The 55043-nt window shown below is 72.6% G+C and carries 57 protein-coding genes (2 of these 57 cut by a window edge); 23 read left to right on the forward strand and 34 right to left on the reverse strand.

Annotation, left to right across the window (positions count from 1 at the left end; genetic code table 11):
- Both ACQXVK_RS02870 and ACQXVK_RS02875 read right to left on the reverse strand, forming a co-directional pair.
- On the reverse strand, positions 1–127 hold the start of the coding sequence (locus tag ACQXVK_RS02870) for a DHA2 family efflux MFS transporter permease subunit (protein ID WP_430852610.1). 1523 nt of this gene lie to the left of the window's left edge; the window shows 127 of its 1650 coding nt (coding positions 1–127); its start codon is at positions 125–127; its stop codon lies off the left edge, out of view.
- On the reverse strand, positions 124–738 hold the full coding sequence (locus tag ACQXVK_RS02875; protein ID WP_402265127.1) for a PadR family transcriptional regulator: 615 nt from the start codon (positions 736–738) through the stop codon (positions 124–126). Before ACQXVK_RS02875 ends, ACQXVK_RS02870 begins: the two co-directional genes overlap by 4 nt.
- Before the next feature lie 143 nt (positions 739–881).
- Between ACQXVK_RS02875 and purS the strand changes: the two genes are divergently transcribed.
- Genes purS through ACQXVK_RS02895 form a run of 4 tightly spaced genes read left to right on the forward strand, consistent with a single transcriptional unit; the run spans position 882 to position 5224 of the window.
- The gene (gene purS, locus ACQXVK_RS02880; RefSeq protein WP_022907996.1) at positions 882–1133 is read left to right on the forward strand and encodes a phosphoribosylformylglycinamidine synthase subunit PurS; all 252 of its coding nucleotides are present in this window, start codon (positions 882–884) and stop codon (positions 1131–1133) included.
- Positions 1134–1138: 5 nt separating this feature from the next.
- Positions 1139–1834: a phosphoribosylformylglycinamidine synthase subunit PurQ gene (gene purQ, locus ACQXVK_RS02885; RefSeq protein ID WP_031263015.1), complete on the forward strand. Its 696-nt coding sequence runs from the start codon at positions 1139–1141 to the stop codon at positions 1832–1834.
- Between the two features lie 47 nt (positions 1835–1881).
- Positions 1882–4263: a phosphoribosylformylglycinamidine synthase subunit PurL gene (gene purL, locus ACQXVK_RS02890; protein WP_430852612.1), complete on the forward strand. Its 2382-nt coding sequence runs from the start codon at positions 1882–1884 to the stop codon at positions 4261–4263.
- A gap of 40 nt (positions 4264–4303) precedes the next feature.
- Positions 4304–5224, forward strand: coding sequence for a 2-hydroxyacid dehydrogenase (locus tag ACQXVK_RS02895; RefSeq protein ID WP_430852613.1), 921 nt, complete (start codon positions 4304–4306; stop codon positions 5222–5224).
- Positions 5225–5315: 91 nt separating this feature from the next.
- Here the strand turns inward: ACQXVK_RS02895 and ACQXVK_RS02900 are convergent, their stop codons facing one another.
- Together ACQXVK_RS02900 and ACQXVK_RS02905 are read right to left on the reverse strand one after the other, a co-directional pair.
- Entirely contained in the window at positions 5316–6434 is a 1119-nt protein-coding gene (locus tag ACQXVK_RS02900) for a lactonase family protein (RefSeq protein WP_430852614.1), read from the reverse strand.
- On the reverse strand, positions 6431–6754 hold the full coding sequence (locus ACQXVK_RS02905) for a chorismate mutase (RefSeq protein WP_022908001.1): 324 nt from the start codon (positions 6752–6754) through the stop codon (positions 6431–6433). Before ACQXVK_RS02905 ends, ACQXVK_RS02900 begins: the two co-directional genes overlap by 4 nt.
- Before the next feature lie 112 nt (positions 6755–6866).
- Here ACQXVK_RS02905 and ACQXVK_RS02910 point away from each other — a divergent pair, with 112 nt between their 5' ends.
- Positions 6867–7271, forward strand: coding sequence for a DUF1304 domain-containing protein (locus ACQXVK_RS02910; RefSeq protein WP_187290535.1), 405 nt, complete (start codon positions 6867–6869; stop codon positions 7269–7271).
- A 110-nt stretch (positions 7272–7381) separates the two neighbouring features.
- On the opposite strand, the gene ACQXVK_RS02915 is transcribed toward ACQXVK_RS02910, so the two are convergent.
- Positions 7382–8392 carry an iron-siderophore ABC transporter substrate-binding protein gene (locus ACQXVK_RS02915; protein WP_031263017.1) on the reverse strand — a complete coding sequence of 337 codons (1011 nt, stop codon included), beginning with the start codon at positions 8390–8392 and terminating at the stop codon, positions 7382–7384.
- Positions 8393–8446: 54 nt separating this feature from the next.
- On the opposite strand from ACQXVK_RS02915, the gene ACQXVK_RS02920 reads away from it, so the two are divergent.
- Positions 8447–9313: a shikimate dehydrogenase family protein gene (locus tag ACQXVK_RS02920; RefSeq protein WP_430852616.1), complete on the forward strand. Its 867-nt coding sequence runs from the start codon at positions 8447–8449 to the stop codon at positions 9311–9313.
- A 15-nt stretch (positions 9314–9328) separates the two neighbouring features.
- On the opposite strand, the gene ACQXVK_RS02925 is transcribed toward ACQXVK_RS02920, so the two are convergent.
- Genes ACQXVK_RS02925 through ACQXVK_RS02935 form a run of 3 tightly spaced genes read right to left on the reverse strand, consistent with a single transcriptional unit; the run spans position 9329 to position 11132 of the window.
- Positions 9329–10282: an SDR family NAD(P)-dependent oxidoreductase gene (locus ACQXVK_RS02925; RefSeq protein ID WP_430852617.1), complete on the reverse strand. Its 954-nt coding sequence runs from the start codon at positions 10280–10282 to the stop codon at positions 9329–9331.
- A 27-nt stretch (positions 10283–10309) separates the two neighbouring features.
- Entirely contained in the window at positions 10310–10696 is a 387-nt protein-coding gene (locus ACQXVK_RS02930) for a YchJ family protein (RefSeq protein ID WP_430852619.1), read from the reverse strand.
- Positions 10697–10706: 10 nt separating this feature from the next.
- The gene (locus tag ACQXVK_RS02935) at positions 10707–11132 is read right to left on the reverse strand and encodes an organic hydroperoxide resistance protein (protein ID WP_402265152.1); all 426 of its coding nucleotides are present in this window, start codon (positions 11130–11132) and stop codon (positions 10707–10709) included.
- A 136-nt stretch (positions 11133–11268) separates the two neighbouring features.
- Here ACQXVK_RS02935 and ACQXVK_RS02940 point away from each other — a divergent pair, with 136 nt between their 5' ends.
- Both ACQXVK_RS02940 and ACQXVK_RS02945 read left to right on the forward strand, forming a co-directional pair.
- Positions 11269–11958 (forward strand): hypothetical protein, encoded by a 690-nt coding sequence (locus ACQXVK_RS02940; RefSeq protein ID WP_430852621.1) that lies wholly within the window; start codon positions 11269–11271, stop codon positions 11956–11958.
- A gap of 33 nt (positions 11959–11991) precedes the next feature.
- Positions 11992–12732 carry an SOS response-associated peptidase gene (locus ACQXVK_RS02945; RefSeq protein WP_430852622.1) on the forward strand — a complete coding sequence of 247 codons (741 nt, stop codon included), beginning with the start codon at positions 11992–11994 and terminating at the stop codon, positions 12730–12732.
- Positions 12733–12741: 9 nt separating this feature from the next.
- Here ACQXVK_RS02945 and ACQXVK_RS02950 read toward each other — a convergent pair whose 3' ends face one another.
- The 7 genes from ACQXVK_RS02950 to ACQXVK_RS02980 all read right to left on the reverse strand — a co-directional run bounded on the left by ACQXVK_RS02950 (position 12742) and on the right by ACQXVK_RS02980 (position 20568).
- Complete coding sequence (locus ACQXVK_RS02950) at positions 12742–13323, reverse strand: hypothetical protein (protein WP_402265160.1); 582 nt, start codon at positions 13321–13323, stop codon at positions 12742–12744.
- 111 nt (positions 13324–13434) lie between these two features.
- Positions 13435–13779, reverse strand: coding sequence for a hypothetical protein (locus tag ACQXVK_RS02955; RefSeq protein ID WP_022905218.1), 345 nt, complete (start codon positions 13777–13779; stop codon positions 13435–13437).
- Positions 13780–13914: 135 nt separating this feature from the next.
- Positions 13915–14244: a hypothetical protein gene (locus tag ACQXVK_RS02960; RefSeq protein ID WP_022905219.1), complete on the reverse strand. Its 330-nt coding sequence runs from the start codon at positions 14242–14244 to the stop codon at positions 13915–13917.
- A 383-nt stretch (positions 14245–14627) separates the two neighbouring features.
- Positions 14628–15185 (reverse strand): low molecular weight phosphatase family protein, encoded by a 558-nt coding sequence (locus ACQXVK_RS02965; RefSeq protein WP_416394052.1) that lies wholly within the window; start codon positions 15183–15185, stop codon positions 14628–14630.
- A 2-nt stretch (positions 15186–15187) separates the two neighbouring features.
- On the reverse strand, positions 15188–16480 hold the full coding sequence (locus ACQXVK_RS02970; protein WP_402265168.1) for an adenylosuccinate synthase: 1293 nt from the start codon (positions 16478–16480) through the stop codon (positions 15188–15190).
- 195 nt (positions 16481–16675) lie between these two features.
- Complete coding sequence (locus tag ACQXVK_RS02975; protein ID WP_022906203.1) at positions 16676–16846, reverse strand: hypothetical protein; 171 nt, start codon at positions 16844–16846, stop codon at positions 16676–16678.
- Between the two features lie 107 nt (positions 16847–16953).
- Complete coding sequence (locus ACQXVK_RS02980) at positions 16954–20568, reverse strand: S8 family serine peptidase (RefSeq protein ID WP_430852625.1); 3615 nt, start codon at positions 20566–20568, stop codon at positions 16954–16956.
- A gap of 218 nt (positions 20569–20786) precedes the next feature.
- On the opposite strand from ACQXVK_RS02980, the gene ACQXVK_RS02985 reads away from it, so the two are divergent.
- The 3 genes from ACQXVK_RS02985 to ACQXVK_RS02995 are packed head-to-tail and all read left to right on the forward strand — an operon-like array spanning position 20787 to position 24231.
- Complete coding sequence (locus tag ACQXVK_RS02985) at positions 20787–21452, forward strand: TetR/AcrR family transcriptional regulator (protein ID WP_430852627.1); 666 nt, start codon at positions 20787–20789, stop codon at positions 21450–21452.
- Positions 21449–22165, forward strand: a complete 717-nt coding sequence (locus tag ACQXVK_RS02990) for a hypothetical protein (protein ID WP_430852628.1) — start codon at positions 21449–21451, stop codon at positions 22163–22165. Before ACQXVK_RS02985 ends, ACQXVK_RS02990 begins: the two co-directional genes overlap by 4 nt.
- Positions 22162–24231 (forward strand): YhgE/Pip family protein, encoded by a 2070-nt coding sequence (locus tag ACQXVK_RS02995; protein WP_430852629.1) that lies wholly within the window; start codon positions 22162–22164, stop codon positions 24229–24231. Before ACQXVK_RS02990 ends, ACQXVK_RS02995 begins: the two co-directional genes overlap by 4 nt.
- Before the next feature lie 170 nt (positions 24232–24401).
- Here the strand turns inward: ACQXVK_RS02995 and ACQXVK_RS03000 are convergent, their stop codons facing one another.
- Together ACQXVK_RS03000 and ACQXVK_RS03005 are read right to left on the reverse strand one after the other, a co-directional pair.
- Positions 24402–25205, reverse strand: a complete 804-nt coding sequence (locus ACQXVK_RS03000; protein WP_430852631.1) for an NAD-dependent epimerase/dehydratase family protein — start codon at positions 25203–25205, stop codon at positions 24402–24404.
- A gap of 10 nt (positions 25206–25215) precedes the next feature.
- The gene (locus ACQXVK_RS03005; RefSeq protein WP_430852632.1) at positions 25216–26112 is read right to left on the reverse strand and encodes a DUF559 domain-containing protein; all 897 of its coding nucleotides are present in this window, start codon (positions 26110–26112) and stop codon (positions 25216–25218) included.
- A 271-nt stretch (positions 26113–26383) separates the two neighbouring features.
- Here ACQXVK_RS03005 and ACQXVK_RS03010 point away from each other — a divergent pair, with 271 nt between their 5' ends.
- On the forward strand, positions 26384–27382 hold the full coding sequence (locus tag ACQXVK_RS03010) for a LacI family DNA-binding transcriptional regulator (protein ID WP_430852634.1): 999 nt from the start codon (positions 26384–26386) through the stop codon (positions 27380–27382).
- Positions 27383–27507: 125 nt separating this feature from the next.
- Here the strand turns inward: ACQXVK_RS03010 and ACQXVK_RS03015 are convergent, their stop codons facing one another.
- The gene (locus ACQXVK_RS03015) at positions 27508–28143 is read right to left on the reverse strand and encodes a TrmH family RNA methyltransferase (protein WP_430852635.1); all 636 of its coding nucleotides are present in this window, start codon (positions 28141–28143) and stop codon (positions 27508–27510) included.
- 28 nt (positions 28144–28171) lie between these two features.
- Complete coding sequence (locus ACQXVK_RS03020; RefSeq protein WP_022906214.1) at positions 28172–28849, reverse strand: TetR/AcrR family transcriptional regulator C-terminal domain-containing protein; 678 nt, start codon at positions 28847–28849, stop codon at positions 28172–28174.
- A 178-nt stretch (positions 28850–29027) separates the two neighbouring features.
- Between ACQXVK_RS03020 and ACQXVK_RS03025 the strand changes: the two genes are divergently transcribed.
- Both ACQXVK_RS03025 and ACQXVK_RS03030 read left to right on the forward strand, forming a co-directional pair.
- On the forward strand, positions 29028–29825 hold the full coding sequence (locus tag ACQXVK_RS03025; protein ID WP_416394060.1) for an HAD-IIA family hydrolase: 798 nt from the start codon (positions 29028–29030) through the stop codon (positions 29823–29825).
- Between the two features lie 2 nt (positions 29826–29827).
- Positions 29828–30640 carry a methyltransferase domain-containing protein gene (locus ACQXVK_RS03030; RefSeq protein ID WP_416394061.1) on the forward strand — a complete coding sequence of 271 codons (813 nt, stop codon included), beginning with the start codon at positions 29828–29830 and terminating at the stop codon, positions 30638–30640.
- Between the two features lie 172 nt (positions 30641–30812).
- Here the strand turns inward: ACQXVK_RS03030 and ACQXVK_RS03035 are convergent, their stop codons facing one another.
- The 3 genes from ACQXVK_RS03035 to ACQXVK_RS03045 form a co-directional block, all read right to left on the reverse strand.
- The gene (locus ACQXVK_RS03035; RefSeq protein WP_430852636.1) at positions 30813–31688 is read right to left on the reverse strand and encodes a L,D-transpeptidase; all 876 of its coding nucleotides are present in this window, start codon (positions 31686–31688) and stop codon (positions 30813–30815) included.
- 59 nt (positions 31689–31747) lie between these two features.
- Positions 31748–33535, reverse strand: a complete 1788-nt coding sequence (locus ACQXVK_RS03040; protein WP_430852637.1) for a phosphatase PAP2 family protein — start codon at positions 33533–33535, stop codon at positions 31748–31750.
- A gap of 114 nt (positions 33536–33649) precedes the next feature.
- Positions 33650–34534, reverse strand: a complete 885-nt coding sequence (locus ACQXVK_RS03045) for a lysostaphin resistance A-like protein (RefSeq protein ID WP_430852638.1) — start codon at positions 34532–34534, stop codon at positions 33650–33652.
- Between the two features lie 22 nt (positions 34535–34556).
- Between ACQXVK_RS03045 and ACQXVK_RS03050 the strand changes: the two genes are divergently transcribed.
- On the forward strand, positions 34557–35246 hold the full coding sequence (locus tag ACQXVK_RS03050; protein ID WP_402265207.1) for a metal-dependent transcriptional regulator: 690 nt from the start codon (positions 34557–34559) through the stop codon (positions 35244–35246).
- 432 nt (positions 35247–35678) lie between these two features.
- On the opposite strand, the gene ACQXVK_RS03055 is transcribed toward ACQXVK_RS03050, so the two are convergent.
- On the reverse strand, positions 35679–36965 hold the full coding sequence (locus tag ACQXVK_RS03055) for a sodium:proton exchanger (protein WP_402265210.1): 1287 nt from the start codon (positions 36963–36965) through the stop codon (positions 35679–35681).
- Between the two features lie 340 nt (positions 36966–37305).
- Positions 37306–37950: a HEAT repeat domain-containing protein gene (locus ACQXVK_RS03060; RefSeq protein ID WP_430852639.1), complete on the reverse strand. Its 645-nt coding sequence runs from the start codon at positions 37948–37950 to the stop codon at positions 37306–37308.
- Positions 37951–38045: 95 nt separating this feature from the next.
- Here ACQXVK_RS03060 and ACQXVK_RS03065 point away from each other — a divergent pair, with 95 nt between their 5' ends.
- Positions 38046–38999: an aldo/keto reductase gene (locus tag ACQXVK_RS03065; protein WP_402265215.1), complete on the forward strand. Its 954-nt coding sequence runs from the start codon at positions 38046–38048 to the stop codon at positions 38997–38999.
- A gap of 110 nt (positions 39000–39109) precedes the next feature.
- Here the strand turns inward: ACQXVK_RS03065 and ACQXVK_RS03070 are convergent, their stop codons facing one another.
- Together ACQXVK_RS03070 and pyrE are read right to left on the reverse strand one after the other, a co-directional pair.
- Positions 39110–41344, reverse strand: a complete 2235-nt coding sequence (locus tag ACQXVK_RS03070; RefSeq protein ID WP_430852641.1) for a septum formation family protein — start codon at positions 41342–41344, stop codon at positions 39110–39112.
- Positions 41341–41892, reverse strand: coding sequence for an orotate phosphoribosyltransferase (gene pyrE / locus ACQXVK_RS03075; RefSeq protein ID WP_402265221.1), 552 nt, complete (start codon positions 41890–41892; stop codon positions 41341–41343). Before pyrE ends, ACQXVK_RS03070 begins: the two co-directional genes overlap by 4 nt.
- Before the next feature lie 85 nt (positions 41893–41977).
- On the opposite strand from pyrE, the gene ACQXVK_RS03080 reads away from it, so the two are divergent.
- Both ACQXVK_RS03080 and ACQXVK_RS03085 read left to right on the forward strand, forming a co-directional pair.
- The gene (locus ACQXVK_RS03080; RefSeq protein WP_430852642.1) at positions 41978–43645 is read left to right on the forward strand and encodes a hypothetical protein; all 1668 of its coding nucleotides are present in this window, start codon (positions 41978–41980) and stop codon (positions 43643–43645) included.
- Between the two features lie 77 nt (positions 43646–43722).
- The gene (locus tag ACQXVK_RS03085; protein WP_049973427.1) at positions 43723–45060 is read left to right on the forward strand and encodes a M23 family metallopeptidase; all 1338 of its coding nucleotides are present in this window, start codon (positions 43723–43725) and stop codon (positions 45058–45060) included.
- On the opposite strand, the gene ACQXVK_RS03090 is transcribed toward ACQXVK_RS03085, so the two are convergent.
- Together ACQXVK_RS03090 and ACQXVK_RS03095 are read right to left on the reverse strand one after the other, a co-directional pair.
- A complete protein-coding gene (locus tag ACQXVK_RS03090) occupies positions 45057–45929 on the reverse strand; it encodes a phosphotransferase (protein WP_430852644.1) in 873 nt (290 codons plus the stop codon). The two genes, ACQXVK_RS03085 and ACQXVK_RS03090, sit on opposite strands and share 4 nt — an antisense overlap.
- The gene (locus ACQXVK_RS03095; protein WP_430852645.1) at positions 45926–46546 is read right to left on the reverse strand and encodes an Asp23/Gls24 family envelope stress response protein; all 621 of its coding nucleotides are present in this window, start codon (positions 46544–46546) and stop codon (positions 45926–45928) included. Before ACQXVK_RS03095 ends, ACQXVK_RS03090 begins: the two co-directional genes overlap by 4 nt.
- Before the next feature lie 129 nt (positions 46547–46675).
- Here ACQXVK_RS03095 and ACQXVK_RS03100 point away from each other — a divergent pair, with 129 nt between their 5' ends.
- Together ACQXVK_RS03100 and ACQXVK_RS03105 are read left to right on the forward strand one after the other, a co-directional pair.
- Positions 46676–47512 carry an exodeoxyribonuclease III gene (locus ACQXVK_RS03100; protein WP_430852646.1) on the forward strand — a complete coding sequence of 279 codons (837 nt, stop codon included), beginning with the start codon at positions 46676–46678 and terminating at the stop codon, positions 47510–47512.
- A gap of 96 nt (positions 47513–47608) precedes the next feature.
- Complete coding sequence (locus ACQXVK_RS03105; RefSeq protein ID WP_402265237.1) at positions 47609–47866, forward strand: nuclease; 258 nt, start codon at positions 47609–47611, stop codon at positions 47864–47866.
- A 4-nt stretch (positions 47867–47870) separates the two neighbouring features.
- On the opposite strand, the gene ACQXVK_RS03110 is transcribed toward ACQXVK_RS03105, so the two are convergent.
- Both ACQXVK_RS03110 and ACQXVK_RS03115 read right to left on the reverse strand, forming a co-directional pair.
- Positions 47871–48278 carry an aldehyde dehydrogenase gene (locus ACQXVK_RS03110; RefSeq protein ID WP_430852648.1) on the reverse strand — a complete coding sequence of 136 codons (408 nt, stop codon included), beginning with the start codon at positions 48276–48278 and terminating at the stop codon, positions 47871–47873.
- 431 nt (positions 48279–48709) lie between these two features.
- The gene (locus ACQXVK_RS03115; RefSeq protein ID WP_430852649.1) at positions 48710–49633 is read right to left on the reverse strand and encodes an AEC family transporter; all 924 of its coding nucleotides are present in this window, start codon (positions 49631–49633) and stop codon (positions 48710–48712) included.
- Positions 49634–49707: 74 nt separating this feature from the next.
- Here ACQXVK_RS03115 and ACQXVK_RS03120 point away from each other — a divergent pair, with 74 nt between their 5' ends.
- Complete coding sequence (locus tag ACQXVK_RS03120) at positions 49708–50304, forward strand: nitroreductase family protein (RefSeq protein ID WP_022906327.1); 597 nt, start codon at positions 49708–49710, stop codon at positions 50302–50304.
- Between the two features lie 160 nt (positions 50305–50464).
- Positions 50465–51223, forward strand: a complete 759-nt coding sequence (locus ACQXVK_RS03125; protein WP_022906328.1) for an HAD-IIB family hydrolase — start codon at positions 50465–50467, stop codon at positions 51221–51223.
- 39 nt (positions 51224–51262) lie between these two features.
- Here ACQXVK_RS03125 and ACQXVK_RS03130 read toward each other — a convergent pair whose 3' ends face one another.
- A complete protein-coding gene (locus ACQXVK_RS03130; RefSeq protein ID WP_430852650.1) occupies positions 51263–51886 on the reverse strand; it encodes a phosphoribosylanthranilate isomerase in 624 nt (207 codons plus the stop codon).
- Positions 51887–51961: 75 nt separating this feature from the next.
- Positions 51962–53014 carry a serine/threonine-protein kinase gene (locus tag ACQXVK_RS03135; RefSeq protein WP_402265248.1) on the reverse strand — a complete coding sequence of 351 codons (1053 nt, stop codon included), beginning with the start codon at positions 53012–53014 and terminating at the stop codon, positions 51962–51964.
- Between the two features lie 223 nt (positions 53015–53237).
- Here ACQXVK_RS03135 and ACQXVK_RS03140 point away from each other — a divergent pair, with 223 nt between their 5' ends.
- Positions 53238–53441, forward strand: coding sequence for a DUF2945 domain-containing protein (locus ACQXVK_RS03140; protein ID WP_022906330.1), 204 nt, complete (start codon positions 53238–53240; stop codon positions 53439–53441).
- A gap of 4 nt (positions 53442–53445) precedes the next feature.
- On the opposite strand, the gene ACQXVK_RS03145 is transcribed toward ACQXVK_RS03140, so the two are convergent.
- On the reverse strand, positions 53446–54201 hold the full coding sequence (locus ACQXVK_RS03145) for a DedA family protein (protein ID WP_430852652.1): 756 nt from the start codon (positions 54199–54201) through the stop codon (positions 53446–53448).
- 51 nt (positions 54202–54252) lie between these two features.
- Positions 54253–55043 carry the 3' portion of an ROK family protein gene (locus ACQXVK_RS03150; RefSeq protein WP_430852654.1) on the reverse strand. The gene runs 352 nt beyond the window's last position, so the window shows 791 of its 1143 coding nt (coding positions 353–1143); its start codon lies off the right edge, out of view; it ends in the stop codon at positions 54253–54255.

Consider the following 55043-nt stretch of genomic DNA (forward strand, 5'->3'; position numbering starts at 1 on the left):
TCGCGGCGATGGTCGGCGTCGCGACGGACACGATCGTCGAGTCGACGAGGATCATGAAGAAGCCGACGACGAGGGCCCAGAGGGCCGGCCACGGCTTCTTCTCGGTGGTGGTCGAGACGGAGGTCATCGAGTGGGTTCCTTGCTGTTCGTGGTGGTGTCTTCGTCGGTGGGGACGGCGGGGCCGTCCCAGGGGATGTCGCCGCTCGCGATCCGGTCGGCCGCGGCGTCGAGCCACTCGATCTGCGCGGTGAGCATGGCACGCACGTACGACACGTCGAGCCAGAAGCGGCTCGCGAGACGCTTGGCCTGGAGGCCCGTGGCGGCTTCGTCGTACTGCTCGCGTTCCGCGCGGAGCGCCCCGGCACGGGCCCGCAGGGCGGTCGCCGCGTCGGGTGCGCTCAGGTTGTCGACGTGCGAGAGGGCGAGCTGGAACTCGGGGTACTCGTCGGCGGGCTCGGCGATCATCCGGCGGAGGCCGTCCTCGAGCGCGGCACGCCCGTGGTCGGTGATCGCGTAGGTGGTGCGTTCGGGTCGGTTGCCCGCACGCGCGGTGCCGAGCGCCTCGGCGTACCCGAGGTCCACCAGACGACCGATCTGGTGGTAGAGCGTGCCGGGTCGGACCTTGACGTTCTGGTCCTCGCGGCGCTGCAGCATCGTCTGGAACATCTCGTAGGGGTGCATGGGCGCCTCGGCGAGGAGCCCGAGCGCGGCGAACGCGAGGGGCGTGAGCGACGCCATCCGTGCCTCCTGGGTTGGTCCGTACCGATTATTCCAAATGGAATGTACGCCTTCGACGACTTCTCCACAAGCGGTCGGGCGCGGCGCGCCCGCCGCTTAGACTGTTCTCGTCCCACCCATCCCCGAAGTGCTGGAGTGAACACGTGCCAACGATCGTCGTCGAGGTCATGCCCAAGGCCGAGATCCTCGACCCCCAGGGCAAGGCGGTGGGCAACGCGCTCGCCCGTCTCGGCAAGGCTGACCTGACCAACGTCCGCATCGGCAAGCGCTTCGAGGTGGCCGTCGACGGCCCGGTCGACGACCAGAAGCTCGCCGAGGTCCGCGAGATCGCCGCCGACGTCTTCTCCAACGCCGTCATCGAAGACGTCGTGTCGGTCACGGTCGAGGACGCGTGACCTCGATGCGGATCGGCGTCATCACGTTCCCGGGCTCGCTCGACGACCGCGACGCCCAGCGCGCCGTCCGTCTCGCGGGCGCGGACCCCGTCGCCCTCTGGCACGGCGACCACGACCTGCAGGGCGTCGACGCGATCGTGCTCCCCGGCGGGTTCTCCTACGGCGACTACCTGCGCGCCGGCGCCATCGCGGCGAAGGCCCCGATCATGGCCGAGGTCATCGACGCCGCCGGCAAGGGCATGCCCGTGCTCGGCATCTGCAACGGCTTCCAGATGCTCGCCGAGGCGCGGCTCGTGCCCGGTGCGCACACCCGCAACGCCCACCAGCAGTTCATCCGGCGCGACCAGAAGCTCCGCGTCGAGACGACCGCGACGGCGTGGACGAGCGGCTTCACCGCGCAGCAGGAGATCACCATCCCGCTGAAGAACGCCGACGGCCGCTTCGTCGCGGACGCCGACGAGATCAAGCGCATCGAGGACAACGGCCAGGTCGTGTTCCGCTACGTCGGCGTGAACCCGAACGGGTCGATCGACGACATCGCCGGCGTCTCGAACGAGCGTGGCAACGTCGTCGGTCTGATGCCGCACCCCGAGCACGCGACGGAGCCCGGGTTCGGCCCGGACACCCCCGCGGCGATGGCCTCCGGGACGGACGGCCTCACCTTCTTCACCTCCGTGATCGAGTCGACGCTCGTCAAGTGACGACGACTCCGACGACCACGACTCCAGTGACAGGGAACGACAACACCGTGACGACCTCCGTTCGCCCGAAGCCCGACACCGTCCAGGACGCCGCAGCCACCCCCGACAAGGAGCAGCCGTACGAGGCGCTCGGGCTGAAGGCGGACGAGTACGCGAAGATCCGCGAGATCCTCGGCCGCCGCCCCACCTCGGGCGAGCTGGCGATGTACTCCGTGATGTGGTCCGAGCACTGCTCGTACAAGTCCTCGAAGAACTACCTGCGTCAGTTCGGCAAGAAGGTCACGCCGGAGATGACGAAGAACCTCATGGTCGGCATGGGCGAGAACGCCGGTGTCATCGACGTCGGCAACGGCTGGGCGGTCACCTTCAAGGTCGAGTCGCACAACCACCCGTCCTACGTCGAGCCGTACCAGGGCGCCGCGACCGGTGTCGGCGGCATCGTCCGCGACATCATCTCGATGGGTGCCCGTCCGGTCGCCGTGATGGACCAGCTCCGCTTCGGTGCGATCGACCACGAGGACACGCAGCGCGTCGTGCACGGCGTCGTCGGCGGCATCTCGTTCTACGGCAACTGCCTCGGCCTGCCGAACATCGGTGGCGAGACCTACTTCGACCCGGTGTACCAGGGCAACCCGCTGGTGAACGCCCTCGCGGTCGGTGTCCTCCGCCACGAGGACCTGCACCTCGCGAACGCCTCGGGCGCCGGCAACAAGGTCGTGCTCTTCGGTGCCCGCACCGGTGGCGACGGCATCGGCGGCGCGTCGATCCTGGCGTCCGACACCTTCACCGAGGGCGGCCCGACCAAGCGCCCCGCGGTCCAGGTCGGCGACCCGTTCGCCGAGAAGGTCCTCATCGAGTGCTGCCTCGAGCTCTTCCAGCAGGAGCTCGTCGAGGGCATCCAGGACCTCGGTGCGGCCGGCATCTCGTGCGCGACGAGCGAGCTCGCGTCGAACGGCGACGGCGGCATGCACATCTCGCTCGACGACGTCCTGCTGCGCGACCCCACGCTCACCGCCGAGGAGATCCTCATGTCGGAGAGCCAGGAGCGCATGATGGCGGTCGTCCGCCCCGAGAAGCTCGACGAGTTCCTGCGCGTCGTCGGCAAGTGGGAGGTCGAGACCAGCGTCCTCGGCGAGGTCACCGGCACCGGCCGGCTCGTCATCGACTGGCAGGGCCAGGAGATCGTGAACGTCGACCCGCGCACGGTCGCCGTCGACGGCCCGGTCTACGACCGCCCGGTCGCGTACCCGACCTGGCTCGACGCGCTGCAGGCCGACTCGGCCGCGTCCCTCGACCGCCCGGCAGACGGCCCCGCGCTCAAGGCACAGTTCCTGCAGCTGCTCGGTTCGCCGAACCTCGCGTCGAAGAACTGGGTGACGAACCAGTACGACACCTACGTGCTCGGCAACACGGCGCTCTCCTTCCCAGACGACGGCGGAATGATCCGCGTCGACGAGGAGACCGGACTCGGCGTCACGATCGCCACCGACGCGAACGGTCGCTACTGCCAGCTCGACCCGAAGCAGGGCGCCCGCCTGGCCCTGGCCGAGGCGTACCGGAACGTCGCCGTCACCGGTGCCGTCCCCGCCGCCGTGACCGACTGCCTGAACTTCGGCTCCCCCGAGAACCCCGAGGTCATGTGGCAGTTCTCCGAGGCCGTCGAGGGCCTCGCAGACGGCTGCATGGAGCTCGGCATCCCGGTCACGGGCGGCAACGTGTCGTTCTACAACCAGACCGGCACCACGCCGATCCACCCGACCCCGGTCGTCGGTGTCCTCGGCGTGATCGAGGACGTCGCGCTGCGCGTGCCCTCCGGCTGGCAGGACGACGGCCACAACATCTACCTGCTCGGCACCACGAGCCTCGAGCTCGACGGCTCGGCGTGGGCCGGAACCGTGCACGGCCACCTCGGTGGTCGTCCGCCGGCGGTCGACCTCGCGCAGGAGAAGGCCCTCGCCGACCTCCTGCACGCCGCCGCGAACGAGCAGCTGCTGACGAGCGCCCACGACCTGGCGGACGGCGGCCTCGGCCAGTCGCTCGCCGAGTCCGTGCTCCGCTTCGGCCTGGGCGCGCGCGTGGTTCTCGACGAGGTCGAGGAGCGCGACGGCGTCGACACGGCGACCGCCCTGTTCTCCGAGTCGACCGGTCGCGTCATCGTGACGGTCCGGCGCGAGGACGACGTCCGGTTCCAGGGCCTCTGCGACGGCCGGGGCTTCCCGGTGCTCCGCATCGGCGTCACCGACGCCACGAGCGGGTCGCTCGAGGTCCAGGGCGCGTTCGAGGCGACGCTCGACGAGCTGCGCGGGACGCACGGTGCGACGCTGCCGAGCCGGTTCGGCGACGTCATCGTCGAGGACGTGACCGAGGGCTACGTCGGTCGGGGTCCGCTCGACGACCACGGCTCGTTCTCGCCGCGGACCGACTCCTGAACGGGTCGGACCGGAGCGCCACGACGACGGGCGTCGCCTGATGCCCGTCGTCACCCTGCCGTTCCGTGAACTCGTCGATCGCTTCGGCCCCGTGCCGGAGGGCATCGAGCTCGACGTGTGGGACGTCGAGGCACCGTACGGGCGCCCCGACGACGTCGCCATCGCGTTCCTGCCGTTCTACTTCGGTGGGCGGCACCGGTGGCCGTACGTGCACGACCTGCCGAACCTGCGGCTCCTGCAGCTGCCGAGCGCCGGGTACGAGCACGCGATCCCGCACGTCCCCGGGCACGCACAGCTCGCGAACGGCCGCGGGATCCACGACGACGAGACCGCCGAACTCGCGGTGGGCCTCGCCCTGACGTCGCTGCGCGAGCTCGGGGCGTTCCAGGCCGACCGTGCGAACGGCGTCTGGGACGCCCGGACCACCCGGTCCCTGGCGGACCGGCGCGTCACCGTGGTCGGCTACGGCGCCATCGGGTCCGCCATCGCGACCCGCTTCGACGCGTTCCGCACCGAGGTCACGGTGGTCGCGCGCACGGCACGCGAGCAGGACGGTCGGCAGGTGCACGCATTCGACGAGCTCCCGTCGCTCGCGGCGACGACCGACGTCCTCGTGCTCATCGCCCCGCTGACGGACGAGACCGAACGGCTGGTGGACGCCGACCTGCTCGCCGCGCTGCCCGACGGCGCCCTCGTGGTGAACGTCGCGCGCGGCAAGGTCGTCGACACCGACGCACTGGTCGCCGAGCTGCGCTCCGGACGCCTGTCGGCAGCCCTCGACGTCACCGATCCCGAGCCCCTGCCAGAGGGGCACGCGCTCTGGACCACGCCGAACACGGTGCTCACGCCGCACGTCGGCGGCAACACGGACCTCAGCGTGCCGCGCTCGATCGAGCTGATGCGTCGGCAGGTGGCCGCGCTGGCCGAGGGCCGCCCGTTCGAGAACGTCATCGACGCCTGACACACCGGCCGGTACCGGCCCGTGGCGAGCCGACCCGTGGCGAGCCGGCCCGGCCGGTGCCGGCTCGTGGCGAGCCGGCCCAGCGTGGTCGTCAGACCGGCACGATGCAGGTCGGCGTGCCGACCGCGATCTGTGCGACGGCCTCCCCCGGGACGCCGTCCGCACCGAGCGGCAGGACCGCGATCGCGTCGGACATCTGGTTCGCCACGAGGAGGAACCCGGGCACCCGCGCGAAGTGCCGGGGCCACACCCCGCCCGAGGACGCCGAGCCGACGACGGTCAGCCCGCCGTCGGACGCGTCGAGCACGACGACCAGGTCACGCCCGCGCACCGCGACGTACACGCGCCCGGCGTCGTCGACCTCGATGTGGCTGAGGAGCGACTCGCCGACCTCTCCGGTGAAGGTCGCCGCAGAGGCCAACGACACGAACGACCCCGACCCGTCGCGACGCAGGCGGTGGACCCGGCCGTCGAGTTCGCCGGCGACGAGGAGGTCGCCGTCGTACCAGGCGAGGTGCCGTGGCCCGACGCCGGGGGTGACGTGGTGGACGCGGACCTGCTCGATGCTCGGCGCGTCGGTGATCCGGAACTCGTGCAGCGCATCGCCGCCGAGGTCCGCCACGAGGACGGTGCCGTCGGGCGTCGCGACCGACTGGTGGGCGTGCGGACCCTCCTGCCGGTCCTCGATCGGGCCGGTGGTGTCCGGCAGGATCGCGGTGACGAGGGCGGAGACCGGCGCCGTCACCCGGTCGTCGCTGCCGTGCGGCACGACGACGTCGTCGCCGGCGTGGGTGCCGAGCATGCCGTCGCTGCCGAGCACCGACGCCGCGTGCGACTCGGCCGCCGCGAGTGCGACCGCCGTGACCGTCCCCGAGACGTAGTTCGTGACGACGAGCGTGCCGGACGGATCGACCCGGACGTGGCACGGGGCGTCCCCGCCGGCTGGCGCGTCCCAGAGGTGCTCGAGCGAGGCGCCGTCCCGGCGGAAGGCCGAGACACCGCCGTCGGCCGTCTCGGACACGGCGTAGACGCGGTCTCCCGAGACGGCGAGGAACGAGGGGTCGTCGATCACCGCGACGGTCCGAGCGGTCGGGGCGTCGCCGTCAGCGCCCCCGACCGGCCCGGCCGACACGACCGAGATGCCCGTCGCGTTCCCGCCGCCCGTGGCCGTGTACGAGCCGACGAGCAGGGTCGGGAGCGTGGCGCTCACTCGTCGCCGCCGGCGATCTGCTCGTGGTGGTGGATGACCTCGGCCACGATGAAGTTCAGGAACTTCTCCGCGAAGGCCGGGTCGAGGTGCGATTCGGCGGCGAGGGAGCGCAGCCGTGACACCTGGATCTGCTCGCGCCCGGGGTCGGCCGCCGGCATGCCCGCGGCGGCCTTGAGGTACCCCACGCGCTGGGTGTACTTGAACCGCTCGGCGAGCATGTGGATCACCGCGGCGTCGATGTTGTCGATGCTCTGGCGGATGCTGGCTAGTTCGGCGACGGCCGCCGGGTCGTACTGGGGCGTGGTGACGTCGTCGCTCATGTCACGAGCCTAACGGCCACGGCCGCGCGGAACGGCCCGGTTACGTGGGCGTCCGACGACCGCAACCTGAGGAAGACCTGAGCACGGCTTCGGAACTGCGAGAATGGAGTCCATGTCGGTCCTGCTCGTGATCTCGAGCGTGTTTGCGGTCCTCGCGGGCCTCGTGCACGTGTACATCTTCTTCCTCGAGTCCGTCGCCTGGACGAGTCCCCGGGTGCGCCGGATCTTCGGGCTGTCGTCGGAGACCGAGGTCCAGGCGACGCGCGCGATGGCGTTCAACCAGGGCTTCTACAACCTGTTCCTCGCGATCGGCGCGATCCTCGGTGTCGTGCTCGCGGTCACCGGCAACGGTGCCACGGGGTGGACGCTCGTGGTGTTCTCGACGGCGTCGATGCTCGGTGCCGCGGTGGTCCTGCTCGGGACGGGCCGCAAGTACCTCAACTCCGCGTTCTCGCAGGGGTCGTTCCCGCTGATCGCCCTGCTCTTCGCCTTCCTCGGCTCGACGTTCGGCGCCTGAGGCGGCAGCGTCCGGGCGGCCGGACGCCGACGCCGACTCGCGACGCGACCACACGACGACGGGAGGCGCGGTGCCAGCTGGCACCGCGCCTCCCGTCTGCAGTGTCGGCGTCAGCCGAGCTTCGCCTGGAACTCGTCCGGCAGCTTCTGCAGCGCCCACTCGATCGCCGCGGTGGTGCCCATCGAGAACGCCGAGGACACGTCGGGGTCGTCGAAGACGATCGCGTGCCCGGCCTCGACCGACGGCACCTTCTGGAACAGCGGGTCGCTCTCGGCCTTCGACGCATCGACGTAGATCGGCAGGATGAGCGTCAGGTCGGCGTTCAGCAGGTCGAGGTTCTCGTCCGACAGGTGCACCGAGAACGCCGTGCCGGCCTGCTCGTCGATCGCCTTCGGGATCGTGAAGCCGAGGTTCCGCATGAACGTCGAGCGGCTGTCGGTCGAGGCGTAGGCCCCGAAGCCCTCGGACGTGTAGGCGCCGACGACCGCCGACTTGCCCTCGAAGTCCGGGTGCGCCTTGCGGGCGGCGGCGTAGGCGTCGTCGAGACCGGCGAGGAGCTTCTTGCCCTCGGTCTCCTTGCCGAGCGCCTTCGCGATCATCGTGGTCTGCTGCTCGGTCGACGCGAGGTAGTTCTCGCCGCCCTTCGGGATCGCCACGGTCGGCGCGATCGCGGACAGCTTCGCGTACCGGTCCTTGTCGCCCGAGGACTTCACGTCGAGGATCACGTCCGGCTTGAGCTTGAGGATGTCCTCGTAGCTCGGCTCGAGCGTCTGGATGATCTTCGGCGACTTCGTGTACGCACCCTTGAGCCACGGTCCGACGCCGTCGCCACCGAACGCGAGCCAGTCACTCGCCCCGACCGGCTGCACGCCGAGTTCGAGTGCGGTCTCGGCGTCGCCCCAGCCGAGGGCGACGACGCGCTTCGGCTGGGAGTCGATCGTCGTGGTGCCGAGCGCGGTGGTGATGGACACCGGGAACTGGCCGTCCGCCGTCGTCGACGACGATGCGTCGTCGGACGAGGAGCCGGAACCGGAGGCGCAGCCGGCGAGGACGAGGGAGGCGGCGACGACGGCGCCCGCGGCAGCGAGCACGCGGCGGAGTCGGGAGGAGGAACGGATCACGTAGGTAAGGCTACCCTAAGACTTCTGCCGGTGGACCCTGGATAGGCTGACAGCGTGCACCTCTCCGAACCGCGTCGCGTCCGCCTCGCGGTGCTCGGCTCCCCCATCGCCCACTCCCTCTCCCCCACGCTGCACGCGGCGGCCTACGACGTGCTCGGGGTGCCGTTCACGTACGGGAGGCACGAGGTCGCGTCCGGTGGGCTGGACGCGTTCGTCGCGGGGCTGGGTCCCGACTGGCGCGGCCTGAGCCTGACCATGCCGCTCAAGCGCGAGGTCCTGCCGATGCTCGACCGGACGACGCCGCTCGTGGACGAGCTCGGGGTCGCCAACACGATCGCGTTCCGGACCGTCGGCGACACCGTCCTGCGGGAAGGCGCGAACACGGACGTCGAGGGCATCGTGCGCCCGGTCGAGGCGCTCGGACACCGACCCGGCGATGCGACGGTGCTCGGGGGCGGCGCGACGGCGGCCAGCGCCCTCACCGCTGCCGTCCGGCTCGGATCGTCGCACGTGCGGGTGTTCCTGCGGGACACCGCGAAGGCCGGACACCTCGTCGAGCTGGCCGTGCGGCTCGGGGTCCCGCTCGAGGTGCTCCCGTTGACCGAGCTGCCGGGGACCCGCCACGGCTTCGTCGTCTCGACACTGCCGGGCGGTGCGGCGGACGGGCTCGGCCTCGTGCCGTCGGGGCCCGACGCGGTGCTGTTCGACGTGGCCTACGAGCCGTGGCCGACCGTCGTCGCCTCACGGTGGGCGGATGCCGGCGGGCGCGTGCTGAACGGGCTCGACATGCTCGCCGAGCAGGCGCTCGGGCAGATCCGGTTCTTCCTGAGCGGTGACCAGGACGAGCTCCTGCCCGCCGAGGCCGACGTGCGGCGGGCGATGCGCGCCTCCGTGGGCCTGCCGGAGACCATCGGGGCCTGAGCGGCCGCCCGACCGTCAGCGACGGGACCGTGCCTCGGCGTCGAGCAGCGCGACCGACACGTCCCAGAGTCGCTCGGCGGCGGCTGGGTCGAGCGCCCACGGCAGCACGCCGTGCAGGCCGTCGGTGATGCGGTCGACGACCGTCGCCTCGTGGCAGTCCTCGAAGTACCGGCCGGTGACGCCGTCGAGCTCGGGCGCCGTCGCGAGCAGCACCGACGTCGCCGCACCCTGCTCCGGGGTCTTCACGACGTCCGCGGCCGAGGCCTTCGTCGCCGCGAGGACCTCGGGGTCCCAGTGCTTCTGCAGGCCGGTCCAGATCCCGCCGGGCATGCACGCGTTCGCGGTGATCCCGTCGTCGGCCCACCGGCGCCCGGCCTCGACCGCGAAGAGGACGTTCGCCGTCTTGGACTGGGCGTAGGCGAGACCGGGCACGTACGGGCGTCGCCGGAAGAACAGGTCGTCGAACACCACCGGCGAGCTGCCGTGACCGCTCGACGACAGCGCGACGATCCGCGCCCGGGGTGCGGCGGCGAGCGCGCCGTGCAGTCCGAGCGCCAGGGCGAGGTGCCCGAGGTGGTTCGTGGCGAACTGCGACTCCCACCCCGCCGACGTGTACGACTCCGGGCTGTCCATGACGCCGGCGTTGGCCACCAGGACGTCGAGCGGCCCGGACCACGCGGCCGTGAAGGCCTCGACGGACGCCGGATCGTCGAGGTGCAGCTCCGCCACGACGGGGGCGGCGCGTCCGGTGGTGTGCGCGATGTCCCGAGCGACCCGGTGCCCCGCCGCCACGTCCCGGACCGCCAGGGTGACGGCTGCACCCGCGCCGGCGAGCGCCCGGGCCGTCTCCACGCCGATGCCGGACGCCGCGCCGGTCACGACGGCCGTCCGCCCGCCGAGGTCGAGATCCGCCACGACCTCGGCGGCGGTGGTGCGGGCGCCGAAGGCGGCGAGGTCACGGTCCGGCACGGTGTGCTCCTGTCTGGGGACGCGCGCTCAGGCCACCGTGCCGTCCACGTAGGACCACCGGCCGTGCTCGCGCACGAAGTCGCTCGTCTCCTGGAGTGTGCCCCGCTCGTCGTCGGTCCGCCACCAGGCACGGAAGGCGACCGTGCCGCTGGCGTCGAACGGCCCGCCGGCCCGCGTCGACAGGATGTCCAACCGTGTCCAGCGCTGCGCCGGGTCGAGCTCGAGGGTCGCCGGACGGGTGCTCGAGTGCCACGTCTCCAGCAGGTACGCGGGTAGGCCGAGGGCGAACGCGCTGAACCGGGACCGCATGAGCCGCTCAGCCGTCGGAGCCGCGGCGCCGGCGTGCAGCGGTCCGCAGCACTCGCCGTACGGGTTGCCGCTCAGGCAGGGGCAGCGCGTCGCGTCCGTGACCACGGCAGGGACGCTAGTCGACGACGGACAGCGAGACGGTGATGTTGCCGCGGGTGGCGTTCGAGTACGGGCAGATCTCGTGCGCGCGCTCGGCGAGGCGCTGCCGCTGCTCCGGTGCCGCGGCCGGCGCGTAGACGTCGAGCTCCACCGCGAGCCCGAAGGCACCGTTGCCGGTGCCGCCGATGCCGACCTCGGCCGAGACCTCCGCGCCGGTGGTGTCGACGCCGAGCTCCTTGCCAGCGGCGTGCAGCGCACCGAGGAAGCACGCGGCGTACCCGGCGGCGAACAGCTGCTCGGGGTTCGTGCCCTCGCCGCTGCCGCCCATCTCCTGCGGCGGACGCGTGTCGAGGTCGAGGCGGTCGTCCTCGCTCCGCACGTGGCCGTCCCGGCCGCCTCCGGTGGCGTGGGCGGCGGCAGTGTAGACGATGTCGAGACTCATGACACGAGCGCACCGTGCGTTCCTGGACGATCCCTGGAGCGGCGCGGAACGGCGGGCGGTCGCTGCCCGCGGGTGTCGGCGCGTCGGGCGTGTCCGGGCCCTGCCGCTGTCAGCTTCGTGGAGTAGACGGAACCTCGTGTTCAGACTCGGGTGGCATGTGTACCGCCGCCGTCTGCCCGAGCTCGTCGACCGACGGGTGCACCGTCGTGTCGTGCGGGTCGGGATCGTCGTCGCGCTCGTCGCGCTGGTGGGGCTCCTGGTGCTCGCGGCGGTCTTCGAGCGGTCGAGTGGTGACGTCCCGGTGGCCGCCGGGATCGTCGTCGCGGTTTCGGGCGCGGCGGGCATCGGCTGCGTGGGCGCCGCCCTCACGCCGATCGGCCCGCGAGGGTGGACGATCCCGCCCGTACCCGGCATCGGGTGGCGCACGCAGGAGGCGATCGCCCGGTACTACCGGCACAGCCCGCCCCCGGTCGCGCCGGAGCACCGAGACGCGGTGCTGCAGGGCATGCCCGAGACCCGCGACCTGCTCGTCCGCTCGACGTACCGCTCACTGTTCCTCACGGGTGGGTGGATCGGCATCGTCCTCGGCACCCTGGTGTTGGACGTCGCATCCCCCGGGGACAGCGACGGCGTGATCCTGTTCCCGGGCGTCTGGCTCGTCTCCATCATGGTCACGACCGGCACCGGCATCATCGGCATACGGACGCTCGGGCGCCAGGAGCAGCTCCGTGTCGAGGCCGAGGCGCTGCCGCCGGTCCCGCCGGCACCGCGTCGCGGGCGTCCCGACGGTCCGAGCGGCAGCAAGCTGGCCCTGCCCGGCGAGTGACCGCGTGTCGGTGGCGCCGGGCACACTGGGCGCATGTGTGGAAGGTTCGTCGTCTCCGACACCACGGCCGATCTGCTGCCGGAACTCATCGGTGAGCTCGCCGATCGGACCGAGCACGTCGACGAGGACACCGGCGTGGTCGGCACCGGGTTGGTGCCGAGCTGGAACGTCGCGCCGACCGACCCGGTCTTCGCGGTCCGGCAGCGGCACGGGCAGCGCGAGCTCCCGCAGATCAGCTGGGGGTTCGTGCCGAGCTGGGCGAAGGACTTCCAGAAGCAGCGCCCGAAGCCGATCAACGCCCGCATCGAGACGGTCGCGACGAGCGGCATGTTCAAGCGGGCGTTCGCGACGAACCGGTGCATCGTCCCCGCGCAGGGCTACTACGAGTGGGTCGTGCGCGACGACGGCAAGGAACCGCACTTCGTGCACGAACCCGGCGGTGCCCTCGCGATGGCCGGGGTCGTGAGCGCGTGGCCCGACCCGACGAAGCCCGACGGCGACCCGGACAAGTGGCGGCTGTCGCTGGCGATCATCACGCGGGACGCCCACGTCGCCCCGGGCGAGGTGCACGACCGGATGCCGGCATTCCTCACCCCGGACGGCTACGACGCCTGGCTGGACACCGACCAGGGCGGTCTCGGGCAGGACGACCTGCTCGCCCTGCTCGACCACGAGTCACTGACGGTCGCGGCGGGCCTCGAACAGTACGAGGTCTCCCGCGCGGTGAACAGCGTCCGGAACGACGGCCCGCAGCTCATCGACCCGGTCGCGTAGTCACCGCGGTCAGCAGCTGTCGGACCGCGGTGTCGTCATCCCGAGCGTGACGTCGGACAGGTCCTGCGTCTGCAGCGTCCCGAGCGGCCCACGCGTCACGACCCGGAGTCCGGTCAGGTGCCCGCCGTGCGCCATGCTCACCGCCTGCATCTCGGCGACGACCCGGACGTCGTGGTGCGGTGCGATCACCGCGCCGTCCGCCCCGAGCACCCGGGCTCCCTCGATCACGTCCGCGGTGTTGCCGTAGATCGCACCCGTCCCGGAACCGCGGACCTTCTCCGCGAGGACGATGTGCACCGAGCGGATCCTGGCGTCCCACGTCGCGCTGACTCCCCGGAGCGTGACCGGACGGTCCATCGGGTTCCGGATCACGAACCCTGCGCTCATCCGGGTCTCGTCACGTCCGATCTCGTCGTCGGACCAGCCGCCGCACGAGCCGCTCGCACCGAGCGCGCGCAGCCGGTCCGGGGACGACGTGACGACCACGAGGCCGGCGAGCAGGACGAGTGCGGCGACGACGCACAGCGCGAGCACCGCGCGCGCCGACAGGCCGGTCCGCTCGCGGACGGTGGTGTGGTCGGTCGACGTCATGGTCCCCCCGGTCCGGACCGCCCATCGGTCCCTGTGGAGAGCATGACAGACAGGAGGCGCGGATCACGTCAGCCGGTGGGCTGACGCGATCCGCGCCTCCTGTCAGGGTCGTCAGATGCTGTCGTGCCGCACGTCCGGCAGGAGGACGTGGAGCCGCTCGGCGAGCCGCTGCTGCGCTTCCTCGAGCGACCGGAAGTCGCCGACGTACTGTCCGAAGGTGTCGGACACGAAGTAGTGGGCACCCTGCCGGTCGACCGTTCCGCCGTAGTAGCCGCCGTAGTTGGCCGCCCAGAGGCCGGTGTCCGGGCGAGTCCAGAGGATCCGCGGGTGGACGGGCTGGTCGACCGCGGTGTCGACCACGATCTCGGCGTGGTCGTCCATGCCCGTGATCGCGACCATCGTGGCGGTGTCGACGGTCACCTCGAGGTGCTGGTGGTGGTCGACGGGCGTGCTCATGGTCGTGCTCCTTCGTGGTGCGTGCTGCTGTGGTGCGGCGTGCCGTGGTGCAGGTGCTGGTGGTGCTGTCTGGAACTGGTGGTGCGGGTGGTCCGGAGACCGGTGCTGGTCGTGCCCGCGGTCCCGAGCGTCGCGCTAGTCGACCGGGCGGATCACGGACGGCAGCATCACGTGCAGCTGGTCCGCGAGCTTCGCCTGGGCCTGCTCGAGCGATGCGAAGTCGCCCACGACGAGTCCGAAGGTGTCCGAGGCGACGTAACGGTCGTCGCGCTTGTCCACCGAGCCGCCGAAGTACCCGCCGTAGTTGGCGACCCACTCTCCGTCGTCCTCCTGCGTCCAGGTGAGCTTGGCGCGGGCCGGGCGGGCGTGCGTCTCTGCCTGGGCCTCGAGGATCGCGATCGTGTCGACCGTCTCGGTGTCGAGCGTGACCTCGGCTCGGGTGTCGGTGCTGACGGTGGTGCTCATGTCGCTCTCCTTCGCGATCCGGGGTACATCTGCTGACACGAGAACGCTACGAGAACGACCCCTCCACCCGCCAGCGATGCCCGTCGATTCACGGGTTCCGCCAATGCACCCCTTCGGAGAAGCCCGGGTTTCCGGGGGGATGCGTCGCACATCCGGGGTACAGGGGACCGATCGGGGTACTCGTTCTCCGGCCATTCCGCCGGCGGGGCCGCGGGCGCCGGGGGCGGTAGGGCCGCGGGCTCTGCCGCGGGTGCGGGCGCGGGTGCGCGAACGGGCGTTCGATGTTTCGCGCCCAGCGACAGCTCACGGGCGCGCGACCGCGTGAAGTGTCGCCCAGCGCGTGAAGTCGACCACGCACCCGGGCCGCAACGGGAGCCCGCGCCTCAGCGCACGGCGCGCAGCGCGTCCGCGATCACCGACAGCGCCCCGGCGATCTCGTCGGCCACGCGCTCGTGCGTCGCCGTCGAGCGTCGGTACGGATCGTCGACATCGTCGTCGGCCGGGTCCGCGGGCGGCGCCACGGTCCCCCGGAGTCGGGCGACGAGTTCGACGAGCGCCGCGGGCGAGGACACCCCGGCGAGGTCGGCCGGAGCGAGGCCGTCGAGCACCCGGGCGAACTGCGTGATGGTGAAGGCACGCTTCGCCGCCCGGGGTGCGAGGGACACCACGGCGGACCGGTGGGCACGCTCCGCGGTCAGCACGAGGTCGGCCGAGCCCGCGATCGCCTCGGTGAGGTACCGGGCCCGGTGGTCACCGGGCACACCACCGAGCCGCTCGGACTGCGCAGCGGCGGCGGGGTCCATCGGTGCGCCGTCCTGGGCGATGGTGCCGGCGGACTCGACCTCGAACGCGGGTGCGTCCGGGCCGAGTCGCGCCGTGAGGACCTGTGCGCCGAGCGGCGAACGACAGATGTTGCCGCTGCAGACGAACAGGACCCGCATGCTCAGGAGGCGCCGAGCAGGTCGTGCCGCACGACGATCGCGTCACGCCCGGGGCCGACGCCGATCGCGGAGATCCGCGCGCCCGACATCGCCTCGACGGCGAGCACGTAGTCCTGCGCGTTCTTCGGGAGGTCCTCGAACGTGCGGGCACCCGTGATGTCCTCGGTCCAGCCGGGGAACTCCTCGTAGACGGGCTTGGCGTGGTGGAAGTCCGACTGGTTCACGGGGACCTCGTCCACGCGGACGCCGTCGACCTCGTAGGCGACGCAGACCGGGATCGTCGAGAGCCCGGTGAGGACGTCGAGCTTGGTCAGCACGAAGTCCGTCACGCCGTTGACGCGTGCCGTGTACCGGGCGATCGGGGCGTCGTACCAGCCACAGCGACGCGGACGACCGGTGGTCGTGCCGAACTCGAAGCCGTTCGCCCGCAGGAACTCCCCGGACTCGTCGAACAGCTCGGTCGGGAACGGGCCGGCGCCGACGCGGGTCGTGTACGCCTTGACGATGCCGATGATCCGCTCGAGCTTGCCCGGGCCGATGCCGGAGCCGGTCGCCGCGCCGCCCGCCGTCGCCGACGAGGACGTCACGAACGGGTAGGTGCCGTGGTCGACGTCGAGCATGGTGGCCTGGCCGGCCTCGAACAGGACGGTCTCGCCGCGCTCGAGTGCGCGGTGGATCTCGAGCCCGGTGTCGGCGACCATCGGGCGCAGGCGGTCGGCGAAGGACAGCAGCGACTCGACGACCTCGTCGGCGTCGATGGCGCGGCGGTTGAAGACCTTGACGAGCAGGTGGTTCTTCTGGTCGAGGGCCGCTTCGACCTTCTGCCGCAGGATGTTCTCGTCGAAGATGTCCTGGATGCGGATGCCGACGCGGTTGATCTTGTCGGCGTAGGTCGGGCCGATGCCGCGCCCGGTGGTGCCGATCTGCCGCTTGCCGAGGAACCGCTCGGTCACCTTGTCGATCGTGCGGTGGTAGTGCGTGATGACGTGGGCGTTCGCCGACACGAGGAGCTTCGAGGTGTCGACGCCGCGGGCCTTCAGCGCGTCGAGCTCCTGGAACAGGACCTCGAGGTCGACGACCACGCCGTTGCCGATGATCGGGGTGACGCCGGGCGTGAGGATGCCGGAGGGCAGCAGGTGCAGGGCGTACTTCTCGCCCCCGACGACGACCGTGTGCCCGGCGTTGTTGCCGCCGTTGAACTTGACGACGTAGTCGATGCGGGACCCGAGGAGGTCGGTGGCCTTCCCCTTGCCCTCGTCGCCCCACTGGGCTCCGATGATCACTGCAGCGGGCATCTGGTTCTCCTCACGTTGGCGGAGGACCTCACACGACCAGTCGGGCCGGTGGTCCACCCGAGTCTATCGGACGGCCACCGGCACGCTACCTGCCGGTCAGGTGCCGGCCCGGCGGACGGTCCCCCGGACGGACTGGAGGCGCGGTGCCAGCCGGCACCGCGCCTCCAGTCCCGCGATCGGGTCGCGATCCGGCGATCAGCTGCGGAAGAAGTCCTGGTAGGACGGGTCGCCCACCGGGGCCGCGTGACCCGGCTCGGCGAGGCGTTGCTCGATCATGGACTGGATGACGTCCGGCGGGGTGAGCCCACGGCGACGCCACTCCATCGGGTTGGCCCGGAGCTGCTTCAGGGTGGTCTGCGTCTGCATGCGGCAAGCCTCGCACTCGATAGGTAGTTTGTCTAACTACATGTCCTCTTGACGCACTGCGGGCCCCGTCACGAACGATGTGACGGGGCCCGCAGTGGTGGTGTGCGCTAGCGGCGTGCGACCTTGGCGGTCTGCTTCGACGTCGCCGTGCCGTCCTGGTAGCCCTTCGCCTTCGCGACGACCTTGACCGAGAACCGGTGACCGGCGTCGGACGTGCCGAGCTTGTACGACGAGCTCGTCGCGCCCTTCACGGCCTTGCCGTCACGGAGCCACTGGTACGAGTGCGTCACGCCCGAGCCGTTCCACTTGCCGTGGTTCGCCTTGAGCTTCGACCCGACCTTCGGCGTGCCGCTCACCGACACCCCGCTGCCCTTGACGAGCGTGAGGGTCGGTGCGACCCAGGTCGCCGCGGCGCTCTGGGCCTGGCTGCCGATCGCGTTGCCGAGGTGCAGCAGCAGGATCCGAGCACTCGCGACCCCGGAGCCGCGGGTGACCTGGAGCGCGCCCTTGTCGGCGAACAGCGTGCCGCCCTGGCCACCCTGCGCGAACGTGAGCGTCGGCTTGGCGAGGTTGAACTTCGCCGTCGAGGTCACGTCGACCACCGAGGACCCGCTGGTGGCCGCACCCGGCGCGTACGCCGACTCGGTCTCCACCCGGTACGAGATGGTCTTGCCCGCGGCACCGATCGCCGAGGCCGTCACCGGCAGCACCTTGACGGCACTGTCGAACGTGTTGACGTCCTGGCCGGGAGCGCCGCCGTTCAGCGGGAAGGCGTCGACGACCGGGTCGATGTCCGGGTCGTCGGCAGCCTGGGCGGCCTTGGCGAGGTCGATCGTCGTGACGAGCGTCGCGTCGACCACGGACGACTTCGCGTCGTACACGAGGTAGTCGTCCTTGCCGTCGCCGTTCGTGTCGATGAACACCTCGACGTTGGTCACGGCGCCGGGGTTGGCGTCGGGACCGGCCGTCTGCACACCGAAGGCGAGGGTGTCCGACGCCTTGTCGTAGCTCACGCCGTAGGCACGGACGTCAGCGGCCTTGAGCGACTGCGACGCCGAACCGGCCGGGAACGACTCCACGGCGTCCGTCCCACCGAGCACGAACGGCGCCACCGCGGCGTGGTAGCCCGAGGTCAGGCCGCCCTGGTCGACCGTGCGGCCGCTCAGTGCGAGGTTCGCGGTCTTCTGCGGGCCGGTGAACGTCACGCCCGAACCACGCACGGCACTGACCGGCTTCGGCGCGACGTACGTGCCGAGACGGAGCGGGTCGAGCGTCTTGTCGGTCGGGGTGAACGTCACGAGACCGGTGGCGGCCGTGACGAACTCACGCTGGTAGCCCTGCTGCACCGACTCCTGGGTGGGGTCGATGACGCGACGGAGCTGCGTGGGGTCGGTGACGGTGAACGTCAGGTCCACGACGGCACCGCGACCGGGGCCGACGGTGACGCGCTTCGTGCTGAGCGAGAACGCGACGCCCGGCTGGGCCACCTGCGGCTGGTAGGCCACGTCGTAGGTGTGGGCCGACGAGTCGGTGTTCTGGATGAGGAGCGACCGGGTCTGGCTGGTCTTGCCGGCGACCTCGACGACACCGAACGAGGCGGTGACGAGCTGGCCGTTCTCGACGCTCTTCACGGTGGTGTCCGCGGTCACGGCCTGCAGGGCGTCGACGCGACCGGTGCCCTGGCGCAGCAAGGTCGCCGTGCGGGAGCCGTCCTTGACGTCGTGCGTGGCCGTGTTCATGAGCGCGGCCTTGACGTCCGGCGCCGACCAGGTCGGGTGCGACTCGAACGTCAGCGCGGCGATGCCCGCCACGTCCGGCGTCGCCATCGACGTGCCGCTCATCGACATGCGGTCGTCACCGGTGCCGTTGGCCGCCGAGATCACGTTGACCCCGGGGCCGGCGATGTCCGGCTTCACGATGTCGCCGAACGAGCCGTGGACACCGCGGCTGGTGAACGACGCGAGCGTGTTCACGGCCTCGGGGTCGGTGGCGAGCTCGAAGCCCTTGAGCTCGTCGGCGAACTTGACGTGCAGGGTCCCCGCCTTGGCCGAGGCCGCGAGGCTCGTCACGCTGTCCTTGGTCAGCTCGGCACCCGGGATGGTCGCGTTGCCCGCGATGCCCGAGCTGAAGGTGTTGATCGTGCCCGCGAGGAGCACGCCGACACCGCCGGCTGCCTGGACGTTGTTGAAGCGTGTCCCGGACCCGCACTCGAGCGCGGCGTCGGTCCACTTCAGCCAGACGACCTTGCCGGAGACGGCCGCGGCGTCCGCGCCCGTGAAGGGAGTGCAGCCGTCGACGTTCGTGGTCGGGACGACGACGTCGCCCTCGACCGGCAGCGTGCCCTGGAAGTTCTGGGAGTACTGCGCACGGTACGTCTTCGCGACCGCGGACGGGGCGGTCACCTGGACGCCGTCGTAGAGCGACTGGCCGGTGGCGCTGGCGGCGACCGTCAGGGCGCCCTCGGCGTTGCCGGGCGAGCCACCGATGTCGGTGAAGTCGTCGGCGTTGCCCGAGGCGATCACCGGCAGCACACCGCGGGCGGTGAGGGCGTCGATCTTGGCGTTGTCGGGGTCGTCCGGTGCACCGTAGTCGGAGCCGAGCGACAGGTTGAGGACGTTGATGTCCTTGCCCTCGGTCAGCGCCTGGCCGACCCAGTCGAGCGCGGCACCGGTGAGGTCGGTCGAGCCGCCGCCGTCGCCGAACACCTTGAGGGCGTAGAGGCCGGCCTCGGGCGCGGTGCCCGGACCGATCCACATGTCCTGCACCTGCTGCGTCGTGAGCTTGGTGTAGTCGCCGTCGAAGGTCTTCTTGTCGGCGTCGAGCCCGTAGCCGGCGATCGTGCCGGACACGTGCGTGCCGTGGTCGCCGCCCTTGCCGTCGATCGGGTTGTCGTCCGGTGCGGGGACCGGCTGGTAGGTGTCCGGGTCGCTCGGGTCCGCGTTGTAGGTCGGACCGGCGAAGTCGTAGCCACCGAGGAACTTCTCGGGGTCGTAGGAGCCCGCCGCAGGTGCGCTCGTCGAGTCGAGCGCCGCCTGGTACGCGGCGGTGGTGCCGGGGCCACCGAAGTCCGCCTGGGTGTAGTCGAGGCCGGTGTCGAGCACGGCGACGTTCACGCCCTTGCCGGTGTGCCCCGTCTGCTGCCAGGCGTTGAGCGCCCGCGTGTAGACGTCGCTCGCCGCGTTCTTCGGGCTGACGCCGTCGGCACCCGGCTTCGCGAGACTCGGGTCGACGCCGGACGGGGCCGCCGAGGCGTCCTTGTTCACCGTCGGCTCGACGACCTTCTTCGGCGTGAGCGGGATGATGCTCGCGACGTCGGAGCGCTCCGCGACCTTGCGGAGCGCCTCGACGTCGGCGACGACGGCGATGCCGGGCACGGTGTACTCGGTCGAGTAGAGCTCGGTGGCCTTCGCGTCGGACTGCTTGACGGCGGCGCGGACGGCGGCGACGGTCGAGCCGATCGCCTTGACGCGCTGCTTGGCGGCCGAGGACTGCGTCTTCGACCGCGTGAGGTCGCCGCCCTTCGCCTTCGCGTCGACCTCGAGGGCCCCCTGGCCGGTCGTCCGCACGAACGCGGCGATCGTCTTCTGGGGCTTCGCGTCACGCAGCGGTGCCGCGATTTTCAGGTCGGCGGGCGAGAGGCCGGACGGGGCCGCGGACGCCGCCCCTCCGACGGCGAGCCCACCGCACGCGAGGGCCGCGGCGGCGATGCCGGCGGTCAGCACGCGTGCGATGCGATGCGGGTTCGGGTTCGGGTTGTCGTTCGGTGTTGCACGGTTCAAAAGGCGCACTCCTGGCTCCGTCCGTGTTCTTCATGGAATTGCTGTGAAGTTATGCGTTCGCTCTCAGGGTGCGCAGTCCGCACTTTGGGGGACTGCCCCCGAACGGGGGTGTCGGATCGAATAACTTGCACACACGTGTGCACGTTATTACGATGGTGCTCGTGACCACTCCCGACCAGTCCGTCCGCGCCCCCCGCAGGGACGCGACCGAGAACCGGGCCGCCCTGATCGAGGCGGCCAAGACCGCGCTGCAGGCCGATCCGGACGTCCCGCTCGAGACCATCGCGTCCGCCGCCGGACTCTCGCGACGTGCGGTCTACGGACACTTCCCGTCGCGGGACGACCTCGTGCGCGAGGTCGTCACGGCCGGGGCCGCGCGGGTCGCCGGCGCGATGCCCACCGCCGCCGACCTCGAGGCACTCCCCCCGGCCGCCCGGCTCGCCGCCATCGCGGTGACGCTCTGGTCCGAGGTGTCCCACGTCCGGTCGATGGCCCGGGTCGCGATCCGCAGCCCGTTCAGCGAGTCCGTGGCCGAGGTCTTCGCACCGCTGCGCGCCCAGGTCCGCGACGCCTGTGCCCTCGGGATCGCCGACGGCACCATGCGCGACGACGTCGACCCGGCCACCCTCGGCCGGCTCGTCGAGGGCGCGTGCATCGCCGTGCTCGACGAGGCCACCCGCTCCGGCACCTCCGACGAGGACGGACGCCGCATGGTCGTCCTCTCCGCGCTCGGGATGGCGGGCATCGACTGGCGCACGGCGTCGCTGTCCGAGCCCGCCGCGGCCGCGACCACCACGAAGGCCTCCCCAGAGAAGGACCGCGCATGACCCTCGAACTCGACCACGTCGGCATCGGCGAGGAGCCCGGTGCCGCACTGCCCGTCGTCTCCGCCGTCGCCGCACCCGGCCGTCCGGGCGTCGTCGCCGTCGAGACCGAACAGGCACCGGTGCTCGCCTCGCTCGTCGCCGGCGGTCGCATGCGTCCGGAGACCGGTCGGGTCCTGCTCGACGGGCACGACGACGCCGCCGCGGTACGCCGCACCTTCGCCCTCGTCGACACCCCCGGCGTCGCCGAACCCTTCCCCGTCCTGACCGTCAAGCGCGTCGTGCGCGAGGAGCTCGCGTTCGCCGGGCAGCGACCCTCCCGCGAACACGTCGACACCGTGCTCGACGAACTCGGGCTGCGGGAACACGCCGACACCCCGGTGCAGCGCGTCCCCACCGACGTGCGGGTCCGACTGCTCGCCGAACTCGCCCTGCTGCGGGACGGCGTGACCGGGCTCGTGGTCACCTCGCCCGAGCGGCACGGCGGCGCCGTGGAGGGGTGGTTCGCGGTCGTGCGCGACGTCGCCCGCCGCGGTGTGACCGTCCTGCTCGTGACCTCCAAGGCCGCAGCCGCGACCGTCGAACACCTGCTCGACACGATCGAGCCGCTCGACACCACCCAGACCGAGGACCCCGAGGACGTGGCCCGACCCGACGGAGACGACCCGCGCCTCCAGTCCGAGACCGACCACCTGCCCACGGAGGCGACCGCGTGACCACCACCTCGCTCGTCCGCGCCGAACTGGCGCGACTCACCGCGACCCCGCTCGCACGACTCGCGTTCATCGCGCTCATGGTCGTGCCGCTGCTGTACGGCGGCGCCTACCTCTGGGCGAACCGCGACCCGTACGCGAAGCTCGACCAGGTGCCGGCGGCCATCGTCGACCAGGACGCCGGCGCGACGCTCGACGGCGACCGGGTCGACTACGGCAAGGACGTCACGAAGGAGGCCATCGACGGCGCCGACTTCAAGTGGACGGAGACGACCGCGGCCGACGCGCGCTCCGGCGTCCGGAACGGCACGTACGACTTCGTCGTGACGATCCCGCACGACTTCTCGGAGTCCCTCGTCTCCGCACAGTCCGACGACCCGAAGCGTGCCGAGCTCGTGATGACGACGGCGGACACGAACTCCTACCTGGCGTCCACGATCGCCGAGCAGGCCGGCAAGACCATGCGCACCGCCGTCGCCGAACGCGTCGGCAAGCAGGCGGCGAAGACCCTGCTCGTCGGCCTCGCGGACGTGCGCGACAGCCTGGGCGACGCCGTCGACGGCGCGGGGCAGCTCGCCTCGGGCGCGAAGTCCGCCGCGTCGGGCGCGGCCACGCTCGCGGACGGCACCGGCAAACTCGCCTCGGGCGCGGCGACGCTCGCGGACGGGACCGCCGCGCTGCCGTCGCAGACCGCTGCGCTCGACCAGGGCGCCCAGCAGGTCGCCTCCGGGGCGGCGACGCTCTCCTCGGGGCTGCAGACGGCGAAGCAGCAGACCGCGTCGCTGCCCGCGCAGACCGCGCAGCTGAACGCGGGTGCGCAGCAGGTCGCGGCCGGCAACAAGGCACTGGCCGACCAGACCGATCCGGCGCTCGACGCGCTGAGCGGCCTCTCCCCCGACACCGTGACGGCGGCGATCACGAAGGCCGCCGCAGACCGTGGGGTGGAACTGACGCCGGAGGTGCAGGCGGTCATCACCTCCACTGTCGAGACGCAGCTCGGAGACGAGAAGACGAAGGCCGACCTCGCGAAGGCCAAGGCCGCGCTCGAGGGCGTCGACCAGCTGCGCGACGGGTCCGCCAAGGTCGCGGCCGGCACCGCCGCGCTCGCCGAGGCGGCACCGACCCTGGCGAACGGGGTCTCCTCGGCGGCGGACGGTGCGTCACGGTTGGCGTCGGGCTCGTCGCAGGTGGCGTCTGGCACCTCCCAGCTCGCGTCGGCGGCGCCCACGCTGTCGTCCGGCGCGGCGTCGCTGGCGTCCGGTGCTTCCTCGGCCGACGACGGCGCGGAGTCGCTGGCCTCCGGGCTCGTTTCACTGCGGGACGGCTCGTCCGAGCTCGCCTCGAAGCTCGACGAGGGCCGCACGAAGATCCCGGCCTCGAACGCCTCACAGCGCGAGGACCAGGCGTCGGTGATCTCGGACCCGGTCAAGGTCGGGGACGACAACGTCGCCGCTGCCGACAACTACGGAGCCGGCCTCGCGCCGTTCTTCATCTCCCTCGCGGCCTGGATCGGCATGTACGCGCTGTTCCTCATCCTCAAGCCGATCTCGAAGCGGGCGATCACCGCGGTGCGGAAGCCCCTCGCGGTGGTGTTCGGCGGGTGGCTGACGCCGGCACTGCTCGGCCTCGTGCAGATGGTGGCGCTGTTCTGCATCGTCCGGTTCGCCCTCGACCTGAACGTCGTGCACGCCGGGGCGACGATCGGGGTCATGGTGCTGGCATCGGCGACGTTCGCGGCGATCATCATGGCGCTCAACGTGCTGCTCGGCTCGGTGGGCCAGTTCCTCGGCCTGGTGCTCATGCTCGTGCAGCTCGTGACCGCGGGTGGGACGTTCCCGTGGCAGACGCTGCCGGGGCCGTTGGCGGCGCTGCACTTCGCGCTGCCGATGACGTACTCGGTCGACGCGATCCGGCAGACGATGTACGGCGGGAGCCTCGGGGCGGCGTGGTCCGACGCGGGCATCCTCGCGTGCTGGCTGCTCGGCGCGCTGCTCGTGTCGTTCGTCGTCACCGCACGGCAGACGCGCTCGCGGACGCTGCGCGACCTGCGCCCGAGCCTGATCGGGTAGCGGGGCGCCGGGCGGGCGCCGGGCGGGCGCCGGGCGGGCGCCGGGCGGGGCGCTGGGCGCCGCTGGGCGTCGCGCGGCTTCGTGAGCAGAAATGGTCGGGTGACCTCAGGGAACCCGACCATTGCTGCTCACGAAGTGCTTCGCCCGAGCGGCAGCCCGACCATTGCTGCTCACGAAGTGCTTCGCCCGAGCGGCAGCCCGACCATGTCGCCACCGAGGTAGCGGAGGTCCTCGGCGGGCAGGGCAGCACGGGCGTCGGGGTCGAGCACGCCCGAGGCGTCGTCGACCGGGACGAAGCCGATCCGCTCCCCCGCGGTGAGGTCGGCCGGGGAGCCGGTGTTCCGGGACAGCGCCCACACGACGTGGTGCCCGGGGTCACGGAGCGCGACCGTCGCCAGCACCAACCGCACCAGGTCGTCCGGCGAGCTCCACATCAGGAGCGCACGACCGGACGACGGCTGCTCGCCGAACGCCCCGATGCGCGCCGAGACGATCGACATCCCGAACCGATCGGCGAAGAGACTGCCGAGGAGTTCCATCCCGGCCTTCGTCACGCCGTAGTAGGTGTCCGGCCGGGGCAGCCGGTCTCCGGGCACGCTCCCCGGTTCGTCGAGCGGCTCGGGCACTCGGCCGACGGCGTGGATCGAGCTCGCCTGGACCACCCGGAGGACCCCGGCCGCGGCCGCTCGCTCGAGCACGTTCTTCGTCCCGGTGAGGTTCGCCGCGACGAGGTCGTCCCACGCGGCCTCGGTCGGGATGCCCGCCAGGTGGACGACGGTGTCGACGCCGATCAATGCGTCGTCGAGGGCATCGGCGTCGTGCACGGACCCGGGCACGAACCGCTCACCACCGGTCGGTGGGCCGTCCGGGGTGCGCTCGTCGAACAGCACGAGGTCGTGACCGGCCGCGAGGAGTCGCGGCCGGAGCGCAGCGCCGATGCGTCCGGCGGCCCCGGTGATGAGCAGCGTCGCCATTGCCCGGACGCTACCCCCGGCGCGTGAGCACCGACCGCAGGTGTCCGATGGCCTCGCCGAGGTACCGCGTGAGGTCCGAGCGCGACCACCGGACGACGACCCAGCCGAGGCGCTCGACCTCACGGTAGCGACGGAGGTCGCTGGCCCACTGCGCGGCATCCGTGCGGTGGTGGTCGCCCTCGTACTCGATCAGGACGCGGTGCCGCGGGTAGGCCATGTCGACCCGGCCGATGAAGGACCCTGCCTCGTCTCGGACCTCGACCTGCAGTTCCGGTTCGGGAAGGCCCGCGCGGACGATCGCGAGCCGTGCCCGCGTCTCCTGGGGCGAACCGGCACCGACCCGGACCAGCTCGATCGCCGTCCGCAGCTTCCGGACACCTGCTCGGGCTCCGGCCCGGACGAGTGCGCTCCGGAGGTCGTCGATCGTCGTGCGGCACCGTGGCTCGGTCACGATCGCGTCGCCGAGCACGATGAGCTCGTCGATCGTCAGCATCGCGCCGCAGTCGACCCACAGCGCTGCGGGAGTGCTCGCGGGCATGCCCCACCGCTCGACGACGTCCGCTCGGTCGGGCGTGATCCGGTGTCCGACCACACCCGTGCGACGCGGTTGGGCGGTCGGGATCGGACTCGTGACGTGCACCGGCGCGCCGTCGTCGACCGGGACGGGCAGCCCCCAGAGCACGGCGGCGGAGACGTGGCTGATGAACTGTCCGGGCAGCAGGACCGGCCGGAGGGCTCGGATCCGCTGGACGGCGTCGGGTGGGCGATCGCGGGGCCACCGGATCGACCGGGTGGGCCGGACGAGATCGCTCCGACGGAGTCGCTGTCGGGAGACTCCTGCGCGGTCCGCGGCGTGCACGTCGAACGCGCGGTTGCGGAGCGCGGGCGGAAGCGGTCGTGGTCGCATGCGGTCATGCTCGCGCCCCGTGCTCCCGCACCACCCCCGACCGGAAGCACTCGTGCAGAACTCGCACCGCGCCTCCCGTGTGGAGGAGTGACCACGCGCAGATCGTGAGCAGGAGATGTCGGGTCGGGACCACGCACCCGACCGTTTCTGCTCACGAAGCGGCCCAGCGGCCCAGCGGCCCAGCGGCCCAGGGCCGCGCGCGCCGCGCGCGCCGCCCCGAGCGTGCGCCCGCCGGCCCCCGCTACCATCGACGGGAGAGCCACGGAGGTCGATGCAGATCATGGGAGCCGGCAAACCCGCGACCATCTACGACGTCGCCGCGCGCGCCGGGGTCTCGAAGTCCCTCGTCTCGCTCGTGCTGCAGCGCTCCCCCCGGGTGAGCCAGCAGCGCCGCGACGCCGTGCTGAAGGCGATCCAGGAGCTCGACTACCGTCCCTCCACGGCCGCGGTCTCACTGGCCGGCACACGCTCCCGGACGATCGGCGTCGTGCTCGACGACTTCCGGAACCAGTGGTTCGTGGACCTGCTGACCGGCCTCCGCGAGTCGCTGCAGGACCAGGGCCACCGCCTCGTCGTCGCCGACCGGTTCCTCAACACCGGGCTCGACGCCTCGCCCGTCGAGGGCTTCCTGTCGATGCGCGTCGAGGGGCTCGTGATCGCCGGTGAGCCCGACACCGACCTGGCCGTCCCGGCCTCCACACCCCTCGTCATCGCCGGCGGCCGCGTCGCGATCCCCCGTGCGGACACCGTGGCGAACGACGACCGCGCGGGCGGGGCGATGGCCGCGGAGCACCTGCTCGCCCTCGGGCACGCTCGGCTCGGGTTCATCGGTGCCTCGTCGGCCGCGTCCGACGAGCGGCGGATCGGCTTCAGGGCCGGGGTCGACGGCCGCGCCGAGGTCGCCACGGTCGTGCTCCCCGGCGAGCCCACCGAGGAGGCCGGTTCCCGCGCGGTCGCGCAGCTGCTCGACGCGCACCCCGACGTCACGGCGGTGTTCGCCGCGAACGACGTGATGGCCCTCGGTGCCCTGTCCGAGCTCGCCGAGCGCGGGCTGCGCGTCCCCGAGGACGTGTCGGTCATGGGCTACGACGACACCCCGCTCGCGGCGACGCGGTACGTCGGGTTGACCAGCATCGACGACCGCAGCGTCGAGATCGGGCGCGGCGCGGGCGAACGACTCCTCGCCCGGATCGCCGACCCGAGCACGGCGGCGACCGAGGTGCTCGTGGAGCCGCGGCTCGTCGCGCGGCGGACGACCGCGGCGCGCTGACGCGCAGGCGGACGGGAGGCGCGGCTCGTCCCCGCACCGCCGGACCCGCCACGCGGGCGGCGCGGTCCGGCGACACCCGCGGTCCGGCCCGGCGACGCCCGCGGTCCGGCCCGGCGACGCCGCCGTCAGGGGAGCTCGGCGTGCTGGACCACCCAGCTGTGCATCACGATGGCCGCGGCCGCCGAGGCGTTGATGCTCCGCGTCGACCCGAACTGCGCGATCTCGAGGTGTCCGTCCGCGCCGGCGACGGCCTCGTCGGTCAGCCCGGGGCCCTCCTGGCCGAACAGGAACACGCACCGCTCCGGGATCGGCGCCGTCTCGATGCGGGACGCCCCGGGGGTGTTGTCGATCGCGATCACCGGACGGCCCTCGGCGCGCATGGCCTCGAGGAAGGCAGCGACGTCGGGGTGGTACCGGACGTGCTGGTACCGGTCCGTCACCATCGCGCCGCGCTTGTTCCAGCGCCGACGTCCGACGATGTGCACCGTCCCGGCGAGGAAGGCGTTGGCGCTCCGCACGATCGACCCGATGTTGAGGTCGTGCTGCCAGTTCTCGATGGCGACGTCGAACGCGTGCCGGCGGGTGTCGAGGTCGGCGACGATCGCGTCCATCGACCAGTACCGGTAGCGGTCGACGACGTTGCGGGTGTCTCCGGTCGCGAGGAGCTCCGGGTCGAGCCGCGGGTCGTCCGGCCAGGGTTCCGGGTGTGGCCCCACCCCGTGCGTCGTCCACTCGTGGGACGGTTCGGGGACGGCGGTCACGTCCCCAGCGTAGAGCCGGTCGTGGACGTCAGCGGACGCGGGCCTCGATCCCCGCGATGAGGACGTCGAGCCCGAGGGAGAACCGCTCCTCGTACGAGTGCGAACCGAGGATCTCCGCCACGAGCGCGTGCCGCTCCGGACGCCCGGCCGCGGCCGAACCCCGTCCGACCTGCACGCCCGTGTGCCCGACCACGAAGTCGTAGACGACGAAGAACGCGTACATCGCCTCGGCGTCGGGCAGGCCGGCGGACCGCAGCGCGCCGACGACCTTCGCCACGACGGCGTCGGACTCCGTCGAGACCAAGGCCCCGCGACGGCTGTGCGACTCGAGCACGAGGGGGTGGGTGAGCATGAGGTCGCGGAAGGTCGTGGCGAAGGTCCGCACGACCGCGTGCCACTCGTCCGGCCAGACGAACGTGGCGGTGAACTCGTCGACCGTGCGGCGCACGAGTTCGGCGTGCAGGTCGTCCAGGCCGCCGATGGTCCGGTGCACGGTCATCGGCGCGACGCCCAGGCGGACGCCGAGCGCACGGAAGGAGAGCCGGTCGAGCCCGTCCTCGTTCGCGATGGCGGTCGCGGCGTCGATCACCTGCTCGCGGCTGAGCACGTTGGGGCGGCCACGGCGTCGTCGCGGGGTCACCTCGGCCTGCTCCGGCGCCGAGGCGGGCCGAGGTGGAGCGGTCGGGGTTCCGGGTTCGACGAGCACGGTGCTGCCTCCTTGGTTCCAGTACGTGTCCCGAAAAGCCTAGGGCAAAGCCGACCGCTGTTCGGTGTCTCGACCATCCCGGGTCCGCGGCCTGCCCGCAAGGGCCGATCCGTTCCTCCCGGCCTTCTCCGAGCCGGCACCGAGCCGGGCCGTCACGGGCGCGCACTAGGGTGAGGGCATGGCATCCCGCGACGAGGTCGAGTGCTGGCTGACCGACATGGACGGCGTGCTCGTGCACGAGAACCAGGCGCTCCCCGGCGCTCCCGAGCTCCTCCAGCAGTGGCAGGACCAGGGCACCGAGTTCCTCGTCCTGACGAACAACTCGATCTTCACGCCGCGCGACCTCAGCGCCCGGCTGCGCGGCTCCGGCATCGACGTCCCCGAGGACCGCATCTGGACCTCGGCCCTCGCGACCGCCGACTTCTGCCGGTCCCAGATGCCCGGCGGCTCGGCGTTCGTCATCGGCGAGGCCGGCATGACCACCGCCCTGCACGAGGCCGGATTCATCATGACCGAGACCGCTCCGGACTACGTGGTCGTCGGCGAGACCCGCAACTACTCGTTCGAGGCGATCACCAAGGCCGTCCGGCTCATCCGCGACGGCGCCCGGTTCATCGTCACCAACCCCGACGCGACCGGTCCGAGCGCCGAGGGGGTCCTCCCCGCGACCGGCGCCATCGCGGCGATGATCGAGAAGGCCACCGGCAAGCAGCCCTACGTGGTCGGCAAGCCGAACCCGATGATGTTCCGGTCGGCGATGAACCGGATCGGTGCGCACTCCGAGAACACCGGCATGATCGGCGACCGGATGGACACCGACGTGCAGGCCGGCATCGAGGCCGGACTCCACACCGTGCTCGTCATGACCGGGATCAGCGACCAGGCCGAGATCGAGAAGTACCCGTTCCGGCCGAGCGAGGTCATCTCGGGCGTGCACGAACTCGTCCGCACCGAACCCTTCGAGGTCGAGATCTGACGATGCGCTGGGACCCCGCACGGTACGCCGCCTTCGCGGACGACCGCGCGCGGCCGTTCCACGACCTCCTCGCGCAGGTCGCGTGGCCGTCGGGTGCCGGCCAGGAGGCGCCACGTCGCGTCGTCGACCTCGGCTGCGGTCCCGGGGCCCTCACCGCCACGCTGGCAGCGCGGTGGCGTCGGTCGACGGTGGTCGGGATCGACAGCTCGGCGGAGATGCTCGCGTCGGCTGCGGCCGACCCGGCCCTGGCGGACGTGCCGAACCTGTCGTTCGCGCTCGGTGCGATCGAGGACTGGACGCCGGGCCCCACCGACGACGTGGTCGTGACGAACGCGGCACTGCAGTGGGTGCCGTCCCACGTGTCCCTGCTGCCGACGTGGCTCGACGCGATGCCGTCCGGTTCGTGGTTCGCGATGCAGGTGCCGGGCAACTTCGGGTCGCCGTCGCACGCGCTCATGCGGTCCGTCGCGGCCTCGGGGCCGTGGGCGTCCGCGCTCGACGGGGTCCTGCGCTCCGAGCCGGTGCTCGACCCGGCGGGGTACCTCGGCATCCTGCTCGACGCCGGGTTCGAGTCCCGCGCCTGGGAGACCACCTACGCCCAGCTCCTGACGGGCGTCGACCCGGTACTGGACTGGGTCCGTGGCACCGGGCTCCGTCCGGCGCTGCAGGCGCTCGACGCGGCGGACCCGACCGGCGCGACGACCTCCGCGTTCGAGGCCGAGTACGCCGCGGCGCTCCGGTCGGCCTACCCGGCTGGCGTGCACGGCACGGTGTACCCGTTCCGGCGGGTGTTCGCCGTCGGCCGCAAGCCCTGAAGCCCCGGCCCGGCCCGGCCCGGCCCGGCCCGGCTCGGCCCGGAACGAGGATCTCGCGGCGGCGTGACCGTTCTGGTTCGCGCATCCCGGGTCCTCGGAACCAGGACGGTCAGCCCGCGATCGCAACCTCCGGTCGAGCCTCCGGCGGTCGTCGCCGCCGCCGCTCCGCCCGCTACTCGACCGTGACGAGGGTGCCGAGCGGCAGCGCGTCCACCGCGGCCACCGCCTCGGCGTCGAGCCGGACGCACCCGTGCGACACCGCCCCCGAGGTCGTCGCGTTCCAGTGCAGCCCGATCAGCCCACCGTCGTGCCCGCCGTACGGCTCGTCGGCCGCGCTCGAGTGCAACGAGGTCAGCTGGATCGGATGGTCGCCGGTCCCCTGCGCCGGGTCGACGTACCGCTGCTCGAGGTAGCCGGTCACGCCAGTCGGCGTCGGGGTGTCCGCCGTGCCGACACCGGCATCGAAGCGCTGGTCGACGTGCCCTGCCGCGTCGACGATCGACACCGACTGGTCCGTCGTCGAGATGACGACGCGCCGGGTCGGGATCGACACCTCCCGGAGGGACGCCACCGGGACCCACGCCGAGGTCTGTGCCGCGGCCGTGCCCCCGGCCGCCGACGGCAGCTCCTGCCGCGCGGGGGTGAGGACGCGCTCCCAGTCACCGTCGCGCTCGAGCCCGACGACCGTCGTGGGCTGCCGGAGGAAGTCCGTGGCGGCGAACCGCGCGACGGGCGTGGTCCGCGCGGCACCGAACAGGGGTGCGTCGCCGCGGAGTCGGAAGACGGTGTCGGCGGTGACGGTCCGGTCGAACGGCATGAGACCGCCGATGACCGCCGAGTACTGCGCCTCGGGCAGCGCGGCGAGCGCCGCCGCCCCGACGTGCGGCACGGGTGGCGCCGCCGACGGGGTGGGCGTCGAGACGGTGGTGCCCTGCGTCGGTGCCGACTCGGCCGACGGCGAGCCGACGACGAGCGGGACGGCGACGGCTCCGGCGACGACCAGGGCGCCGACGACCGAGGCGCCGGCCCAGAGGGTGCGCTTGCGCATGGGGACTCCGAGGGGGGACGACCGGCCGGCGCACGGGGCGCCGGCCGGTCAGGGGTGGGTCAGCCGGAGACGACCGGCAGGTGGACACCGGTACCGGGGTCGACGGTCGAGCCGCCGGTGCCGGATCCGCCGGTGCCCGTGCCGCCGGCCGCGGGCGTCACGGTGATCGCGAGCGGTGCCACGAGCGTCGAGGCTCCGGAGGCGTCGACGGCGTCGATCGTGTGGGCGCCCGCGGGGGTGCCGGCGGGGATCCGCACGCTGCCGGACACCGTGCCGTCCGCCGCGACGGTGAACGTGCCGACCGTGACCGGGTCGGAGTGCAGCACGATGCGCAGCGAGGCGCCCGCGGTGAACCCGGTGCCGGCCAGGGCGAGGGATCCGCCCGCGGCGACCGTCGTCCCCTGCGGCGCGGTCAGCACGCCGGTCACGACGTGGGCGGTGCCGCCGGTGGCGAGGACCGTCGCGGTGCCGTCGGCCGAGACCGCGACCGTGGCGCTCGTCGCGGCGGCGAGGTCGAGCCGCTCCCACGAGCCCGCAGCCGAGCCGGACTGGTCGAGCGGGTACCCCGAGGCGATCTCGGTCTGCGCGAGCACCGCGGTGCGCTGGGCGTCGGTCAGCGTCGGGAACGCGGTCAGGAGCAGGTTCGAGGCGCCGGTCGGCACCGACGGGGCGAGGCCGGTCTTCCCGGTCGCGGCGAACCCGTAGGTCATCCGCTCGCGGTACACCGCTGCGGCCGAGGCGCGGTCGGTCACGACCTGCGCGCTGCCGCCCGGCATGGCCGCGCCGCCGTACGGGTCGTCGGAGTAGGCTGCCTCGTGCGCGATGCAGTTCGCGAGCGTGTCGCCGCACTGCTGCTCGAGGTACGACACGAGCTCCTTCCGCGCGGGCTCGAGGACCTCGGTGCGGTACTGCGTGTCCGACCAGCGCGCGGCGAGCGCCGCCTCGCCGTCGATGCGCCCGCCCATGATGTCGAGCGGGTAGTGCACGCCGAGCACGATGCGGTCGTTGCCGGCCTCCGAGGCGCGGGCGAGGAGCTCCGGCGCGAGCTCGGGCACGAGCGTGGCGAGGGTGATGCCCGCCTGGTACGCCGTCGTTGTGTGGCCGCTCGGGAAGGACCCGCCCGTGCAGATGCCGGCGGTCCCGTACCCGGCGTCGAGGACGACGTCGTTCGGCGAGAACTCGTGCGACGTGTCGGTGGTGGCGGGCACGCGGGTGATGTCGAGCGTCCCGTCCGCCGAGGCCCACGCCTTGCCCGCCCGGTTCGCGGCGAGCGACGACGCGTTGACCTTCGACGGTGCGCAGCCGGTCTGGTCGTCGGTCGCGGGCAGCGTCGCCGTGGTGGTGCCCGGCAGGTAGGGCCGGGGGTAGCTGTAGTGCGCCTTCGCGGTGCCCGTGCTGACGTAGGCGCCGCTGGTGCCGTTCGAGGAGTTCACCAGCGCCGAGGTCAGCGGCAGCTTGCCGGAGATGCGCCCCTCGACGTAGATCTTCTCGAGCGCCGGGCCGAGCCCCTGCGACACCGTCATCGACTGGTCGTAGGCGGTGTTCGTCGCGTTCTGGTACTCGGAGTCCTGCAGGGCCTTCCGCTGCTGCGCCGTCGTGGCGTGCTGGTTGATCCACGAGGTCAGCTGGTCGTTCTTCGCCAGCGTGGCCGGGTCGAGCACGGTGCCGTGCAGGTCGTTCGTGCCGCTCGACGTCCAGTACTGGTCGTATCCGTTCAGCAGCGAGACGAGGTCGGGCTTGTCGGTGTCGCTCGGGTACCCGGCCGCGGTGGCGGCGAGGGGCGAGCCGACGACGAGGGCGGTCGCGACGGCGGCGACCGTCAACCCGCGGAGTGCTGATCTGTGCATGCGCGGAACGCTAGGGACGGGTGGTGGCCGAGCGGGGAACGGTGCACCAAGCCGAGGTGAACCGGACCGCAGCCTGTGCGCACTCGCAGCACCGCGCCTCCAGGCGGACCATCGTCACCAGACCGTGGACGGGAGGCGCGGCTCGTCCCCCTGCACCGCGACGGCCCCCATGGGCGGGACCGCCCGCCACCGGCGCCGCAGGCGGCGCGGCCGGTCGTCCCGCCAGGCGACCACCCCGCCGGCGACGACCCCGAACGCGAGGACGACGAACGAGAACAGCCCGATCGCGCCGACGACGACGATCTGCGACGGGTCCCGCACGTCCGTCGTCGCCGACAGGCCGATCGATCCGAAGTCCCAGAACGCGTGCAGCAGCACCGGGAGGAGCAGGCTCCCGGTCACCCGACGCGCGACGTACAGCGTCGAACCGAAGGACGCCGCGAACACGACCTGCACCAGCGTCGCGCCGAGCCCGGCACCGGCGAGGGCGTTGAGCAGGTGCAGCACCCCGAACAGCACGCACGAAGCGATCCACACGCCGAACTCCGGCAGCCGCCGCCGCAGCCCGACGAGCAGCACCCCGCGGGTCATCAGCTCCTCGAACACCCCGACGAACAGCACCCCCACGGCGAGCAGCAGGAAGTACCGGACGGGGAGCGCCGACCAGTCCACGAGGGGCAGCCGCACGACGCAGACGACGGCGACGAGGATCGGCGCGACCGCGGTCCAGCGCAGGTGCGTGCGCGTCAGGTCGACCGTCGCGATGCGCCACCAGCCGAGCCCGGTCACGACGAGGCAGAGCGCGACGACGGCGATGCCCTCGGGGACGACGAGGGCCCGCACCACGCTGTCCACCGTCTGTCCGAGGGTCGGGTAGTCGTCGCTCGGCCGGGCCCGCCAGGCGCTGACCGCCGCGAACACCACGAGCGGCGCGAGGCCGATGAGCAGCGACGGCGGGACGGGCCAGCGGCGGCTCGGGGTGGGGGCGTCGTCGGTCACCTGCCGTTTGTACCATTGGGGCATGCGCTTGCCCTCCCTGTCCACGATGGCGGAGGACTACGTCAAGCTCGTGTGGAAGGCGAGCGAGCGCGGCGGGGAGGGCCTGGCCACCCGCGACATCGCTGCGGCCCTCAAGGTGTCCGCCTCGACGGTGTCCGGCAACCTCCGGAAGCTCGACCGCGACGGCCTCATCGAGCACACCCCGTACTACGGCGTCGTCCTCACCCCGCTCGGCCAGCAGGTCGCCGTGGCGATGGTCCGGCGGCACCGGCTGATCGAGACGTTCCTGGTGCAGCGCCTCGGCTACTCGTGGGACGAGGTCCACACCGAGGCCGAGGCGCTCGAGCACGCGGTGTCCGAGACCTTCCTCGATCGGGTCGACGCCGACCTCGGGCACCCGACGCACGACCCGCACGGCGACCCGATCCCGCGCGCCGACGGCACCGTGCCGGACTCCCCCGGCACCCTGCTCGGTGCGATCGAACCCGGGGCGTGCGGCACCGTCGACCGGGTGTCCGACGACGACCCCTCGTTGCTGCGGTACTTCGACGAGCTCGGCGTCGGGCTGGGGACACACCTGCGGGTCGAGCGGGTGCGGGACTACGCGGGCGTGATCGCGGTGTCCCGCCGGGGTCCGTCGGGCGAGGAGTCCCTCGTCGACCTGCCCGCGGCGGCGGCCTCCGCGATCTGGCTCGCCCCCGACGCCGACTGACGCCCCGCCCGCCCGCGCTGCGCCGCCGCGCCGCCGCGCGGCGCCGCGGTCGCACGACCCGCCGCTCACGTCCGCCGAGTGGGCACGATCTGCCGCGCAGCGACGCCGAGTGTGACGGATTGTGCCCGGTCGGCGCACAGCCGACGGCGCGTCACGCCCGCTCGACGGGCCGTCCCGACCGGCGGACGGGAGGCGCGCTGCCAGCCCGCTCCGCGCCTCCCGTCCCGACCGGCGGAACCCCCGTCCCGCCCACCTCCGCCGAGCGGGCACGACCTGACGCTCAGCTCCGCCGGACGGGCACGATCTGCCACACAGCGACGCCGAACGGGACAGATGTCGCCCGCTCGACGGAGCGGCGAGCCGAGCCGCTCGCCCCGCGCCGCCCGCCCCGCGCGCCACGCCGGGGCGACCGCGCGGGTCGACCGACGCGGGTCAGCCGCGCAGCACGGGGGACGACGCCCGTCGGAACGGTGCCGTCACCGTCGGCAAGATCTCGCGTCGGTTGATCCAGAACACGACGAGCGCCGCGACGAGGTGCACGATGCTGAGCACCCAGCGCCCGTTCGTGTCCGTCACGAAGAACTGCACCGCGAACAGCGCCGCGAGCGCGATCGCCGACCACCGGTGGAACCGGAGCGCGATGATGATCGCCACGCCGAGGACGGTCTGCGACGCGGTGAGCATGAACTCCTCGATCTGCCGGCCGTCGAGCGGGAGCCCGCCGGACGTCCCGCCGCCGAGCACGTGCGCGATCGGCAGCGAGCCGACGAGCAGCGACCACTGGTTGACCTTCGACGCGATGAGCGTGCCGATGGCCGCGCCGCCCATGCCGCGGAGCGCGAAGAGCGCGGCGACGATGAACTCCGGCGCCTCGGTGGCGAGCGGGGCGAGCCACTGCACGAGGAAGTAGCTGTCGATGCCGAGCGCGCTACCGGACTGCACGAGGGCGTCGGCGAAGGGCTCCGCCGAGGACAGGATCACCGCGGCCGCGACGACGAACAGTGCCGCGATCGTCCAGCGCCGGGCTCGCTGCGGCATCGAGGCGATGTTGCCCGCCATGCCGACGAGCTCCTCGTCGTCGTCGCCGTCCTCGACCTTCGAGGCCCGCCAGAGGTACCAGACGAACGCGGCGAGCAGCACGAAGCCGAACCACATCGGGATCGAGCCCATCAGCGGGATGAGGAACGCGACGAGGGCGAGGAGCGCGAGGAACCCGATGTCGAGGCGCGACGACCGCTCGAGCTCGAGGACCCGGGTGGCCGAGGCCGGGAGCGACCCGGTCCGGACGAACCGGCGCGCCACGAGCAGCGAGATGATCACGACGAGCGGCCACCCGAACCCGAGCAGCAACCGGTTCGACCCGGTCATGTTCGCGGCGGCGAACTGCTCGTACGAGGGGTCGTACCCGGAACGGAACGCGTAGTACAGGTCGACCGCGTACTCGGGGAGCACGGCGATGAGGGCGAGGATCGCGATCGCGAGCGCGCCGGCGATGTCCTTCTGGGCGGCCTCGGCGGCCCAGGCGAGCAGGAACGACGCGGCCACGACGGCGCCGCCGAACACGAGCAGGTCGACGAGGGCGTTCGGCGCGAACCCGCCGATGCGGAAGACGACCGCCGGCAGGGCGATGGCGATGCAGATCGCGATGCGGCCCCAGGCGCTCGCGCCCATGCGGGGCGGTGCGACGGCGGGCGGCGCGGGAGAGAGGGTGGTCGACATGGTGGTCCTCGTGGTCGAGCCATGACGCTGCACACACTCGAGCGGCTTCGGCCATGGCGGAACGGCCGAAGGTCTCGCTCGCCTCGTGCGCCCCGGTGCGGGACGGGCGGAGGTGGTGCACCGGGCCGATCATCGTGATGGCCAGTGTGTCGATGCACGCGCTGGGAGCTACTCCCCTTCGCACACCAGCTTGGCGCGCTCCGATCCCCGTCCGCAAGCCGATCGGGCCTGTTCGGCATCCCGAATCCCGGTGTTCCCCGGCCCGCCCCGGAACGGCCGGGAGGCGCGTGGCGGGCCCGCCACGCGCCTCCCGGCCGTCATCCGGTCACGCCCACCGCACTCACCCCGTCGCGGACCGCGTCCGGCCGAGCGCGACCTCGCGTCGGGCACGCTCGAGCGCGAGGCTGCTCGCGGCGTCGGGGTCCCGCAGTAGCCGTCGGACGTCCTCGACGTGCTCGCGGACGCCGTCGCCCTGACGCTGCTGCGCCTCGTCGAGCACGGGGGCGACGACGTCCTCGCCGAGGTCGACGAGTGCCCGGCCGAGGGCCAGGCGGGTCTCGCGGTCGCCGTGCCCGAGGTCCCGTGCGAGTCGTCGGGCGAGCGCGGGCCGTTCGTCGTCGGGGACGAGGCGGACCGAGGCGCGCCAGGCGGTGCGGACGACCCCGTGGTCGAGGTCGCCGAGGAGCTCCGCGACGGCCGGGTACACCGAGCGGTCCCCGATCTTCGACAGGGTGTGCAACGCCTGACTGCGTGCCTGCGGCTCGGGTCGTGCGAGCTGCTCGACGAGCCGCGGCACGACGAGCTCGGCCGGCAGCCGCACGAGCGCCCAGGTGAGCACCTCCCGCACCTGCAGGTCGGGTTCGATCGCGCACTGCTCGACGAGGACGTCGAGGTCGTCGGGGTCCGGGGTCGTGCCGGCCGTCATCACGGCACGGAGGCGGACGGACGGACGGGGGTCGCTGAGGGACGAGGTGAGCGTCGTCATGGTCCTTCCCAGGAGACCCCACGCACCTGGGAGCGGACCGGGCGAGCGGCATAGCGTGGGAGGGACCGCTCCAGTCAGCCCCGGAAGGACCCCCAATGCCCCGCATCGGTACCAGCGACCTCACCGTGTTCCCCCTCGCCCTCGGCGGCAACGTCTTCGGCTGGACCGCCGACGAGCAGACCTCGCACCGGGTGCTCGACGCGTACACCGCGGCCGGCGGCGACTTCGTCGACACGGCGGACGTCTACTCCGCCTGGGCGCCCGGCAACTCCGGCGGCGAGTCCGAACGGGTGATCGGCTCGTGGTTCCGGGCGTCCGGCAAGCGCGACGACGTCGTGATCGCCACGAAGGTGTCCCAGCACCCGGAGTTCCAGGGTCTGTCGGCGTCGAACGTCGCCGCGGCCGCACGCGCGAGCCTCGAGCGCCTCGGCACCGACCGCATCGACCTGTACTACGCGCACTTCGACGACGAGTCGACCCCGCTCGAGGAGACCGTGCGGGCGTTCGACCAGCTGGTGCGCGACGGCCTCGTCCGCTGGACGGCGATCTCGAACTACTCGAAGGAGCGTGCGGCGGAGTGGGTGCGCATCGCGCGGGAGCACGACCTCGCCGTGCCCGTCGCGATCCAGCCGCACTACAACCTGGTGACCCGCGAGCCGTACGAGTCGGACATCGCGCCGCTGGCCGCCACCGAGCACCTCGGGGTCGTCCCCTACTTCGCGCTGGCGGCCGGCTTCCTGACGGGCAAGTACCGCACGGCCGAGGACGTCGCCGGCAAGGACCGCGAGGGCCAGGTCTCGGGCTACTTCAACGAGGCGGGCCTCGCCGTGGTCGACGCCCTCGCGACGATCGCCGCGGACCGCTCGACCGAGGTCGCGACCGTCGCCCTCGCGTGGCTGCAGGCCCAGCCGGACGTCGTCGCGCCGATCGCCAGCGCGCGGAACACCGAGCAGCTGCCGGCACTCCTGGCCTCGGCGGAGCTCGAGCTCAGCGCGGACGAGCTCCGGACGCTCGACGAGGTGTCGTCGAAGGTCTCCGCCCGCGCGTGAGCCGCTGACCTCTGGCCGCTGGCCGCTGGCCGCGCCGGAACGACATCGTCGACGTCGTACGACGTCGGTGGTGTCGTTCCGGGTCGGCCAGTCCGCCGGGACCGCAGCCCCTAGGCGTTCGGCGCGACCGAACCCGTCATGGTGCCGCCCGACGACCGGGTCACGAAGCACGAGATGAACGTGTCGCCCTGGTCCCACGTCGCCTGGTCCGGCGCGTACGACCCCTGCACCTGCACGTCCCCGTAGGCCGCCGCGGCAGCCGTGTCGAGCGCCTCGGACGTCTGGCACCGCTCGGCCGCCTGGGACGCGAGGTCGTCCGGCCCCGGCCACTGGTTCGCCGACACCTGCAGGCGTGCGGTGAGCTGGGCGAGGTGCGGGCTCTGGCAGTCCACGACGGTGTAGGTCTGCGCCCACGCGTTGGTGAACGGTGACAGGCACTCGCCGCCCGCGAGGTCGGTCCAGGCGTGTTCCCCCGGACCCGCCGGGGTCGTGGCGAACTGCAGGGTCTGCAGGGTGTTCGACGACGGTGCCGCGGACGCCGGCGACGACGAGGCCGCCTTCGGGGACGACGACGCCGACGCGGCCGAGGTCGACGTCGGTGCCGGGGTGCGCTCCTCGATCGAGTTGCCGAGGATCCACTTCGTCAGGGCGAACACGGCGACGAGCAGCACGACGATGAGCGCGATCGACCCCCAGACGAGCAGCAGCTTCCCGCGTCGGCCCTCGTTCCGGAGCTTCGCGAAGCCCTCGTTGATGAAGTTGTCGCGGTCGCCACCGCCGTCGCCACCACCAGAGGACGCTGCGGCTGCCGCTGCGGGCGCCACCGGCGTGCGGCCCGGACCGGCTGCATGCGCGGGCGTTGCCCCGACGGCCGGCATCATGCGCGTGCCGGTGTCGTGCGGGTCGTAGCCGGTCCCGCCGAGCTGCCCGACCGCCTCGGTGCCGAAGAGGTCCTTGATGGCGCTCGTGTCGCTCGTCTCGCGGCCGTCCCACTCGGACTGGTCGAGGTCGTCCGGCGCGGTCGCCGGGAGCGGTGCCGCCTCGTCCGCGTGCGCCGTCGGCTCGTGGCCGCGGATCCCCATCACGGCGTCGAGGTCTTGCCCGACCGCCGGCGGCAGGTGCGCCGGGTAGGCGGCGGGCTCCGGTTCCGAGGTAGCCGGTTCGACGAGCGGCGGGGCCGCCGTCGGTGGGACGGTGCCGTCGGGCTCGGCCCACCACGGGGTCCCGGCGACGGGCAGTGCGGTGGTCGGCGCGTCGGACGGGAGGCGCGGGTCTTCCTCCGACCCGTCCGTCCGGTCGTCGAGGTGGCCCGGCACCACGGGGGCGGACGGCCCGAGGGCGGGCGGCGGTGCGGGTGCGGGAACGGGCGCGACGGTCGGTGCGGCAGCCGCCGCGCCGACGATGGGCGTCCCGTCGACCGGGGTCGGCAGCTCACCGGCGACGACGTCGTCGTCCGACTCGTCCGACTCGTCCGCCAGGCTCCAGCGACCACCGGCGAGCGCCGTGGTGTCGAACGCGTTCGTCGTCAGCGTCGCCGGGACCTCGCCGGGCTCGTCGTCCCGGATGGCCCAGTCGAACGGTCGTTCGTCGCCGGCCGTGCCCTCGACGTCGCCGCTGGCGGTCCGGAGCAGCTCGGTGAAGCTCGGCGGCTCGTCGGTGGGCGGCAGGACGTTCTCGACGCCGAGCGGTCGGGGTACGACCGGGGCTGCCGGGACGGCCGGCGCGGCGGTCGGCTCGGCGGGAACGGCCGTGCGCGGACCGGTGGCCCGCCCGAGCCAGTCGACGTCCTCGCGCCCGGCGCCGAACGGGTCGGTGCGGCGCCGTTCCTCGTCGATCGCGCGGTTCTCGGCGGCGCGCTCGTCGCGGTGCGACAGGGCCGTCGGCAGGCTGATCGACGAGGGGTGCGGCGCGTTGGAGGGCGGCGGGACCGGTGCTGCGGCGGGGATGCGGTCGGAGAGCGTCGCCCGTTCGTGCTCGGCCTCGGCCTGGGGGTTCTCGGACGGCGCCTCGAGCTGTTCGGGCATCGAGATCGCCTGGGTGGCGTCGTCCTCGTCGGCGGACGACGGCGTCGCGCGGACCTCGGGCTCCTCGGCGGTCACCGGCTCGAAGGGCTCCGGCAGGGGCGCGCCGGTCTCGCGCGCGGACTTCTCGGCCTCGCGGCGCTCGCGACGCGACGGCCAGTCGTCGGCACCGCGCGGGGCACCGAAGATGTCGGCGGCGCTGCGGAGACCGTGGAACGGAGCGTCCGGGGCGGAACCGCGCCGCGCCTCCAGTCCGTCGTCCCCGTCTGCGGGTCCGGCGGTCTGGTCGGGCTCGTGCGCGTCGTCCGGACGCTCCTCGGTCATGCGGACAGCCCCAGGTCGGCCAGTCCGATCGCGGCGAAGTAGGGGTACCCGGCGGCCTCGATCTTCTCCTTGGCGCCGGTGTCGCGGTCGACCACGACGGCCACGGCGGCGATGATCGCGCCCTCGCGCTCCAGTGCCTCGGCGGCCTTGAGCGGCGAACCGCCGGTCGTCGAGGTGTCCTCGAGCACGATCACGCGCTTGCCCGCGAGTTCAGGACCCTCGACCTGCTTGCCGCGGCCGTGGTCCTTCGGCTCCTTGCGCACGACGAAGGCGTCGTACGCGAGCCCGCGGGCGGCGGCCTGGTGGAGCACGGCGCTGGCGATGGGGTCGGCGCCCATGGTGAGCCCGCCGACCGCGGCGACGTCCGGGACCTGGCCGATGAGGTCGGTCATGACCTGGCCGATGAGCGGGGCGACACGGTGGTCCAGGCTCACCTTGCGGAGGTCGATGTAGTACGTCGCCTTCTTCCCGCTGGTGAGGGTGAAGTCTCCGTGGAACACCGCTTCGTCCGTGATGAACTGGATGAGCTGGTCGCGCGCGTCGGTCACAGCCCACAAGGGTAGCCGGTCGTCCCCGGAGCGCGCTGCCCCGCGTGGGTGGGGCGCTCCGAGCCTCGGTCGGTACGCTCCGGTCATGCCCTCCGACGCGCGCCCCGTCACCGAGGTGAAGCGCGGGACCGACGGCGCCGGGCGGCCCGCTCGGGGGCGTGCGGTCGGCCAGGAGGCGCTCGGTGCGCTGGTCGCGCTGGCCCTGTCCGTCATCGCCCTGCGTCACGTCGTCGCGACCCCGAGGGTCACCCTGCTCTGGTACGACGGCGACTCGGTGCTGCTGCCGCTCGTCCGCCGCTCGATGGAGCTCGGGCAGCCGTTCGAGTGGGCGATGTCCCCGGCGCTGTTCTTCTTCCCCGAGCTGCCGGTCTACCTCCTGTGCTCCCTCGTGACCGCGACGCCGCAGCAGGCCCTCGCGCTGAACGGCGTCCTCGTGCTGCTGGCCGTCTACGCCCTCGTGCGCGCGGCCGCGAACGAGCTCATGCCGGCCGCCCGGCGCTCGGCACGGATCGCGGTGTCCGCCGTGGCGCTCGGGTTCGTGACGCTCCTGGTGCTCACCGAGTCCTCGGCGACGGCGACCTCGCTGGAGCTCGCGTCCCTGCTCCTCACGACGACGTACTACTACGGGGCGGTCCTGGCGATGCTCGGCACCGCGGTCCTGGTGCTCCGCGCGGTGCGGACCGGGCGGGCGTCCGTGCCGGTCCTCGTCGTGCTGGGCCTCGTCGCCGCCTGCACGACCGCGTCGAACCCGCTGTACGTGCCCTGGTCGGCGGCGCCGGTCGTGGTGACGCTGGTGCTCCTCGCGCTCGCACGCCGACTGCCCTGGCGCCTGGTCGCGGTGCTCGCGGGCACGGTGACGGTGGGCTCGGTCGTCGGGTACCTGCTGCGGATCCCGCTCCGGCCGTTCGTCTCCCTCGACCCGTCGACCTACGTCCAGCCGTCGCGTGCCGGCGAGACCCTCGGGTTCTTCGCCGCGCTCACGGACGACCGCGCGGGGTCGGCCGCGGGGGACGCGGGTCTGCTCCTGCTGCTCGTGGGCGTCCTCCTGTCGGTCGGCGGGACCGTGTGGGCGTGGCGGGTCCGGACGTCACGGACGGTCCTCGTCGCCGCCGCGCTCCCCCTCGTCACCGTCGTGGCCGTGTCGGTCGGGGTGGTCGTCGCCGGTTCGGAGACCCCGCGGTACCTCGAGCCGATCGTGACGGCGCCGCTCCTCGCGCTGGTCGCGGTCGCCGAGCTCGCCCGCACCGCCGTCCGCCGCACCCAGGTGCACCGGCCGCGGCGCGGCATCCGGGCCGTGCTCGCCCTCGCCGCCGCCGGGGTCCTGCTCACCGGGGTCGCCACCGCGCCGAGCACCCTCCGCGCGGTCGTCGACGCACGCTCGGACCCGGCCGCCTGCCTGGACCGCTGGGCCGGTGGACGGGACGTCGTGGGCGTCGGGCAGTTCTGGACCGTCCGCCCCCTCGCGACCTACGCGTCCACGAACGTGCAGCTGCTGCAGGTGCGGGACACGTTCCAGACCTACCCGTGGCTCGTCGACCTCGGCGCGTACCGCGACGCCGCCCCGACCTTCGTCGTGATCGGGTCCGGCGACGTCTGGACGACCGCCGTCGAGGACTCCCTCGGGCCGCCCGCGACGATCACGCACTGCGCCGGGTTCGACGTCTACGACTACGCCGGGACGGCCGGGGCCGCCGTGCTGCAGCGGGACGTCGTCGACAGCGCCGACGCCATCCGGCGGGAACGCGGGTTCTGAACGCCCGCCCTGCGAAGTTCTCCACAGCCGCGCGGCGGCGACCCGTCGTGCCTGAACGGATGTATAGGCTCGGGTGCGTGACTCGTCCCCCAAGCCACCCGCGTCGCCGTGCCGCCGTCCGCCTCCGTCTCGCCGCCACCGCCCTCGCGCTCGCGGGCCTGGTCGGCACGGTGGTGCTCGACGCCCCGGTGGCGAGCGCGGCGACCTACCCCTCGTGGGACGAGGTGATGGCCGCGCGCGGGCAGGAGTCCGCCAAGCAGGACCAGATCACCGAGATCCGGGGCATCATCTCCGGGCTCTCCAGCAAGGTGAAGGCGGCCGAGGCCGAGGCCCAGCGCCTCGGCACCGAGTTCTTCGAGGCGCAGGGCAAGGCGCAGGACGCCGCCGAGAAGGAGCAGCGACTCCGCGCCGACGCCGACGAGCACACCGAGACCGCCGAGCAGAGCGCCGCCCAGGCGGGACAGTTCGCGGCGCAGATGGCACGGTCCGGTGGATCCGACGTCACGGCGTCCGTCATCTCCGGCGGCCAGGACGCCAGTGACCTCCTCTACAACCTCGGTGCGCTGAGCAAGCTCTCGGAGCAGGCCGAACGCGTCGAGGCGGCAGCCACGGCCGACGCCGCCGTCGCCCGCTCCCTCACCGACCAGGCCGACCGTGCGTCCGAGGCGCTCGCCGACCTCGCTGCCGAGGCCGAGCGCCGCATGCAGGCGTCCCAGGCCGCGGCCGACAAGGTGCAGGCCGCCTACGACGAGCAGCAGTCGAACAAGGCCCGCCTCGACGCCCAGCTCGCGACGCTGACCTCCGGCCGCGTCCGGACCGAGGCCGAGTTCGCCAAGGGCGAGGCCGTGCGCAAGGCGGCAGAGGAGAAGGCTGCGCGCGAGGCGTACCTGCGCGCGCTCGCCGCTCAGCGCGCGGCCGCCGCGGCGAACAGCGGTGGCGGCGGCGGCGGTGGCAGCACGGGCAGCAGCGGCTCCGGCGCCAGCGGATCGCCCGGTTCCGGTTCGGGCACCGGGTGGGTCCGGCCGGCGAGTGGCTACGTCATCAGCCCCTACGGGTACCGCGTGCACCCGATCTACGGCTCCGTCATCAAGCACGACGGTGCGGACCTGGCGAGCGGCTGCTCGACGCCCATCGTCGCGGCGGCCGCGGGCACCGTCGACTACGCCGGCTGGTACGGCGGGTACGGCAACTACGTCCGGATCAGCCACGGCGGCGGCGTGCAGACCGCGTACGGGCACATCGTGAACGGCGGGTTCCGCGTCAGCCCCGGGCAGCGGGTCTCGGCCGGGCAGCTGATCGCGCTCGTCGGCTCCACCGGCAACTCGACGGGTTGCCACACGCACTTCGAGGTGCACGTGAACGGCGCCACCGTCGACCCGGTGCCGTTCATGCAGGCGCGGGGCGTGGCCTTCTAGTCGTCCCGCCCGGCGGCCGTGTCGACGCCGTCGCTGACCGCCTCGACCCCGTCCGCTGACGTCTCGACGCCGTCGTCGTCCAGGTTCCACAGCGCCCGGTACCAGGCGGTCCGCTCCTCGTCGAGCGGGACTCCGTACGCCTCGTGGAAGAGCACCTCCCACCCGGGGCCGTAGTTCCAGCCGAGCGCCATCGTCGCCACGCCGAGGTCCGCCCACCGGTCGGCGATCCCCAGGGCGTCGAGGTCCACGTGCCCGGCGAACCGTCCGTCGGCACCGATCAGGGTGTTCGGCGTGCAGGGGTCGCCGTGGCACACCACGACGCGGTCCACGGCCGGCTCGGGGCCGAGCGCGTCCGGATCGGCCCCGGCGGCGCGGGCGCGTCCGGCCCGCTGCACGGAGGACCACTCGAACGGGCAGTCCAGCACGGGCAGCGTGTCGTGCAGTGCCCGGAGGCCCTCGCCGGCCGCGATGACGGCCGTCCGGGGCTCGTCGTGCCACCGCGGATCGACCGCGCTCCACCCGGGGAGTGCCCGCGTGCGCAGCCAGACCCCCTCGTCGTCGACGCCGTGGTCGAGGAGCTCCGGCACCGTCGCGTACCGGGACGCCCACGTCAGCCGGGCGGCCTCGCCGACGATCCACGACGCGTAGGCGTGCGGCAGGACCTTGACGTACTCCTCGGCACGCCCGTCCTCGCCGATGCGGAAGGTCCGGCCGCCGATCTCGTTGACCCACACGGCCTGCACCGGTCGCCCTCGCGCCGCGGAGCGGACGACCGACGGCACCACGACGTCACCCCGTGCACGGGTCAGCCCGTCGATCACCCGGGGGCCGCCGCTGCCCCGTCGTGCGGCACCGCCGACGGTGGTCACCGGGCGCGACCGCGGGTGGCGTCCGCGCCGTCGACGTCCCCGTCGAGCGCCGGGACCCACACGTCCGCGCCGTCGACGTCCCCGTCGAGGGCCGGGACCCAGACGTCGGTGACCACGACGTCGACCGACACGACCTCGAGGCCGACGAACTCGGTGACGGCGGTGGCGACGGCCGTCCGCACCGCCTCGGCGACGGCCGGGATCGGCCTCGGGTGGTCCACGACGATCGTGAGCTCGATCGCGGCGCGCTCGTCGCCGACCTCGACGCGGACGCCCTGTCCGAGCGCGCTCGACCCGGACCCACCACGGCCGAGTGCGCTCGATGCGATCGCGTCCCGGACCGCACCGAACGCCCGGGTCGCGGCGCCGCCGAGTGCGTGGACCCCGGGGACGGCGGCGGCGGCGATGCCGGCGACCTTCGCGACGACGCTGTCGTCGATGATGGTCCGTCCCTCGGTGGCCGCCCGCGTCGTCGTGGCCGTCGCGGACCCCGCCACGCCGGTCGTCGTCGTGGCCGCGGTCCTCGCCACGCCGGCCCGCGTCGTCGCCGCGGACCCCGCCACGCCGGCCCGCGTCGTGGTCGCAGTCCCCGCCACGCCGGTCGTCGTCGATGCCATGCGTCCCTCCGGAGGGGTCTCGTTGTGCTCGTCGTGTCCGTCCACCGAACACCATCGTGCCGTGCCCCGCCCGCCCCGTGGCCCCGGCACGCGGACGGCGCCCGGCTGGCCCACGGTAGGTTCGGACCCATGCGCGTGGCGACCTGGAACGTGAACTCCGTCCGCACCCGGGTGGGTCGGATCGTCGACTGGCTGGTGCGCGAGGACGTCGACGTCCTCGGCATGCAGGAGATCAAGTGCAAGCCCGAGCAGTTCCCGTTCGAGGCGTTCGAGGCTGCCGGCTACCAGGTCGAGGCGCACGGCTTGAACCAGTGGAACGGCGTCGCCTTCGCCAGCCGGCTCCCGCTCGAGGACGTCACCCGCGACTTTCCCGGCCAGCCCGGCTTCCTCAAGGGGCACGAGGGACCCGACCTGCCGGTGGAGGCCCGTGCCATGGGCGTCACGGTCGACGGCGTCCGGCTGTGGAGCCTCTACGTGCCGAACGGCCGCGAGCTGGGCGACCCGCACTACACGTACAAGCTCGACTGGCTCGGACAGCTCGCCGACCGCACGTCCGAGTGGCTCCGTGCCGAGCCGGACACACCGCTGGCGCTCATGGGCGACTGGAACGTGGCGCCGCTCGACTCCGACGTGTGGGACGTCGCCGTGTTCGAGGGCCACACGCACGTCAGCGAGCCGGAACGTGCCGCGTTCCGGGCGTTCGAGGAGCGTGGGCTGCAGGACGTCGTCCGCCCGATCGTGCCCGACGGCTACACGTACTGGGACTACAAGTCGCTGCGCTTCCCGCGCAACGAGGGCATGCGCATCGACTTCATCATGGGTTCCGAGGCGTTCTCGGACGTCGTCACCGACGCGACCATCCACCGCGACGAGCGGAAGGGCGACGCGCCGAGCGACCACGTCCCCGTCACGGTCGACCTGGACCTCGAGACCTCACTCGACGACGACCGGCCGATGATCTTCTGACGCCGTCTGTTACTCCCCGCGTCCGTCGGCGTTGAGCGCGGCCGACCGGCCGACGTAGCGTTCCTGCACCGAACCCCTTCGAGAGCAGGTGAAGCCATGTCCCGCACGACCCCGTCGACGATCCTTCCGATCCAGCGCGTCATGGCCGACGCCACGCCTCGTGCCTGGCGTGACGGCATCGTCCTCGAGACCCGTCCGGCCGACCTGGTGGTCGCGTTCCTCGACGGCGACGTGACGCAGCTGCGGGTGGCGGACGCCGACACGCTCGTGTCGGTGGGCGCACCGGTCGCCCACCACCCCGCCGCGGAGATCCTCAGCGCGGGCGGTCGGAAGACCACCGCGCGCGTCGCGTGACGCGTCAGGCGGTCATCGAGGCCAGCATCGCCTCGCACTTCGCGACCATCTCGTCGCACGCCATCGCGCAGTAGCGGCACGTCTCGTCCATGTCGGCGTGCTTCCGGCACTCGGCAGCGCACATCGTGCCCATCGCCGTGACCGTCGTGAGCATCGCCCGCATCGACTGCGCGTCCATGCCAGCCGGACGCATCATCATCCGCATGCCGGTGTCGGCCATCATCGCCGTGTTCGAGCACATCGCGGCGCAGGTGGCCATCTCGCCGCCCGCACGCATGTCGCTCGCGGAGCACATCGTCGCGGCCATCGACGCGGCGTTCATCGCCATCATCGTGTCCTGCATCGCCTCGGCGTCCATCTGGACGGGCACGTCCGTCATCGACATGCTCTTCATCATCGCCATCGTGTCCATCGGGGACCTCCTCTTCCGTTCGGTGGCGCCCACGGTACGCGCCGACTTGCCAGGACACACCGCCCGTTCCACAGGCCCCACGGGACGGACGGGAGGCGCGGATCCGGCCCGCCCCGCGCCTCCCGTCCGTCGTCGGGTCCCGACACGGGCCCCGAGCGGGCAGGACACACCGCGCACCGCCCCGCGACCGGGCAGGACACACCGCGCACCGCCCCGCGCCCGGGCAGGACACGCCGCGCACCGCCCCGCGACCGGGCAGGACACACCGCGCATCGCTCCGCGACCGGGCAGGACACGCCGCGCGTCGCTCCGCGACCGGGCGGAAAGCGCCGCTACCCGGCGGCGATCGGGACGTTCTCTGCCCGCTCGCGCGGCGTCGTGGCCTCGGCGCCGGCGCGGGCGCGGCCCCGGCCGACGCGGCCAGCGCGCGGCTACGGGTGGAGCAGGGCGGCCACCGCGACCAGCACGGGCACCGAGCCGATCGTCGAGACGAGCACCACGTCGCGCGCGATCGGCACCGCCGCCCCGTACCGCTGCGCGTAGTTGAACACGTTCTGCGCCGCGGGCAGTGCCCCGAGCGTCGTGAGCACGAAGACGTCCTGGTCCCCCAGACCGAACGCGTACCGGGCGAGCACGAACGCCACGGCCGGCATCACGACGAGCTTGATCACCGACGCCACGATCACGTCCGCCCGGATCGCGGGGTCCCGCAGCGGGGTCGCACCGTGCAGGCTCATCCCGAACGACAGCAGGACGACGGGCACCGCGGCCGCGCCGACCAACGAGAACGGCTCGAGCACCGGCGTCGGCAGGGCGGTGCCCGTCGCCGAGAACACCAGGCCGACGAGCGAGGCGATGATGATCGGGTTCCGGAACGGCCCCGAGACACGACGCGCCCAGCTGCCACCGGCCGAGGTCGCGGTGTCCAGGATCGTGAGCGCGATCGGCGCGAGCACGATGAGCTGGAGCAGGATGACCGGCACGACCGCGGTGGCCTGCCCGAGGACGTACACGGCGACCGGCAGCCCGATGTTGTTCGCGTTGACGTAGCTCGCGGCGAGGGCCCCGACCGTCGTCGTCGCGAGGGGCCGACGGAGCACCAGCCGGAACACGACACCGGCGCCGAGGGCCACGACGACCGCGCTGAGGAGCGACACCGCGAGCATCGGCGACAGCAGCACGTGGATGTCCGCCGTGGCGATCGTGTGGAACAGCAGGCACGGCATCAGCACGAAGAACGCGAGCCGGCTCATCACGAACTGGGCGTGCTGGCCGAGCAGTCCGGTGCGTCCGACGGCGTACCCGGCGGCGATGATCGCGCCGATGATCGCGAACCCGGTCAACACGCCACCCATCGCCCCCCATCCTTGCACCATGTGACGTTGCTCAGGCCGGAAATGCGGACGCATCGAATACCGTTGACGCCACCATGACCTCGACGAACTCCACCACGCTGACGCGTTCGACCGACTCCAGCCAGCCCCTCGTCCCGCTGCTCGAAGAGCGGTGGAGCCCCCGTTCCTACGACGAGACCGCGACGATCTCGGACGAGCAGTTCGACGCCGTCCTCGAGGCCGCACGCTGGGCCGCGTCGGCCATGAACTTCCAGCCGCGCCGCTTCATCGCCGGTCGTCGGGGCACCGAGACCTTCCGGAAGATCAACGAGAACCTGCTCGGCTTCAACGCCGCGTGGGCGTTCCGCGCCAGCGCGCTCGTGGTCGGCGTGCTCGAGACGGTGACCGAGGACGGCGACGAGCGTCCGTTCGCGCAGTACGACCTCGGCCAGTCCCTCGCCGCCCTGACGGTCCAGGCGCACGCCGAGGGCCTGCACGTGCACCAGATGGCCGGTATCGACGCCGAGGGCCTCCGCGCCGCGTTCGACCTGCCCGAGCGCTTCCTGCCGTACACGGTCACCGCGATCGGCACCGTGGCGGACCCGTCGCAGCTCGACGACAAGGCCGCGGAGCGCGAGGTCGCCCCGCGCACCCGCCTCCCGCTCGACGAGGTCGTGCTCGTCAAGGAGTAGCCCTTCCCCACCACACGCGGCCGCATCCCCACCGGGGTGCGGCCGCTGTCGTGTCCGGGCCCCGTCGTGCCCCGCGCGCGACACCGCACACATCGCGCACCGCGGCACGACGAGCCCGGTCGTGCGGCGTCCGTGCCGTCGGCTCTGGCAGGATCGGGGCATGACCACGCCCCGCCTCGTCGCCTTCGACCTGGACGACACCCTCGCCCCCTCGAAGTCCGCGCTCGACCCCCGGATGCTCGAGACCTTCGCGTCCCTGCTCGAGGTCGTGCCGGTCGCGGTGATCTCCGGCGGCAACTTCCAGCAGTTCGAGCAGCAGCTCGTCGCACCCCTGCGCCGCCGGGACGGGCTCGTGCTCGACGACCTGCACCTGCTGCCGACCTGCGGCACCGCCTACTACCGGTGGGCCGGTGACGACTGGGCACTGCAGTACGCCGAGGACCTCACAGACGACCAGAAGACCCGTGCCCTCGACGCGGTCGAGGCCGTGGCGAAGGCCGCCGGGTTCTGGGAGTCCGAGACCTGGGGACCCATCCTCGAGGACCGCGGGTCCCAGATCACGTTCTCCGCGCTCGGCCAGTCGGCTCCGGTCGACGTCAAGAAGCAGTGGGACCCGACGGGCGCCAAGAAGGACGAGCTCCGCCGTCTGGTGCAGGCCGAGCTCCCCGACCTCGAGGTGCGCTCCGGTGGCTCGACCAGCGTCGACATCACCCGGAAGGGCATCGACAAGGCCTACGGCATGCAGCGGCTCGCCGAGATCACGGGGGTGCCGCTCGACGCGATGCTCTTCGTGGGCGACCGGCTCGACCCCGAGGGCAACGACTACCCGGTGAAGGCCCTGGGCGTTCCGTGCCACGCGGTCGAGGGCTGGGAGGACACCGACGCGTTCCTCACGGAGCTGATCCCGACCCTGCGCTGACGCGCGACCGCGGTCGGCCAGGAGGCGCGGCGTGCGCCGTCAGGGGATGCTGCGGACCGCCTCGACGAACGCCCGGATCTTCGCGGCGTCCTTGACGCCGCGCTCGGACTCGACCCCGCTCGACACGTCCACCGCGTCCGGGTCGAGCGACTCGATCGCCGCCACCACGTTGGCCGGGGTCAGTCCGCCGGCGAGGATCCACGCCTCGTCGACCTTGCCGGTCACCGCGCCGGGGTCGATGAGCCGACCGCTGCCCGGGACCGCCGCGTCGAGCAGGAGCAGGTCGTGGTCGTACGACGCGCGCTGCTCGGGCGTCTCGCGCAGGTAGTCCTCGGCCGCGACCGCCCGGATCGTGAAGAAGCCGGCGTCGCGGGCCCGGGCGAAGTCGGTCGCCGATTCGCCGCCGTGCAGCTGCAGGGTCGTGAGGCCCACCGCGGAGGCGATGCCCACCACCTCGTCGATCTCCTGGTCGCGGAAGACCCCGACGGCGTCGATGCCGTCCGGCACGCGTTCGACGAGCTCCTTCGCGAGGTCCGCCGTCACGGTCCGGGGGCTGCCGGCGGCGAAGACGAACCCGACCGCGTCGGCGCCCGCGTCGATGGCGGCGTCCACGGTGTCGGGCGTCGACAGGCCGCAGATCTTGATCCAGCGCTGGTCGGTCATGCGGTCCATCCTGCCAGGGACCCCGGACGCGCGGGCGACCGGCGGTGCGCACGGCTCGGGGCCGCGCGCCGGACGCTAGTGCAGCGCGCCGGCGACGTAGGACGCGGCGCAGGCGACGAGGACGCCGAAGGCCGCGAACGACCCGACGAGGACGTTCCGGCGACGCCACCGACGCACGGTCACGAACGTGCCGCGCTTGGCGTGCCGGTGCGCAGCGCGGTGCAGTCGGTGGTCGCGCTTGTGCTTGACGCGCTGCGGTCCGAGCGGCACCGGACCGGTGATCTGCGTCGAGCCACCGCGCAGGGCGTTCGCGATCGCCACCGCGGTCGGGCGTCGGTCGGGGTTCCGAGCGGTCATCTTCGCGAGGAGGTCCCGCCACTCCGGCGCGATGTCGTCGGGGATCTCCGGGTCGTGCCGCAGGCGTGCGAGGGCCGCCTCGATCAGGGTGCCGGAGTACTCCTGCTTGCCGGTCAGGGCCTCGAGCAGCACGAGGCCGAGCGAGTAGACGTCGGTGGCGAAGCCGATCGGCTCGCCGGCGACCTGTTCGGGGCTGAGGTAGGCGGCCGTCCCGATGATCGTCCCGTCGTTGGTCAGGCGGGACCCGTCGACGAAGTGCGCGACGCCGAAGTCCGTCAGCTTCACGGTGCGGGCGAACCCCGACGAGCCCTCGTCGCTGATCAGGATGTTCGCCGGCTTGACGTCGCGGTGGACGATGCCGCGCGAGTGCACGTACGCCAGGGCGTCGGCGAGCTGGGCGCCGAGGTCGGCCACCTCGTAGTTGTGCAGGGCGCCGCCCGCGAGTCGGCGCAGGAGCGTCGTGTCGGCGATGAGCTCCATCACGATGAAGCGGTGCGGGCCGTCCTCGAAGTCGTGGGTGCCGGCGTCGTACAGCGGGATGAGCCCCGGGTGCGACAGCATGCTCAGGAGCCGGATCTCGCGTTCCTGGCGGACCCGGTCGGCCGTGGTCATCGACTCGGGCGTCGCGAAGAGCTTCACCGCGACGGCGCGGTAGGTGTGCTCGTCACGTGCTTCGTAGACCGACCCCATGCCACCCGTGCCGATGAGCTTCACGAGGCGGTAGCGGCCCGCGAGGACCGTCTCCGCCCGAGTGACGTTCAGCAGGGTCATGGTTGATGTCGTTCCGTCCGAGAGCCGGGTGATCCGGGGCAGTTGCCTCCGCGGTGGCTCATCCAGTACGGTACGCGTCCCACCGGCCTTTCGGGTACGTGTTATGACATCGTGATGGGGGACATTTCTTCCGTGACTTCCCCGAGATCATGCGGATGCATCGGGGTACGTTCGGCCCTTCCACGGGTGAGCGATCACTCGACGTCGACGTCAGGAGGACGCCATGGCACTGTCGAAGGGCGAGAAGGTCCACTGGAAGACCTCGCAGGGCACCACGACCGGGAAACTGGTCGAGAAGAAGACGAAGGACTTCCAGTTCGACGGGCAGTCCTTCAAGCCGACGGACGACGACCCGTACTGGATCGTCGAATCGGAGAAGACGGGCAAGCAGGCCGCCCACAAGGAGTCCGCACTGACGAAGGCCTGACGGCTCAGTCGCCCGCGGCCTCGGCACGACGTCGGCCGCGGGCGGTGCCGTCGGCCCGTCCGGTGACGGTGCGTCCCGCGCGGTCGGCACGGATGCGGCGCACCCGGCGGACCACGAAGGTCACCACGACTGCGGCGATCGCCACGTAGAGGACGCGGTCGATCCACTCGGTGTACTGCTCGACCTTGTCGTACTGGGTCCCGAACGCCGCGCCGAGGAGCACCAGGGCGCTGTTCCAGATCCCGCTCGCGATGATCGTGAACACCGAGAACGTCCCGAGGTGCATCCGGTCCGCTCCGGCCGGCAGCGAGATGAGGCTGCGGACGATCGGCACGAACCGGCCGAAGAAGACCGCGCTCCGGCCGTGCCGGTGGAACCAGTCCGCCGCCTTGCGGAAGTCGTCCTCGTCGACGAGGGGCAGCTTGCCGAGCCAACGCGTCGTCCGCTCGAAGCCGATGACGGCGCCGAGCCAGTACAGCACCAGTGCGCCGAGGTAGGAGCCGAGCGTCGCGAGCAGCAGGACGAGCACGAGGTTCATCCGACCGGCTCCGGCCAGGAACCCGGCGAGCGGCAGGATCACCTCGGACGGGATCGGTGGGAAGACCGTCTCGACGAAGAGCATCAGGGCGACGCCCCACTCGCCCAGGGCGTCGATGAGCTGCAGCACCAGGCCGGACAGTCCGCCCATCTCCTGGTCGCTGGCGGAGTCGCCGGCGGCGACGGTCATGGTGTGGGCAGGCGCAGCCACGGCAGTCGTCATCCACCGATCGTGCCTGAACGCCCTGTCAGGACCCGGCACGCTACCTGGACGTCAGCCGAGTCCCATGTGCGACGTCCGGACGTGGGTGAGCGAACGCGCCAGGGCACCGCGGGCGACGGCGTCGCGGCCGACCGTCGACGGGACGATCTCGACGGGGTGCCGGAGCCCGGGCGTGACGAAACCGGTCAGCGCCTCGCAGAACACCTCGGCCGCCGGCAGGACCTCGCCGCCGACGACCACGACCTCGGGGTCGATGGTCGCGATGAGCTGGACGACCCCGGGGGCGACGTCCTCGGCGAGCGCACGGACCGCCGCGGCCGCCGCCGGGTCCCCCTGCCCGGCCGACGCCATGACGGACTCGACATCGGTGCCGGGGGCGATCCGCGCCTCCAGTCGGGCGGGTGCGTCGGGCCATCCCGTCGATGCCAGGCCGCCCATCTCGCCGGCGGCTCCGCGCGCACCGCGTGCGAGCGAGCCGTCGACGAGGTAGGCCGCACCGATCTGGCGACCCATCACGAGGTAGAGGCCGTCCTGCACCCCGCGGAAGCGTCCCCACATCGCCTCGGCCGTGGCGGCGAGCTTCGCGTCGTTGTCGAAGAACGTGGTCGACGTGGGGAAGAGGTCGCCGATCCGGCCGGGGACGCGTCGCTCCACCCACTGCGGGACCGCGACGGTGTAGTCGATCTCGCCGGAGCGGTCGACGACGGCGGGGACGCCGAAGGTCGCGGCGAGGAGCCGCGACGGGTCGGTGCCCTCGACGAGCCGCCGGACGACGTCCTGCACGCTCGCCCACGCCTGCTCGGCGGAGGCGAGGTCGGTGTAGACCTCCTCTACCCGGGCGA

Origin of the sequence: Curtobacterium sp. AB451 (assembly GCF_050585845.1) — a bacterium.
GTDB lineage: Bacteria > Actinomycetota > Actinomycetes > Actinomycetales > Microbacteriaceae > Curtobacterium.

Excerpts from the sequence above, each read along its gene's own strand:
- ACQXVK_RS02875 (WP_402265127.1), bottom strand. The coding sequence starts at position 738 with ATGGCGTCGCTCACGCCCCTCGCGTTCGCCGCGCTCGGGCTCCTCGCC.
- purQ (WP_031263015.1), top strand. The coding sequence starts at position 1,139 with ATGCGGATCGGCGTCATCACGTTCCCGGGCTCGCTCGACGACCGCGAC.
- ACQXVK_RS02895 (WP_430852613.1), top strand. The coding sequence starts at position 4,304 with ATGCCCGTCGTCACCCTGCCGTTCCGTGAACTCGTCGATCGCTTCGGC.
- ACQXVK_RS02905 (WP_022908001.1), bottom strand. The coding sequence starts at position 6,754 with ATGAGCGACGACGTCACCACGCCCCAGTACGACCCGGCGGCCGTCGCC.
- ACQXVK_RS02910 (WP_187290535.1), top strand. The coding sequence starts at position 6,867 with ATGTCGGTCCTGCTCGTGATCTCGAGCGTGTTTGCGGTCCTCGCGGGC.
- ACQXVK_RS02935 (WP_402265152.1), bottom strand. The coding sequence starts at position 11,132 with ATGAGTCTCGACATCGTCTACACTGCCGCCGCCCACGCCACCGGAGGC.
- ACQXVK_RS02945 (WP_430852622.1), top strand. The coding sequence starts at position 11,992 with ATGTGTGGAAGGTTCGTCGTCTCCGACACCACGGCCGATCTGCTGCCG.
- ACQXVK_RS02950 (WP_402265160.1), bottom strand. The coding sequence starts at position 13,323 with ATGACGTCGACCGACCACACCACCGTCCGCGAGCGGACCGGCCTGTCG.
- ACQXVK_RS02955 (WP_022905218.1), bottom strand. The coding sequence starts at position 13,779 with ATGAGCACGCCCGTCGACCACCACCAGCACCTCGAGGTGACCGTCGAC.
- ACQXVK_RS02960 (WP_022905219.1), bottom strand. The coding sequence starts at position 14,244 with ATGAGCACCACCGTCAGCACCGACACCCGAGCCGAGGTCACGCTCGAC.
- ACQXVK_RS02965 (WP_416394052.1), bottom strand. The coding sequence starts at position 15,185 with ATGCGGGTCCTGTTCGTCTGCAGCGGCAACATCTGTCGTTCGCCGCTC.
- ACQXVK_RS02970 (WP_402265168.1), bottom strand. The coding sequence starts at position 16,480 with ATGCCCGCTGCAGTGATCATCGGAGCCCAGTGGGGCGACGAGGGCAAG.
- ACQXVK_RS02975 (WP_022906203.1), bottom strand. The coding sequence starts at position 16,846 with ATGCAGACGCAGACCACCCTGAAGCAGCTCCGGGCCAACCCGATGGAG.
- ACQXVK_RS02990 (WP_430852628.1), top strand. The coding sequence starts at position 21,449 with ATGACCCTCGAACTCGACCACGTCGGCATCGGCGAGGAGCCCGGTGCC.
- ACQXVK_RS03000 (WP_430852631.1), bottom strand. The coding sequence starts at position 25,205 with ATGGCGACGCTGCTCATCACCGGGGCCGCCGGACGCATCGGCGCTGCG.
- ACQXVK_RS03005 (WP_430852632.1), bottom strand. The coding sequence starts at position 26,112 with ATGCGACCACGACCGCTTCCGCCCGCGCTCCGCAACCGCGCGTTCGAC.
- ACQXVK_RS03010 (WP_430852634.1), top strand. The coding sequence starts at position 26,384 with ATGCAGATCATGGGAGCCGGCAAACCCGCGACCATCTACGACGTCGCC.
- ACQXVK_RS03025 (WP_416394060.1), top strand. The coding sequence starts at position 29,028 with ATGGCATCCCGCGACGAGGTCGAGTGCTGGCTGACCGACATGGACGGC.
- ACQXVK_RS03030 (WP_416394061.1), top strand. The coding sequence starts at position 29,828 with ATGCGCTGGGACCCCGCACGGTACGCCGCCTTCGCGGACGACCGCGCG.
- ACQXVK_RS03035 (WP_430852636.1), bottom strand. The coding sequence starts at position 31,688 with ATGCGCAAGCGCACCCTCTGGGCCGGCGCCTCGGTCGTCGGCGCCCTG.
- ACQXVK_RS03040 (WP_430852637.1), bottom strand. The coding sequence starts at position 33,535 with ATGCACAGATCAGCACTCCGCGGGTTGACGGTCGCCGCCGTCGCGACC.
- ACQXVK_RS03050 (WP_402265207.1), top strand. The coding sequence starts at position 34,557 with ATGCGCTTGCCCTCCCTGTCCACGATGGCGGAGGACTACGTCAAGCTC.
- ACQXVK_RS03055 (WP_402265210.1), bottom strand. The coding sequence starts at position 36,965 with ATGTCGACCACCCTCTCTCCCGCGCCGCCCGCCGTCGCACCGCCCCGC.
- ACQXVK_RS03060 (WP_430852639.1), bottom strand. The coding sequence starts at position 37,950 with ATGACGACGCTCACCTCGTCCCTCAGCGACCCCCGTCCGTCCGTCCGC.
- ACQXVK_RS03065 (WP_402265215.1), top strand. The coding sequence starts at position 38,046 with ATGCCCCGCATCGGTACCAGCGACCTCACCGTGTTCCCCCTCGCCCTC.
- ACQXVK_RS03070 (WP_430852641.1), bottom strand. The coding sequence starts at position 41,344 with ATGACCGAGGAGCGTCCGGACGACGCGCACGAGCCCGACCAGACCGCC.
- ACQXVK_RS03080 (WP_430852642.1), top strand. The coding sequence starts at position 41,978 with ATGCCCTCCGACGCGCGCCCCGTCACCGAGGTGAAGCGCGGGACCGAC.
- ACQXVK_RS03095 (WP_430852645.1), bottom strand. The coding sequence starts at position 46,546 with ATGGCATCGACGACGACCGGCGTGGCGGGGACTGCGACCACGACGCGG.
- ACQXVK_RS03100 (WP_430852646.1), top strand. The coding sequence starts at position 46,676 with ATGCGCGTGGCGACCTGGAACGTGAACTCCGTCCGCACCCGGGTGGGT.
- ACQXVK_RS03105 (WP_402265237.1), top strand. The coding sequence starts at position 47,609 with ATGTCCCGCACGACCCCGTCGACGATCCTTCCGATCCAGCGCGTCATG.
- ACQXVK_RS03110 (WP_430852648.1), bottom strand. The coding sequence starts at position 48,278 with ATGGACACGATGGCGATGATGAAGAGCATGTCGATGACGGACGTGCCC.
- ACQXVK_RS03115 (WP_430852649.1), bottom strand. The coding sequence starts at position 49,633 with ATGGGTGGCGTGTTGACCGGGTTCGCGATCATCGGCGCGATCATCGCC.
- ACQXVK_RS03120 (WP_022906327.1), top strand. The coding sequence starts at position 49,708 with ATGACCTCGACGAACTCCACCACGCTGACGCGTTCGACCGACTCCAGC.
- ACQXVK_RS03125 (WP_022906328.1), top strand. The coding sequence starts at position 50,465 with ATGACCACGCCCCGCCTCGTCGCCTTCGACCTGGACGACACCCTCGCC.
- ACQXVK_RS03130 (WP_430852650.1), bottom strand. The coding sequence starts at position 51,886 with ATGACCGACCAGCGCTGGATCAAGATCTGCGGCCTGTCGACGCCCGAC.
- ACQXVK_RS03135 (WP_402265248.1), bottom strand. The coding sequence starts at position 53,014 with ATGACCCTGCTGAACGTCACTCGGGCGGAGACGGTCCTCGCGGGCCGC.
- ACQXVK_RS03140 (WP_022906330.1), top strand. The coding sequence starts at position 53,238 with ATGGCACTGTCGAAGGGCGAGAAGGTCCACTGGAAGACCTCGCAGGGC.
- ACQXVK_RS03145 (WP_430852652.1), bottom strand. The coding sequence starts at position 54,201 with ATGACGACTGCCGTGGCTGCGCCTGCCCACACCATGACCGTCGCCGCC.